This window comes from Acinetobacter sp. COS3, assembly GCF_000475335.1.
GTDB classification, from domain to species: Bacteria; Pseudomonadota; Gammaproteobacteria; order Pseudomonadales; family Moraxellaceae; genus Acinetobacter; species Acinetobacter venetianus.
The window spans coordinates 1-57,671 of the sequence record NZ_AXCD01000015.1 but is presented as its reverse complement, the minus strand read 5'-3'; the positions used below and the strand labels follow the sequence as shown (position 1 = coordinate 57,671).

General features: G+C 39.0%; 45 protein-coding genes and 2 pseudogenes (1 of these 47 running past the window's edge). 30 read left to right on the top strand and 17 right to left on the bottom strand.

Annotation, left to right across the window (positions count from 1 at the left end):
• From benA to IO68_RS25095, 4 genes are all read right to left on the bottom strand, one after another.
• Nucleotides 1-488 carry the start of a benzoate 1,2-dioxygenase large subunit gene (benA, locus tag IO68_RS25110; protein ID WP_023013321.1) on the bottom strand. It extends 889 nt beyond the left edge of the window, so 488 of the gene's 1,377 nt are visible here — the first part of the coding sequence; it begins with the start codon at nt 486-488; its stop codon lies off the left edge, out of view.
• A 79-nt stretch (nt 489-567) separates the two neighbouring features.
• Nucleotides 568-1,488, bottom strand: coding sequence for a catechol 1,2-dioxygenase (gene catA, locus IO68_RS25105; protein ID WP_023013320.1), 921 nt, complete (start codon nt 1,486-1,488; stop codon nt 568-570).
• A gap of 140 nt (nt 1,489-1,628) precedes the next feature.
• A complete protein-coding gene (gene catC / locus IO68_RS25100; protein WP_019384565.1) occupies nt 1,629-1,919 on the bottom strand; it encodes a muconolactone Delta-isomerase in 291 nt (96 codons plus the stop codon).
• A 10-nt stretch (nt 1,920-1,929) separates the two neighbouring features.
• A complete protein-coding gene (locus tag IO68_RS25095) occupies nt 1,930-3,045 on the bottom strand; it encodes a muconate/chloromuconate family cycloisomerase (protein WP_019384566.1) in 1,116 nt (371 codons plus the stop codon).
• A 111-nt stretch (nt 3,046-3,156) separates the two neighbouring features.
• Here IO68_RS25095 and IO68_RS25090 point away from each other — a divergent pair, with 111 nt between their 5' ends.
• The 8 genes from IO68_RS25090 (at nt 3,157) to IO68_RS25055 (ending at nt 13,629) form a co-directional block, all read left to right on the top strand.
• Complete coding sequence (locus IO68_RS25090) at nt 3,157-4,092, top strand: LysR family transcriptional regulator (RefSeq protein WP_007483160.1); 936 nt, start codon at nt 3,157-3,159, stop codon at nt 4,090-4,092.
• Nucleotides 4,093-4,300: 208 nt separating this feature from the next.
• Nucleotides 4,301-5,371 carry an amidohydrolase family protein gene (locus IO68_RS25085; protein WP_023013319.1) on the top strand — a complete coding sequence of 357 codons (1,071 nt, stop codon included), beginning with the start codon at nt 4,301-4,303 and terminating at the stop codon, nt 5,369-5,371.
• 577 nt (nt 5,372-5,948) lie between these two features.
• Entirely contained in the window at nt 5,949-7,010 is a 1,062-nt protein-coding gene (locus IO68_RS25080) for an HlyD family secretion protein (protein ID WP_004879642.1), read from the top strand.
• Nucleotides 7,011-7,035: 25 nt separating this feature from the next.
• Nucleotides 7,036-8,583, top strand: coding sequence for a DHA2 family efflux MFS transporter permease subunit (locus tag IO68_RS25075; RefSeq protein ID WP_023013318.1), 1,548 nt, complete (start codon nt 7,036-7,038; stop codon nt 8,581-8,583).
• Between the two features lie 150 nt (nt 8,584-8,733).
• The gene (locus IO68_RS25070) at nt 8,734-9,555 is read left to right on the top strand and encodes a hypothetical protein (RefSeq protein ID WP_007483169.1); all 822 of its coding nucleotides are present in this window, start codon (nt 8,734-8,736) and stop codon (nt 9,553-9,555) included.
• Nucleotides 9,552-11,138 carry a GH3 auxin-responsive promoter family protein gene (locus IO68_RS25065; protein ID WP_023013317.1) on the top strand — a complete coding sequence of 529 codons (1,587 nt, stop codon included), beginning with the start codon at nt 9,552-9,554 and terminating at the stop codon, nt 11,136-11,138. The genes IO68_RS25070 and IO68_RS25065 overlap by 4 nt, the downstream gene beginning before the upstream one ends.
• Nucleotides 11,135-12,460: a TolC family protein gene (locus tag IO68_RS25060; RefSeq protein ID WP_023013316.1), complete on the top strand. Its 1,326-nt coding sequence runs from the start codon at nt 11,135-11,137 to the stop codon at nt 12,458-12,460. Before IO68_RS25065 ends, IO68_RS25060 begins: the two co-directional genes overlap by 4 nt.
• Nucleotides 12,461-12,462: 2 nt before the next feature.
• On the top strand, nt 12,463-13,629 hold the full coding sequence (locus tag IO68_RS25055; protein ID WP_023013315.1) for a hypothetical protein: 1,167 nt from the start codon (nt 12,463-12,465) through the stop codon (nt 13,627-13,629).
• 82 nt (nt 13,630-13,711) lie between these two features.
• Here IO68_RS25055 and IO68_RS25050 read toward each other — a convergent pair whose 3' ends face one another.
• A complete protein-coding gene (locus IO68_RS25050; RefSeq protein ID WP_004879617.1) occupies nt 13,712-14,134 on the bottom strand; it encodes an Lrp/AsnC family transcriptional regulator in 423 nt (140 codons plus the stop codon).
• A gap of 221 nt (nt 14,135-14,355) precedes the next feature.
• Here IO68_RS25050 and IO68_RS25045 point away from each other — a divergent pair, with 221 nt between their 5' ends.
• From IO68_RS25045 to IO68_RS24995, 11 genes and pseudogenes are all read left to right on the top strand, one after another.
• Nucleotides 14,356-15,630 carry a Glu/Leu/Phe/Val family dehydrogenase gene (locus IO68_RS25045; RefSeq protein ID WP_026094104.1) on the top strand — a complete coding sequence of 425 codons (1,275 nt, stop codon included), beginning with the start codon at nt 14,356-14,358 and terminating at the stop codon, nt 15,628-15,630.
• 74 nt (nt 15,631-15,704) lie between these two features.
• Entirely contained in the window at nt 15,705-16,910 is a 1,206-nt protein-coding gene (locus IO68_RS25040) for an aspartate aminotransferase family protein (RefSeq protein WP_004879612.1), read from the top strand.
• Nucleotides 16,911-16,931: 21 nt separating this feature from the next.
• The gene (gene astA, locus IO68_RS25035) at nt 16,932-17,975 is read left to right on the top strand and encodes an arginine N-succinyltransferase (protein ID WP_023013314.1); all 1,044 of its coding nucleotides are present in this window, start codon (nt 16,932-16,934) and stop codon (nt 17,973-17,975) included.
• Nucleotides 17,975-19,444 carry a succinylglutamate-semialdehyde dehydrogenase gene (gene astD, locus IO68_RS25030; RefSeq protein WP_023013313.1) on the top strand — a complete coding sequence of 490 codons (1,470 nt, stop codon included), beginning with the start codon at nt 17,975-17,977 and terminating at the stop codon, nt 19,442-19,444. The genes astA and astD overlap by 1 nt, the downstream gene beginning before the upstream one ends.
• Before the next feature lie 18 nt (nt 19,445-19,462).
• Nucleotides 19,463-20,803: an N-succinylarginine dihydrolase gene (gene astB, locus IO68_RS25025; protein ID WP_023013312.1), complete on the top strand. Its 1,341-nt coding sequence runs from the start codon at nt 19,463-19,465 to the stop codon at nt 20,801-20,803.
• Between the two features lie 33 nt (nt 20,804-20,836).
• On the top strand, nt 20,837-21,811 hold the full coding sequence (astE, locus tag IO68_RS25020) for a succinylglutamate desuccinylase (protein ID WP_023013311.1): 975 nt from the start codon (nt 20,837-20,839) through the stop codon (nt 21,809-21,811).
• 171 nt (nt 21,812-21,982) lie between these two features.
• Nucleotides 21,983-23,464, top strand: coding sequence for an amino acid permease (locus IO68_RS25015; protein ID WP_023013310.1), 1,482 nt, complete (start codon nt 21,983-21,985; stop codon nt 23,462-23,464).
• Nucleotides 23,465-23,644: 180 nt separating this feature from the next.
• Nucleotides 23,645-24,202 (top strand): lipocalin family protein, encoded by a 558-nt coding sequence (locus tag IO68_RS25010; RefSeq protein ID WP_023013309.1) that lies wholly within the window; start codon nt 23,645-23,647, stop codon nt 24,200-24,202.
• A gap of 281 nt (nt 24,203-24,483) precedes the next feature.
• Nucleotides 24,484-26,685: an OsmC domain/YcaO domain-containing protein gene (locus IO68_RS25005; RefSeq protein ID WP_023013308.1), complete on the top strand. Its 2,202-nt coding sequence runs from the start codon at nt 24,484-24,486 to the stop codon at nt 26,683-26,685.
• A 229-nt stretch (nt 26,686-26,914) separates the two neighbouring features.
• Nucleotides 26,915-27,709: an SDR family NAD(P)-dependent oxidoreductase gene (locus IO68_RS25000; RefSeq protein ID WP_023013307.1), complete on the top strand. Its 795-nt coding sequence runs from the start codon at nt 26,915-26,917 to the stop codon at nt 27,707-27,709.
• A gap of 162 nt (nt 27,710-27,871) precedes the next feature.
• Nucleotides 27,872-28,063: pseudogene (locus tag IO68_RS24995) on the top strand (hypothetical protein); the annotation flags it as partial.
• A 332-nt stretch (nt 28,064-28,395) separates the two neighbouring features.
• Here the strand turns inward: IO68_RS24995 and IO68_RS24990 are convergent.
• A complete protein-coding gene (locus tag IO68_RS24990; RefSeq protein WP_023013305.1) occupies nt 28,396-31,866 on the bottom strand; it encodes an indolepyruvate ferredoxin oxidoreductase family protein in 3,471 nt (1,156 codons plus the stop codon).
• 202 nt (nt 31,867-32,068) lie between these two features.
• On the opposite strand from IO68_RS24990, the gene IO68_RS24985 reads away from it, so the two are divergent.
• Nucleotides 32,069-33,007: a LysR family transcriptional regulator gene (locus IO68_RS24985; protein ID WP_023013304.1), complete on the top strand. Its 939-nt coding sequence runs from the start codon at nt 32,069-32,071 to the stop codon at nt 33,005-33,007.
• Nucleotides 33,008-33,103: 96 nt separating this feature from the next.
• Here IO68_RS24985 and IO68_RS24980 read toward each other — a convergent pair whose 3' ends face one another.
• The 5 genes and pseudogenes from IO68_RS24980 to IO68_RS24960 all read right to left on the bottom strand — a co-directional run bounded on the left by IO68_RS24980 (nt 33,104) and on the right by IO68_RS24960 (nt 39,618).
• Nucleotides 33,104-34,006 carry a hydroxymethylglutaryl-CoA lyase gene (locus IO68_RS24980; protein WP_023013303.1) on the bottom strand — a complete coding sequence of 301 codons (903 nt, stop codon included), beginning with the start codon at nt 34,004-34,006 and terminating at the stop codon, nt 33,104-33,106.
• Nucleotides 34,003-35,994, bottom strand: a complete 1,992-nt coding sequence (locus tag IO68_RS24975) for an acetyl/propionyl/methylcrotonyl-CoA carboxylase subunit alpha (protein ID WP_023013302.1) — start codon at nt 35,992-35,994, stop codon at nt 34,003-34,005. Before IO68_RS24975 ends, IO68_RS24980 begins: the two co-directional genes overlap by 4 nt.
• An 11-nt stretch (nt 35,995-36,005) precedes the next feature.
• A pseudogene (locus tag IO68_RS24970) lies at nt 36,006-36,810 on the bottom strand (enoyl-CoA hydratase/isomerase family protein).
• Between the two features lie 9 nt (nt 36,811-36,819).
• The gene (locus IO68_RS24965; RefSeq protein WP_023013300.1) at nt 36,820-38,421 is read right to left on the bottom strand and encodes a carboxyl transferase domain-containing protein; all 1,602 of its coding nucleotides are present in this window, start codon (nt 38,419-38,421) and stop codon (nt 36,820-36,822) included.
• A gap of 24 nt (nt 38,422-38,445) precedes the next feature.
• Nucleotides 38,446-39,618, bottom strand: a complete 1,173-nt coding sequence (locus IO68_RS24960; protein ID WP_004879566.1) for an isovaleryl-CoA dehydrogenase — start codon at nt 39,616-39,618, stop codon at nt 38,446-38,448.
• Between the two features lie 145 nt (nt 39,619-39,763).
• Between IO68_RS24960 and IO68_RS24955 the strand changes: the two genes are divergently transcribed.
• The 5 genes from IO68_RS24955 to IO68_RS24935 all read left to right on the top strand — a co-directional run bounded on the left by IO68_RS24955 (nt 39,764) and on the right by IO68_RS24935 (nt 45,983).
• A complete protein-coding gene (locus IO68_RS24955; protein ID WP_023013299.1) occupies nt 39,764-40,387 on the top strand; it encodes a TetR/AcrR family transcriptional regulator in 624 nt (207 codons plus the stop codon).
• A 103-nt stretch (nt 40,388-40,490) separates the two neighbouring features.
• Nucleotides 40,491-42,185 carry an AMP-binding protein gene (locus tag IO68_RS24950; RefSeq protein ID WP_004879562.1) on the top strand — a complete coding sequence of 565 codons (1,695 nt, stop codon included), beginning with the start codon at nt 40,491-40,493 and terminating at the stop codon, nt 42,183-42,185.
• A gap of 59 nt (nt 42,186-42,244) precedes the next feature.
• Nucleotides 42,245-42,985 carry a class I SAM-dependent methyltransferase gene (locus IO68_RS24945; RefSeq protein WP_023013298.1) on the top strand — a complete coding sequence of 247 codons (741 nt, stop codon included), beginning with the start codon at nt 42,245-42,247 and terminating at the stop codon, nt 42,983-42,985.
• Nucleotides 42,986-43,236: 251 nt separating this feature from the next.
• Complete coding sequence (locus IO68_RS24940; RefSeq protein ID WP_019384594.1) at nt 43,237-44,526, top strand: DcaP family trimeric outer membrane transporter; 1,290 nt, start codon at nt 43,237-43,239, stop codon at nt 44,524-44,526.
• 95 nt (nt 44,527-44,621) lie between these two features.
• Nucleotides 44,622-45,983 carry an MFS transporter gene (locus tag IO68_RS24935; protein WP_023013297.1) on the top strand — a complete coding sequence of 454 codons (1,362 nt, stop codon included), beginning with the start codon at nt 44,622-44,624 and terminating at the stop codon, nt 45,981-45,983.
• A gap of 190 nt (nt 45,984-46,173) precedes the next feature.
• Here IO68_RS24935 and IO68_RS24930 read toward each other — a convergent pair whose 3' ends face one another.
• From IO68_RS24930 to IO68_RS24910, 5 genes are all read right to left on the bottom strand, one after another.
• The gene (locus IO68_RS24930; protein ID WP_023013296.1) at nt 46,174-47,346 is read right to left on the bottom strand and encodes a thiolase family protein; all 1,173 of its coding nucleotides are present in this window, start codon (nt 47,344-47,346) and stop codon (nt 46,174-46,176) included.
• A gap of 72 nt (nt 47,347-47,418) precedes the next feature.
• Entirely contained in the window at nt 47,419-48,066 is a 648-nt protein-coding gene (locus IO68_RS24925) for a 3-oxoacid CoA-transferase subunit B (protein ID WP_004879489.1), read from the bottom strand.
• Entirely contained in the window at nt 48,067-48,771 is a 705-nt protein-coding gene (locus tag IO68_RS24920; RefSeq protein ID WP_023013295.1) for a CoA transferase subunit A, read from the bottom strand.
• 218 nt (nt 48,772-48,989) lie between these two features.
• Entirely contained in the window at nt 48,990-49,871 is an 882-nt protein-coding gene (locus tag IO68_RS24915; protein ID WP_023013294.1) for a LysR family transcriptional regulator, read from the bottom strand.
• A 179-nt stretch (nt 49,872-50,050) separates the two neighbouring features.
• Entirely contained in the window at nt 50,051-50,482 is a 432-nt protein-coding gene (locus IO68_RS24910; protein WP_023013293.1) for an SRPBCC family protein, read from the bottom strand.
• A 386-nt stretch (nt 50,483-50,868) separates the two neighbouring features.
• Here IO68_RS24910 and IO68_RS24905 point away from each other — a divergent pair, with 386 nt between their 5' ends.
• The 5 genes from IO68_RS24905 (at nt 50,869) to IO68_RS24885 (ending at nt 56,707) form a co-directional block, all read left to right on the top strand.
• Entirely contained in the window at nt 50,869-53,046 is a 2,178-nt protein-coding gene (locus IO68_RS24905) for a TonB-dependent siderophore receptor (protein ID WP_023013292.1), read from the top strand.
• Between the two features lie 205 nt (nt 53,047-53,251).
• A complete protein-coding gene (locus IO68_RS24900) occupies nt 53,252-53,707 on the top strand; it encodes a hypothetical protein (RefSeq protein WP_004879483.1) in 456 nt (151 codons plus the stop codon).
• A gap of 299 nt (nt 53,708-54,006) precedes the next feature.
• Nucleotides 54,007-54,987 (top strand): DUF1852 domain-containing protein, encoded by a 981-nt coding sequence (locus tag IO68_RS24895; RefSeq protein ID WP_023013291.1) that lies wholly within the window; start codon nt 54,007-54,009, stop codon nt 54,985-54,987.
• Between the two features lie 24 nt (nt 54,988-55,011).
• Nucleotides 55,012-56,043 carry a methionine synthase gene (locus IO68_RS24890; RefSeq protein WP_004879480.1) on the top strand — a complete coding sequence of 344 codons (1,032 nt, stop codon included), beginning with the start codon at nt 55,012-55,014 and terminating at the stop codon, nt 56,041-56,043.
• A gap of 172 nt (nt 56,044-56,215) precedes the next feature.
• Nucleotides 56,216-56,707 (top strand): flavin reductase, encoded by a 492-nt coding sequence (locus IO68_RS24885; RefSeq protein WP_004879477.1) that lies wholly within the window; start codon nt 56,216-56,218, stop codon nt 56,705-56,707.
• Between the two features lie 67 nt (nt 56,708-56,774).
• Here the strand turns inward: IO68_RS24885 and IO68_RS24880 are convergent, their stop codons facing one another.
• Nucleotides 56,775-57,473, bottom strand: coding sequence for a hypothetical protein (locus tag IO68_RS24880; protein WP_023013290.1), 699 nt, complete (start codon nt 57,471-57,473; stop codon nt 56,775-56,777).
• Nucleotides 57,474-57,671 lie beyond the last annotated feature (198 nt).

The window sequence follows — 57,671 nt, the reverse complement described above, 5'->3', positions numbered from 1 at the left end:
AAACCTTTATAGTTTTCAAACTTTGCAACTTTCTTTAAATCATGTGAACCATCTTGGTTAAAACAATCTGAGTATCCAGCATCACTTGGATCTTTTACTTTAAGTAACTTACCTGAATTGTTAAATGTCCAACCATGGAAAGGGCATGTGTACGTTGCTTTATTACCGCGTTTATGACGGCAAAGTTGCGCTCCACGATGTGAACATGCATTAATCATGGCATTTAATTCACCATTACGGTTCCGCGCAATAATGATTGGTTGGCGACCAATATAAGTCGTATAAAAATCATTATTTTTAGGGATTTGGCTTTCATGTGCCAAATAGACCCAGTTACCTTCAAAGATGTATTTCATCTCTAAATCAAACAATGCTTGATCCGTAAATACAGAGCGATGAAGTTTGTATTCACCTGTTTCTTCATTGTCGACCAACAACTCATCGATACGATCAAGATGGCTAGTATTAATTACAGGAATTCGTGGCATGTCCGTTCTCCGACTTTCCAAGGGTGGAAGTCCTGAGCTAACACTTTTCAGGCGCTAACTCAGTTCCAAATAGGCTGAGTTATGCGCTAGCGCGACGACGATCTACTTCAGTAGAAGGTGCTGCATCAATATCTTTCACAAGTTCAATATTGAAAGTGATGTGTTTGAATGGCTTATCCAAACCATGACGTTGCATTTCAGCTTGATCAGACACATCCACAGCAGTTGCAACTAAACCATCGCGTGTAGCGAACGCGAAGTCATCCCATAAATATTGATCACCTTCGATGTTGAATTGTGTAGTCAATTTACGGAAGCCGGGTGCAGAAACGAAATAATGAACATGAGAAGGGCGATTGCCATGACGACCTAATTTATTAAGTACAAATTGGGTCGTACCCTCTGATGGACAGCCATAACCAACAGGCATGGTTGTCAGTGCAACATATTGACCTGCTGCATCAGCTAAAATGGTACGGCGTAAGTTGAAATCAGATTGAGATTTATCAAAGAAAGAGTAGTTACCTAAACTATTTGCATGCCACACTTCAACTTTTGCGCCTTCAATGATATTGCCATCAGTATCAGTGACTTTACCTTCAATAATTAAAGTATCAATTTTGTCTGATTCAGAGCCATCATCCATACGTGCAAAACCTACTGATTCAGGTGCACCAGCAACATAGAGTGGGCCTTCAATTGTACGAGGTGTGCCACCCGTAATACCTGCTTTAGCATCGGCTTCATCAGCACGTAAATCTAAATAATGTTCTAAACCTAAACCTGCTGCGAGTAAGCCTAATTCATTGGCTTGACCAGCATCAGTAAAATATTCAAGACCTTTCCATACTTCTGAGGGTTGGATATCCAAGTCTTCAATCGCTTGGAACAAATCACCTAATAAACGAACAACAATACTTTGAACACGTTGATCAACTTCACCAGTCGCAGTATCAACATTCATTTGTTTAACTAGCGCATCGATTTCTTGACGATTCATACTATTTCTCCTTAAGTATGCTTATAGCGTTTGTGGCGGGTAAACCAGCTCTTGGTTGCTTTATTGCCTTGCCACATTCCTTGTTTCAGCTAAATTCTGAGAACATTTCACTATGTTTCAGAGTGATTAAATTCATTTGCTCAACTGTCATCTTCACGAATAGATGAGGGATGACGATTCATCGCCATTACTTCGATATTCATGTACGGATACAGTGGTAAACCTTGCAAAATGTTGTGCAGTTCTTCGTTACTTTCGACATCAAAAATACTGATATTTGAATACTGACCCGTGATACGCCAAATATGACGCCACTTGCCTTGACGCTGTAAATCTTGTGAATACGCCTTTTCTATAGCTTTAATTTCATTAACTTGTTCAACTGGCATATCGAGTGGAATATGCACATCCATGCGAACCTGAAATAACATGTTTTTCTCCTTATGCTTTGCGTCGCAATTGCTCAATTTTGTCTTCATCAATCTCAATACCTAAGCCTGCTGCTTGAGGTACGACCAATTCAAAATTTTCATATTGCAAAGGTGTTTTTAAGATTTCTTCAGTGAGCAGTAATGGGCCAAACAACTCTGTTCCAAACGCAAGGCTTTCAAAAGTGCTAAAAGCATGGGCAGATGCGATCGTTCCGATAGGCCCTTCAAGCATCGTGCCGCCATAGAGGTCAATCCCTGCAAGTTTGGCAATTTTTGCGACTTCACACGCCTCAATCAGACCACCTGATTGTTCAACTTTTACTGCAAAAACATCAGCTGCATGTTGATGTGCTAGACGATATGCACTATCAGGACCTGTTAATGCTTCATCAGCCATAATTGCAACATCAAAACGTTGTGTTAAACGCGTCAAAACTTCGGTTTGTTCAATCGCACAAGGTTGCTCAATGAGATCAATCCCACCATCTTGCAGTTGTTGAATACCACTAATGCATTCAAGCTCAGACCACGCACGATTTACATCGACACGAATACTAATGTCCGCACCCAATGCTTTTTTAATCGCAATGACGTGATCAACATCATGTTGAAGCGGATTTGAACCGATTTTTAACTTGAAAATATTGTGGCGTTTTAGCTCAATCATTTTCTTAGCTTCAGCAATATCTTTATCTGTATCGCCAGAAGCCAAGGTCCAAAGCACGGGTAAACGATCACGTAAACGACCACCTAAAACTTCACTTAAAGGAAGATTTAATAGCTTTGCTTGAATATCCAAGAGCGCGGTTTGAATGGCACATTTTGCAAATCGGTTACCATTGATACTTTTACGGATCAACTTAAAAGTTTGAGCAAAATTCAACGGTTGTTTGATTGAAAGTAATAATGGAGCGAAATAGGTCTCTATATTCGCCTTAACACTTTCAGGGCTTTCTTCACCATAGTTCAACCCACCAATTGTGGTGGCTTCACCCCAACCCACCACGCCATTTTCAGTAGTAACTTTGACCAAAACTAATGTTTGAGTTTGCATTGTTGTTACTGAAAGCTTGTGTGGACGAATCGTTGGAATATCAACTAATATGGTTTCGACAGATTTATACATTTCACACCATCACTGGTTCTTTATGTCCTTCCTATACCTTAAAAGAATGATTAAACTGTGTCTAAGACTGAATATGTATTTTGTTATACCTATTAGGTATGGAGATAAAGAATGGAACTCAGATATCTACGTTATTTTGTCGCAGTGGTGGAAGAACAAAGCTTTACCAAAGCGGCTGAAAGGCTGTTCATTGCTCAGCCACCATTGAGTAGACAAATTCAAAACCTTGAAAATGAACTCGGTGTGCAACTTTTCGAAAGAGGGAGTCGGCCACTACAAACTACGACAGCAGGGCAGTTTCTCTATCAACATGCCCTCAAACTTTTGTCTAATGCGGAAGAAGTCAAAAGTATGACCAAGCGGATTGGTCTCATTGAACGAACCTTGACGATTGGATTTGTCGGATCATTATTGTTTGGTTTATTGCCTCGGATTATTTATTTATATAGACAGCAAAACCCAAATTTAAATATTCAACTCATTGAGTTGAGTACAACCGAGCAAATCCAAGCTTTAAAAGAAGGGCGGATTGATGTTGGTTTTGGTCGACTCAGAATCAGTGATCCTGCCGTAAAGCGTGTCTTATTACGAAAGGAAAGATTAGTTGTTGCTGCGCATTCTAGTCATCCAATTGCCCAACGTGTTGAAGGTGTTCATTTAGCTGATCTGGTAGATGAAAAATTATTTGTTTATCCGAATACACCTAAACCAAATTTTTCGAGTCAACTTTTAAATATCTTTGCTGAACATAGTCTATCTCCACAAAATATTCGTGAGCTTAGAGAAATACAGCTTGCTTTAGGTTTAGTTGCAGCAGGTGAAGGGCTTTGCGTGATTCCTGCAAGCGCAGATACAATTCGTTTTCCGCATTTAGTCTATATTCCTATCTTAGATAGTGGCGCTGTTAGTCCCATATTCATCACAGCTAGAGCAATGGATAATAGTGAGGATGTACAGGCAATATACGATGCTGTTTTCCAAGTTTATGATTTGGAAGGTATTGAATATAAAAAAGCACCTTTTCAATGGGGGCAAGCAGAAGACTAAAGCTTGAGCATCTAAACATCTATCGCCAAACAATTGATTACTTTTGATTTGTTTGGCGATATAGCTTTCACGCATGAATAAACTTCATAGCCAACAATTACTATAAATCATTTTATAAATATGAAGCACTTCAGTAAGCTTTTTCAAACAATCAAATTTGCAAGATATAAAATTTGAAAAAATGGATTTTTAAATTAAGAGAATAACGATGCAAAAACTCAATTTTCCAATCATTGATCCACATATTCATCAATGGGATCCTTACCACACGCCACATTCTGCTGCTTTATTAGTAAAAGCTTTTGGTCATTCTCCGTACTTTATGGATAAGATCGTTAGGATTGTTAAACCTAAAGATTTAATAGATACATTAGGTATCACAAAGTATGCCTTAGCACCTTACTTACCCCATGATTTTAAAGCAGATAATGATATTTACAAGGTTGAACGTGTCGTTCATATCGAAGCGAGTTGGCATCATCAAAAAGGTTTTGGCGTTGTAGAGGAAACCAATTGGATCAATCAACTACCTTTTGAAGAACAAGATATAAAATTAGGCGCAATCATCGGCACTGCTGATCCAAGACACAAAAAATTTAAAGACATATTGAAAGCCCATGTCGATGCTAGTCCAGTATTTCGGGGAATACGAAAAATGGCAGCGTGGCATTCTGATTCAGGTGTACATCGTTGGACTGATAAAGCAGAGCTTTATCGCTCAAAAAAATTTTTAAAGGGTTTCGAAAGTTTAGCCTCGATGAACTTATCTTTTGATGCTTGGGTTTATTCACATCAAATTAAAGATGTCACGCATTTAGCGAAACAATTTCCTGATACCCCGATTATGCTTGATCACTTAGCAACACCAGTTGGCATGTTTGGAAAAGTAGGGAAACGCACTGGGCGAACTGAAGTAGAAAGAAGTAAGATTTTTGAGCAATGGAAATCAGATATTTCTGAATTAGCGCAACAGAAAAATGTGCATACAAAAATTTCAGGTCTTATGATGCCTGTATTAGGGCACTGCTTTTATCAGGCAAATAGAACAGCTTCTGTGAATGAATTAGTGCATTTATTGTCACCGCTCATTCATCATGCCTTAGATTGTTTTGGAACAAATAGAATTTTATATGCTTCAAATTTTCCAATGGATAAGCCAAATGCAAAACTAGGCGATCTAATCAGCGCATATGCTCAAATGCTTGAGCCTTATGGCATACAGGCACTGCAAGAAATTTTTAGAGACAATGCAAAAATCTTCTATCGTATCGATATATAACTCATCACTTCGACAAAATATAGATTATGAATAAATAATATTAGTCTATTTACAGAACTGTATTTTGTCGGAATTCTCAATAAACCTTATTATAAGATGAGCAGCTTTCATTAAATAGGTGAATATATTTCATCTGAAAAAACTAATTATATGCATATTAAAAAGTTGATTTAAAACCTATTTAAATAGTATTATTCATTACAAATATTTTACAAAATAAAAACATATATGTAATAAAGTATGCAAAGATTTTCTAATAAAAATGTATGCATTGTTCAGAAAAGTTTAACTTTAATAAGTATTTATGTTTTCCACACATTATCTAGCAATGATAAGTTTATAAAAAAGCACGCGTTATATAATTATTTTTATGATTGAAATTTAATTGACACAAAATAAAGCTAAGTTAAAAAAATGGTCAATGACAACTTATTTCAACTGGAATGATAATCCACGCCAATTATTACTTTGTAACTTTTTATTCATATAAAACAAGATGAAAAGTTATGTGAAATAAAAGCCTAAATCTCATTAGGTCAAAACAAAAAACTGTGCATTACAATTAAGCGGAAAAAATATGGATAACGTGGCTCAGCTTGAAACTGATACTGATTTCCAAGGTCGAAAGAAAATAACGTGGGCTGTGTTTGCTGCACTGTTATTATTTCTCTTGATTGGTATTTTGTATTATTTCTTCGTATACAGATTTTACCAATCTACTGATAATGCTTATGTTCAGGCTGATGTCACTTGGGTGATGCCTAAGATCTCAGGTGAAGTTGTTGATTTAATCATTCAAGACAACCAAGTGGTAAAAAAAGGTGAAGCCTTAGCGATACTTGACCATCGTGATTATCAAGCTCGTTATGATCAAGCACAATCTGTTGTGACCTTAAAAAAAGCAGCGCTTGATGTTCAACAACAAAATGAAAGGTCTGCTAAATCAACAATTAGCGAAGCGAATAGTGGTGTTATTGCTGCACAAGCAGACTTATCTCGCTTAAAGAAAGATTATGCTCGTTACCAAGATTTACTTAAAGATGGTGTGATTACACGACAGAATTTTGACAATATTCAGTCTCAATACTTATCAGCTCAAGCACAACTAACCAAAGCTCAAGCAACTGTAAATTCTGCTGAAGCTCAGTTAGGAAGTTTGCAGGCGGGTAGAGCACAGTTATTAGCAGATATTCAAAGCGCAAATGCCACATTAGATCTTTATCGTATCGATTTAGATTCCTCTAAAGTAATCAGTCCTGTATCTGGAAAAGTAGGCAGCCTTGCAATTCAGAAAGGATCACGAGTTTCACCTCAAACACGTCTAATGGCAATCATTCCTGAGGGGAGTTTGTATGTAGAAGCGAACTTCAAAGAAACTCAGATTGAAAAAATGCATATTGGTCAGAAAGTTAAATTAAAGATTGATGCATATCCAAGCCTCACATACACAGGCAAAATTGAGAGTTTCTCACCAGCTTCAGGCGCAACGTTTTCAATGATGCCACCTGATAATGCAACTGGAAATTTCAATAAAGTTGTCCAGCGAATCCCTGTCCGAATTGCCATAGATTCAAGTCCACATATAGATCTTATAAAACCTGGAATGTCGGTTAATGCAACCGTCGATTTAAAAACCTAATAATAAAAATTCTAGGTAGAAAATAATGGATAAGCATTTTGACGGTGAGTGGAAGTTTGCACCAAAAACAGCTTGGGTCATCTTCATCGCAATGATCTTTGGCAACTTCATGGCGATTTTAGATATCCAAATTGTTGCCAGTTCTTTGAATGAAGTTCAAGCAGGAATGAGTGCAAGTCGCTATGAAGTGACATGGGTACAAACGGTCTATTTGGTCGCTGAAATTATTGCAATTCCAATGTCTAGCATTGTATGTCGCGTCCTATCTACACGGGTTTATTACACCTTATGTGCGATCGGATTTACCATCAGCTCATTACTTTGTGCGTTGGCATGGAATTTAGAAAGCTTATTGGTCTTTCGTGCCATTCAAGGTTTTATGGGCGGCGGTATGATTCCAACGTCGATGACCGCGCTTTATATTTTATTTCCTGAAGCTAAACGCTCTTTGCCTTTGGTGTTATTTGGGATGATCAGTACTCTTGGACCTGCGATTGGCCCGACGATTGGTGGATGGCTTACCAATAACTTTTCATGGCACTGGATGTTTTTGATCAACATCGTGCCAGGAATCATCATTGCAACCATCATATATTCAGGGCCAAGTATTGATCGTGCGAATTACTCACTGATTAGAACAATGGACTGGCTGAGCTTAATTGGCATGGCGATGTTCTTAGGCGGTTTAGAGTATTTCCTTGATGAAGGTGCGCGACATGATTGGTTTGCTGATTCAGGCGTACGAAATGCGTTCATCATCTGCGTTGTTGGTGGTTTGATCTTCTTTTCTCGAAGTTTTACGCAACCCAAGCCATTACTCGATTTAAGTGTATTTAAAAACAAAAACTTTACCTTGAGTTCTATCACCACCTTTGTGATCGGCATGGCACTGTACGGATTGGGTTATATGATCCCTGTTTTCCTTGGGCAAGTCCGTGAAATGAATAGTAGTCAGATCGGTCACATTATGATGGTGACTGGCGTTGTAATGTTTTGCTTTGCGCCATTTTTGGCGTGGCTTATTCCAAATTTTGATACCCGAAAAACAGTTTTTGTCGGCATGATTCTAGCGGGATTTGGCGTTTGGCTGAACTCACACCTAAGTATTCATAGCGATTATGACTTTATGTTTTGGCCACAAATTTATCGTGGTATTGGACTCATGATCTGTTTGATCGTTGTTTCCCATCTTGCAATGAGCACCTTACCACTGAGTAAAGTAGCGGATGCCAGCGGTATTTATAACCTCATGCGAAATATCGGCGGTGCAGTGGGATTAGCTCTGATTAATTCATCACTTGACTGGTTAACCGCTTTGCATGTGACTCAATTAAATCAGTACATGACGCCACAGAATTGGCTTTTCATTGAACGTTTAGATCAACTCACAGCGCAGTATCAAGAAATCGGGGCCAATGCTCAACAGATCGCGCTCAGCATTATTTATCGAGATATTCATTATCAAGCATTAACGTCCAGTTTTAATGATTTATTGCGCATGCTCTCAATCATTATGTTCGTTACTGCATTCTTAACATTCTTTATGGATAGGGGGAAAAAGATGGATATGTAGCGTTTAGTTAGAGGGTAATTTTCAAAAAATGAAAAATCAAAAAGGCGTAATTATACAAATACTGCCTTTATAAAAATAACGGTTATATGAGTTTTAAATATTTCATATGAGATAGAGGCTAACTCATGTCTAAAATTAGAGGTTAGAGTCATGATTAATACAACGTACAAGCTAATTTCAATATTCAATAGTAAGGAAACAACTTATGGTCAGTATATTGAAAAGGAGCAAATCGATATTGATCGATTGAAAGCAATGTATTCTATTTATGAGCAATATTATGAGAATACAAAGTTTTCAATTTTTGCGGATGATTTTAAAAAGAAAAGCGGAGCAATTTTAATTTTCAACTCAGAAACAGATGAAATCGTTGGTTTTTCTACTGTTGCTGTACAACATTTTTATTTAAATGGAAAAGACTATACCGTCTTATTTAGTGGTGACACGGTCATTCTAAAAGCATATTGGGGAACGCGTACACTACAAAGTTCAATGCTAAAACTGATGATTAAGCTTCGAGTGAAATATCCATTTAATGAGTTGTATTGGTTACTTATTTCTAAGGGCTATAAAACCTATTTGTTATTGGCAAATAACTACTACGTTTATTACCCAAATATCAAAGATGAAAACCAGCATTTATCTACCGTGATCGAACATTACTGTGAGAACTTCTTTGGAGAATATTACGACAAAGAAATTGGCTTATTGAACTTTGGTGATGACTACCAGCCATTGAAAGGAGAGGTTGCTCCGATCACTGAAGAAATGCGCGTCAAAAATCCTAATATTCATTTCTTTGAACAAAAGAATCCAACATGGGTAACAGGAACAGAACTCCCTTGTATCGGACGATTAGGCTGGAAAGATCTCGCTCGTTTTCCTGTAAAGCTGATGAGAAAACCAGTGAGTAAAGGTAAGTACGAAGCGATTGTTAATCAACAAGCACATCGCCAAGGAGTCTTACAATGAAATATGTCGACTGGCTAACATCTGGATCACATATTATTTTGAAGCAATGGTGTGATAGTTCTGATCGAAAATTCAAAAAGCGTTTTTCTGCTTTGGAAGCAACTCAAAGAGAAATTCTAGGTGCAATTTTAGCAACATCAAGCTTAGCAAACAGTAAAGGTGTTCAAGACTACGAGCAATTTGTACAAGCCTTTCCATCAACGCGATATGCGGCTTGGAGAGAAGAAATCAATTTGTATCGTGATCAAAAACTAGCACTTTCCAGTAGCAAACTTGTACGCTTTCAGCCAACCAGCGGCTCAAGCGAGCAAATCAAATTTATTCCATACACCAAGCAGTTTTTAGATGAACTTGATCATGCCATCGCACCTTGGCTAGCAAGTCTGTATCGCAAATGTCCTGAGCTACAGTCTGGAACGCATTATTGGTCAGTCTCATGGTTACCTGAGAGTCAAAGGGAAGTACTGAAAGATAAAAATCTGAATGATGATAGTGCGTTATTGGGCATAGGCAAACGTGTTTTATCTAAATTTACACAAGCCGTTCCTAGCAATATCGCCTTTGCAGCAAACGCAGATGATGCGCTATTTGCAACTATTTGTTATTTAGTTGCCAACCGAAATCTAGCCATGATTTCGGTTTGGAGTCCAACCTTTGCTTTGCAATTACTAGACCGTTTAGAAGCGATGCAACAGGAAGTTGCCGAAGTATTACAACGAGGAACATGGGGAATAAGACAGCTTTCTCTTAAGCAAGTCGATGCGCCACATTGCCCAAAAAGTGCAGATTGTCTCATCAACAGTTCAAATGGACATGAGATTGATTTCAAAAAGCTTTGGCCAAAATTAAGCTTGGTTTCTAGCTGGGATACGGCTGGATCAAAAGCATGGGCCAATAAATTGCAACAACGTTTGCCGCATGTTCAGTTTGAAGGTAAGGGCTTATGGGCAACTGAAGGTGTGGTAACAATTCCTTATAATCAACACTATCCACTTGCATATCAAAGTCATTTCTATGAGTTTGAATATCTCGAAGGTGAAAAACAGGGGCAAATTATTCCTTCATGGACGCTGAAAAAAGGAGATGTTGTTAGTCCTATCATTACCTCAGGCAATGGTTTACTTCGTTACTGCTTAGATGATTGTCTACGTGTAACAGATTTCTTAGAGCAAATTCCGTGTTTTGAGTTCCAAGGCCGTCGTTTTGGCGTAGACCTCGTTGGTGAAAAATTAGCGCCTGAAACTGCGCAACAGCTGTTATCTCAACTTAACCAGACAGAATCTAAAGCAATTTCTTTACTGGCAATTGATACAGAACAACGAGTTAAACCTTTTTATTGTGTGCTATTTGAGGGAGACATTCACCACTCAATTGATGGTTCATATATCGATGAGTTGTTACGGGAAAACTTTCATTATGAACTTGCGCGTAACCTTGGACAGCTTGATCAGCCTCAGATTAGACAAGCAAATAACGGTTGGAATGCTTATAAAAAACTAGTCATGTTTGATGGCATTATTGAAGGGAACATAAAGCCAGAGCCTTTAAAGAAAGTCAGTTTGAATAGTTTGGAACAGCTATGAAAAAAGGGATCAATGTGTTCAGAAAGCTTGTTTTAAAATATCGGTCTTTTCTATGCTTAGGTGCTTTCAGTATTTGCTTTCCCATTCATGCGATGACGCTAGATGATGCTTTATCTGCGAGTTTAAGGCATGAAAGTCAGTTGGAGTTAAGTCGCTTAAATGTTGGTCAGTCTGCTGCAACACTTGAGCAAGCGAAACAACGTGATGGTCTGAAAGTAAATTTAGTGGGGCAACTAGATTACGAAAAGATAGAGACGCCTTCCGATGTGTTCTTTCCAACAGAGGGTAATCGAAAAGGGAGAAGTCTACAGTTGCAATTAGACTATCCTGTTTATACTTCTGGTCGACATCGTTTAGGAATCGATGTTGCAAAAAACCAGCTTTCTGCACGTTCCCAAGGTCTATCCGATCAGCGATCAGAAACCATTTTAAATACTGTGATGGTATATACCGACGTTCTAAAGAAAAAAGCAATTTTAGAGCTTAGAAAGAAAACCATGTCTAACTTACAGCGTTCGTTGTACGAGTCACAACGACGTTTTGACGTAGGCATGATTACACGTGCAGATTTGGCGCAAGTTTTGGCTCAAGTTGCACAAGGGCAGGCTGATGTCACTCAAGCTCAGTCAAATTTGACCATTAGCGAAGCACAATTTTATCAAGTCACAGGACTTAGTGCTGAGCAATTAGTACCTATCTCACATTTACCTCAAATTTCGAATAATTTAGATGAAATCTTGTCGCAAACAAAAACTCATCCCGCGTTAATGCAAGCAAAATATGAAAAACAGGCAGCTGAAAAACAATTTGCCTTAACAAAGCGAGAGTTGTGGCCAACGGTGATGCTTACCAGTCGTGCAGGTACACAACATGAAGCAAGTTATATCGGTTCAGAAAGTAATAACTATATGGTTGGCGTACAACTGAATATTCCGCTATATGATGATGGTCTGAATCGGGCAAACATCAAAAAAGCGCGAGCAGATATAGACCTTGCCGAGCAAAAAATTAAAACCCTCGAATTGGATTTAAATCAACGTACACGTACAACTTTCGCTCAACTACAAACAATCCGTCAAAATAAAGACGCACTTCAAAATGCAATTGATGCGGCTTCGATTGCATTTGTATATACCCGCAAAGAATTCGATTTAGGTACAAAAACTACTTTTGATCTATTGAACACGGAACAAAAGCTACTCGATGTTCAAACACAAAAAACAGTCAATGAACAAGATGAAATTGTGTTTGTTTATCAGCTATTAGATCAAATGGGACGATTGAATGATCTCGTACCAAGTGCAAACCAACAGGTAAATTAAAAATGAACAATAATAATTCAGTGGAAAAGATTGAGAGTAACCTTGTTACTAGAGAAGCCACACATGCTGATGATGCAGCATTGCGTGCATTAATCGCAGTTCCAATGGCCACCAAAGGCGTGCAAATTAGTTTCCAGCGTGAACCCAGTTACTTTAAAGCATCTGACATTTTGTACCGCAATAAATTGCATGTTGTAATTGAAGATACCACCACATCGGAAAAAGTGGCTTGTTATAGCAATGGTTATCGCCCTTGTTTTGTAAATCAAAAAATAAGTAACCTTCGTTATGCCAGTGATTTACGTGTTGATCCTAACTATCGTGGCAAATCACTCGTAAAAAATTTAGGGGCGCACGTTAGACAAACAATGCTTGAACCTAATTACAGCCAAATGATTATTTTCGATGATAATCATGCAGCACGCGCTGCCATGCAAACCTCAAAAACAGGTATGCCAGATTATTATGATGAAGGATTAATTGAAACGCTGACATTGACGGATTTAGGTAACACAAAAAATGTCACTTCATTTATAAATAAGAACAACCGAGAACAAGCTTCAAATCAACTTCACTCATGCACTGCGCAAGTCGAACATATTCAGCAAATGAATAACTTCATTGCAGAAATGTCAGCTTACTTTAACTTTATTCCAGCATACGATTTCAATGAGTTAACAGAAGATCATACCTATTTTTCAGGAATCAAATTGTCAGATTTTCAACTCTATTTTCAAAATGATAAATTAGTTGGAATGTTTGGTTTATGGGATCAACACTCAGTCAAACAGACCAAGATTTTGCACTACAGTTCTCTGATCGGTTTTTTTAGACCGATTTATAACTTGTCTACGCGAATGACCAAGATGATGCCATTACCAAAACTAGGAGATTCTCTGAAATATCATGTTTTACATACTTTGCTATGTAACCCCAACAAACTTCATTTACATCATCAAATGCTGAAAGATGCACATCAAAAATCTAAGGCTTTAGGTGTAGGAGTAATTAGCTTCACGTTATCGTATAAAGATCCACGTCATCAACTGAACCAATTTTATAAAGGTGAACGTTTAACAGGAATGCACGGATTTATTAGTTTTGAAGGAGATCCTCGCCCTAATTTTGATCAAAATTTAATTCCATACTTTGAAGTTGGGCGAATTTAGTTTGAACGTTAAATAAAATTCCTCAAAGCAAACTCAAAAACTCTGAGGAATTTAATCATAACAATTAAATCACATGAATTTTTTAAGTTTTATACGTCGAAAGTAAAATGCTGGTTTCACTATTATAAATCCCTGAAATATTGCGGATGCGTTCAAGAGCCTTGTCGAAATTTTCTAAACTATCAGACTGTAACTCGACCAAAATATCCCACTTACCATTCGTTGTATGAAGTCGCTCAACCGCTGTTTCAAGACGGAGCTGGCGGATTACGGCCTGAGCTTTTGTGCCTTCAACCATGATATTCATCCATGCGCGGATAATATTTTTCTCAGCGTTTGGACGAAAACGAACCGTGTAGCCCGTGATAGTCCCTGTAGATTCCATGTACTCAATTCGCTTTTGGACAGTCGCTCGAGATACTTTAGCTTTTGCTGCCAAGTCTGTTATTGACATCCGTGCATTGTCTTTGAGTAATCCTAATATTATATGATCAACATTGTTCATTTTGATACCTACTATTAGCAAATTGATAAAAATTAATTCATTTTAATCATAATAAAGAATTTTGTGAATCATTTTGATTCTTAATAATAGTGTCCATACAAAGCCCCAAACATTTTAACTCAAGTAAATGATGCGAAATGTACCTATGGATGGCGGGGTAGATAGCAGCCCTGAAAAGGGAATCTATAAGAAACAGGGACAATTGATTAATTAAGGAATAGATGATGTCTTTATCATATGCGGCTCAAAATAATGGTGCTTGGCAAACATATCTCACTCAAATTGATCGAGTGACACCATATTTAGATGCTGATCTAGGCAATTTTGTTAATACTTTAAAAAGTCCAAAGCGTACATTGATCGTCGATGTACCAATTGTTATGGACGACGGAACAATTCGCCACTTTGAAGGATACCGTGTTCAACACAACCTATCACGTGGTCCAGGTAAAGGCGGTATTCGCTATCACCAAGATGTTGAACTCAACGAAGTGATGGCTTTGTCAGCTTGGATGACGATTAAAACTGCAGTTTTGAATCTACCTTTTGGCGGTGCTAAAGGCGGTATTCGCGTAAATCCTAAAGAACTTTCGCCACGTGAATTAGAACGTTTGACACGTCGTTTCACCAGTGAAATCAGTTCAATCATCGGTCCACAAATTGATATTCCTGCACCTGATGTTGGTACAAATCCAAACATCATGGGCTGGATGATGGACACTTATTCAAGCATCAAAGGCCATACCGTAACTGGTGTTGTAACTGGTAAACCTGTTCATCTCGGTGGTTCACTTGGTCGTGTTCGTGCGACGGGTCGCGGTGTATTTGTGACAGGTATGCAAGTTGCAGAGCGTATCAAATTACCTGTTGAAGGCAGTAAAGTTGCTGTTCAAGGTTTCGGTAACGTTGGTAATGAAGCTGCATACCTATTTAACCATGCTGGCGCAAAGATCGTAGCTGTGCAAGACCATACGGGTACAATCTTTAATGCTGAAGGTCTTAACGTTAAAGCATTACAAAAATATGTTGCTGAACACGGTGGTGTAATGGGCTTTGAAGATGCAACGGTTATTTCAGACGAAGAGTTCTGGACGATCGACATGGATATCCTCATCCCAGCAGCATTGGAAGGTCAGATTACAGTTGAGCGTGCGAAAAACCTAAAAGCGAAAATCGTACTTGAAGGTGCAAATGGTCCAACTTATCCAGAAGCTGATGATGTTTTCGTAAGCCGTGACATTACGGTTGTACCTGACGTGATCTGTAACGCTGGTGGTGTAACCGTAAGTTATTTTGAATGGGTTCAAGATATGGCTAGCTACTTCTGGAGCGAAGACGAAATCAACGAACGTCTCGATAAGTTGATGATCCAAGCCATTGCGGATGTTTGGAATACCGCAGCACAGAAAGAATGCAGCTTGCGTACAGCAGCTTACATCTTGGCTTGTGAGCGTATTTTAAAAGCACGTAAAGAACGCGGTATTTTCCCAGGTTAATTTTCAAATTCCAAAATATGGCTTGTTGAACATTCAGCAAGCCTGAATATCAAAACAGGAAGTGAGTAAATAAAATGAGTGATGTAGCAATTACACGTAGCAACTTTAATGATTGGATGGTTCCAGTTTTTGCTCCAGCAAATTTCATTTTAGTTCGTGGCGAAGGTTCTCGTATTTGGGATCAAGACGATAAAGAATATATCGATTTTGCAGGTGGAATTGCAGTTAACGCTTTAGGTCATGCACATCCTGTTGCAGTAAATGCATTAACAGAACAAGCGCAAAAACTTTGGCATATTGGTAATGGTTATACCAATGAACCAGTGTTACGCCTTGCAAAACAATTAGTTGAAAACACGTTCGCGGATAAAGTCTTTTTCTGTAACTCAGGTGCAGAAGCAAACGAAGCAGCATTAAAACTTGCGCGTAAAGTTGGCTTACTCAGCGGCAATCCTCACAAGAATCATATTGTTGCATTTAAAAATGCATTCCACGGTCGTACCTTATTTACAGTAACTGCTGGCGGACAACCTAAATATTCACAAGATTTTGCACCATTACCAGGTGGCATTGAGCATACAGCATTCAATGATTTAGAAGCTGCAAAAGCTGTCATTACAGATGAAACTTGCGCGGTTATCGTAGAGCCAATCCAAGGTGAAGGCGGTGTTCTACCTGCTGATATCGAATTCTTAAAAGGTCTACGTGCGCTGTGTGATGAAAAAGGTGCTGTACTGATTTTTGATGAAGTACAAACGGGTGTTGGTCGTACAGGCTCACTTTATGCCTACATGAATACAGGTGTAACCCCTGATATTTTAACCACAGCAAAAGCACTAGGTGGTGGTTTTCCTATCGGTGCAATGATTACTACTGATAAATACGCAAACATGTATGTTGTTGGTGATCATGGCACGACCTATGGTGGTAATCCATTGGCTTGTGCAGTCGCGGGTGCGGTATTTGAATTTATTAATACTCCTGAAGTTTTGGATGGCGTCAAGCAGCGTCACCAATATTTCGTTGATGCATTAAATAAATTGAATGCTGAATACGGTTTATTTAAAGAAATCCGTGGGCAAGGTTTATTGATTGGTTGCGTACTAAAAGATGAACATGCAGGCAAAGCAAAAAATATCGTGACATTAGCAGGTGAGGAAGGGCTATTAGCACTTGTCGCTGGTGGTGATGTTGTTCGTTTTACGCCTTCACTTATCATTCCACAAAAGGATATTGATGAAGGTTTAACGCGTTTTGCTCGTGCATTAGCACGTTTCTAAATCTGTTGTGAGCATCTAACCATGATGATTGTTAGACATGCCGCGCATCGGGACTTAGATGATATTTATCGTTTAGCGCAAAGAGCAGGAGAGTCAGGCATCGGCTTGACCTCTCTTCCACAAAACAAAGAAATTTTAGCTGAACGTATTACACGTACAACCAATACATTGGCTGGGCTAGCTGAGAAAGAAGATGCAAGTTATTTATTTGTACTTGAAGATACCACAGCTCAAAAAATTGTTGGAGTCAGTGCAATCGAAGTTGCAGTTGGTTTAAGAGAGCCTTTCTATAACTTCCGAATTGCAAAACAAGTACATGCGTCAAAAGCATTGGACGTATATAAAACTTTAGACACGTTATATCTGAGTAATGATCATACGGGTTGTAGCGAACTATGTACCTTGTTCCTCGATCCTGAATATCGTGTGAATCAAAACGGAAAATTTCTGTCTAAAGTACGTTTCTTATTTATCGCCGCTTTTCGTCGATATTTTGAAGAAAGACTAATCGCAGAAATGCGTGGATTCTCAGACGCAAATGGCTTTTCGCCATTCTGGGATGCGCTAGGCAATCATTTTTTTAATATGGATTTTGCTGCTGCGGATTACTTGAGTGGCGTAGGGCAAAAAGCATTTATTGCTGAATTAATGCCGAGATTTCCATTGTACGTCGATTTGCTACCCAACGAAGCAAGGGCCGTGATTGCAGAGGTTCATCCTCAGACAAAACCTGCGGCGAAAGTGCTGATGTCAGAAGGTCTGAAGTATCAAGGCTATGTCGATATTTTTGATGCAGGTCCAACCTTAGAAGCGAACACAGCCGATCTTCGTGCAGTGAAAGAAAGTCGACTGTTGAAAGTCAACATTGCAGAACAGATTGAACGCGCAGAAGTTCAATACTTAGTTGCAAATGATGAATACCAAGATTATTGCGTCCTGCTCATCAATAACAAGTTGCAAGATAACGATAATTTGTTGATGACAGCAGAACAAGCTCAAGCACTCAAAGTTGCTGAGGGCGATGAAGTTCGAGTTTTAGCATTAGAAAAAATGGAGAATCACTAATGTCACAAGGTGCATTATTAATCAATGGTGCGTGGGTACAAGGACAAGGTACTGCGTTTACCAAAACAAATCCTGTGACCAACCAAACGATTTGGTCAGGTCATGAAGCGAGCAAAACTGATGTAGATCATGCTTGCTTAGTTGCACGCCAAGCATTTCCAGCATGGGCACGTTTAGACTTAGAAGATCGTATCGCTATTATTGAGCATTTTGCGGCATTACTTGAGCAAAATAAAAGTCAATTAGCAGAAGTCATTAGCCAAGAAACCTCAAAGCCGTTCTGGGAAACTTTAACGGAAGTTCAAGCGATGATTGGCAAAATCGCAATTTCAATTCGAGCTTATCATCAGCGGACGGGCTTCAGTAAAACAGAAATGCCTGATGGAGTTGCTTCTTTACGTCATCGTCCTCATGGTGTGCTTGCTGTATTTGGCCCTTATAATTTTCCAGGTCATCTACCCAATGGTCATATCGTACCCGCACTAATTGCTGGTAATACCATTGTATTCAAACCAAGTGAATTAACGCCTTGGACTGCAGAAGAAACGGCAAAATTATGGCAACAAGCAGGCCTGCCAAATGGCGTACTCAAAATCGTTCAAGGTGGCCGTAGCACTGGAGAAGCACTGGCAACAGCAGAGCAAATTGATGGTTTACTTTTCACAGGCAGTGCTAATACGGGTTATCACTTACATAAGCAAATGGCAGGTGCACCAGAGAAGATTCTTGCTTTAGAAATGGGTGGAAATAACGCACTCATTATCGATGAAGCAACTGATATTGATGCAGTGGTAAATATTGCAATCCAATCTGCATTTGTCTCAGCAGGACAGCGTTGTACCTGTGCACGCCGCATTATCGTAAAACATGGTGCCAATGGTGATGCCTTCATTCAACGTTTTGTAGTGGTTGCTAAAAACCTTGTGATTGGTAAATGGAATGCAGATCCGCAACCATTTATGGGGGGGGTGATTTCATCTCATGCAGCAGAACAAATGCTAATTGCTCAACGCAAATTGATTGAATTAGGCGCGAAACCTTTACTCGAAATGACACGTCCTCAAGCGGAGAGTTCTTTGCTGACCGCAGGGATTTTAGAAGTCAGCCAAATGACGGATATTCCTGACGAAGAATATTTTGGACCTTTAACCACAATTTATCGTTACCACGATTTTGATGAGGCACTCAACATTGCCAATAACACACGTTTTGGTTTAGCAGTTGGTTTAGTTTCACCTGATCGAGATCTGTTTGATCGTGTCCTGATTGAAGCTCGTGCAGGCATTGTGAACTGGAATAAGCCCCTCACGGGTGCATCAAGTGCAGCACCATTTGGTGGTGTTGGTGCGTCAGGTAATCATCGTGCCAGTGCATTTTATGCCGCTGATTATAGTGCGTGGCCAATGGCTTCACTTGAAAGTGATAGCGTGAGCTTACCTGCAAAACTATCACCAGGCATCGTGCTGTAAATCGGTTGGAGAGAAAAAATGTCAGGTTATGAAATTAATTTTGATGGTTTAGTTGGCCCTACGCATCATTATGCAGGCTTATCTTTTGGTAATGTTGCTTCAACGAAAAACCGTAATAACACGTCGAATCCACGATTAGCAGCAAAACAAGGCCTCATGAAAATGAAAGCACTTGCTGATCTTGGACTCAAACAAGGGGTATTTGCTCCGCAAGAACGACCACATGTACCAACATTACGTCGTTTAGGTTTTACAGGCAGTGATATTGATGTGATCGCTCAAGCAATGCGTACTGCTCCAGCATTGTTGTCATCGCTCAGTTCTGCGTCATCTATGTGGACAGCAAACTCATGTACGGTTTCGCCATCAGCTGATAGTGCGGATGGACGTGTACATTTTACCGCCGCAAACTTAAATAATAAGTTCCATCGATCAATTGAGCATCATACGACAACCCGTATCCTTCAAGCGATGTTCAATAATGATGTATATTTCGCGCATCATGAAGCATTGCCTGAAGCAGCACTGTTTGGTGATGAAGGTGCAGCAAACCATAACCGTTTAGGTGGTGCATACGATCAAGCAGGTGTACAAGTTTTTGTTTACGGTCAACAACAGCTTGGCGGCAAGGTTGCGCCACAGAAATTCCCTGCACGTCAAACACGTGAAGCGAGTGAAGCTGTTGCACGTTTACATCGTTTAGATGCAAAGCGCACAGCATTTATTCAGCAAAATCCTGATGTGATTGATAAGGGCGTTTTTCATAACGATGTGATTGCAGTCAGCAATCAACAAGTTTTATTTCATCATCAGCAAGCTTTCTTAAATCAAGCTGATGCATTGAGTGAAATTCGTCAAAAAATGGCTGGCATTGAGCAAGAATTTATTTCAATCGAAGTGCCAGAAAACAGAGTAAGTGTTGAAGATGCTGTCTCAACATACTTATTCAATAGCCAAATTTTGACGCGTACTGATGGTGGTATGAGCATCATTGTTCCAGAAGAATCTCGTCAAAACCAAGCTGTGTGGAGCTATTTGAATGACATGATTCAAATGGGGACACCAATTGATGACATCAAGGTTTTTGATCTACGTGAAAGTATGCGAAATGGTGGTGGGCCTGCTTGTTTACGCTTACGGGTTGCAGTGAATGACGCTGAACTTGCTGCGGTCAATCCAAACTTATTTATGAATGATGATTTATTCAAAACCTTAAATCAGTGGGTGGATCAACATTATCGTGATGAGCTTTCTCAAGATGATTTAGCTGATCCAAACTTACTCATTGAGAGCCGTACCGCACTTGATGAACTCACCAAAATCTTAGCTTTAGGTTCGGTTTATCACTTCCAAAGATAAGTACCAAACAACTGCTTTTAAGGATGAAAGTACATGGTTGATCTATTAACGTTGACGTTAGAACAACAAGCGCCTAAGCATAATCATGGTGAAATGGCTGGCTTTACATGGCAATGGCTAGGTGAAGGGCTATTGCAATGTACGCCAAAAGCACATTATAGAAAAACCATCGTACTTTCTGCGGGTATTCATGGCAATGAAACTGCCCCGATTGAATTACTCGCAAATATTATTAAAGATCTCTTTGCAGAACGCTTAGTTTTATCTACACGTATCCTTTTTGTCTTAGGCAATCCTCAAGCCATTCGACAAGGTATTCGTTATCTTGAAAATGATATGAATCGTATGTTCTGCGGAGCGTATAAAACTTTAGTACAAGATCAAGAAACGCAACGTGCAGCACAATTAGAACAAATCACAGCGCAGTTTTTTGAGCAAAGTGATAAAGACGCACAACGTTATCACTATGATTTACATACCGCGATTCGAGCCTCTTTATTACCCGTATTTGCATTATTTCCTTACCAAACTCGCGCTTATGATGACTTCTTAATTGAAAGTCTGAAAGCTGCAAATTTAGATGCATTGGTGTATCACAATGCAGTAGGGAAAACATTTACCCATTTTAGCAGTGAAATGTTGCACGCTGAGAGCAGTACCTTGGAATTGGGCAAAGCAAAAGCTTTTGGTCAAAATGATCTCTCAGAATTTGCAGATATTGATCAAGTTTTACGTGCTGTCATTTCTGAGCAAGCTTTGCCTCAACGCAAAAAACCAAAAATTCGTCAATTTAAGGTTGCAGATTCAATCTTAAAACAAAGTGAAGATTTTCAACTCAAATTAAGCGCAGATGCACCTAACTTTTCAACTTTTGAGAAAGGTGAGGTGATTGCTACACAATCAATAGGTGATTATACGGCTCAAGATACGCAGGTTTGGATTTTGTTTCCAAACCCAAAGGTCAAAATCGGGTTAAGAGCTGGATTAGTTTTAAAAGAAATTGAATAAGAGCGCAACCAAAACGATCGGTTGAATCTTTCAAGGATAGATGGAGTTTGAATATGGATATTCAGTAAAAAATAAAATGCAGAAAAAATATCTACGTATAGATATTAATTTTTTATGAAAGTGAAACAGCAAGGACAGGTTGTCATAAAAATATCGTTGGAGTGATCGTGAATGAGCAACAATAATGACAAGACATTTCTCTCAGGTGAATGCTTGAGTGAGCAATATGTATCCCAAGGTAGCTCAAATACTATTTCTACCTCAGAAATAGAAGTTGGTAAGCCATTGAAACGTGCCATGACGAAACGTCATTTGGTTATGATTTCACTTGGTGGCGCGATCGGAACAGGTTTATTTCTCGGTTCAGGAGATGTTATTTCTCAAGCTGGCCCTGTAGGTGCAATTTTATCGTATCTACTTGGTGGTGTAATTGCCTACATGGTGATGTTGTGCTTGGGGGAGTTGGCAGTACAGATGCCAGTTTCGGGTTCTTTTGGTGAATATGCGCGTACTTATATTGGCCCAGGAACTGGCTATATGATTACATGGCTATATTGGCTAACTTGGACGGCGACTCTTGGTACGGAATTTACTGCTGCTGCTCTATTGATGCAGGAATGGTTTCCTTCAATTTCCATGTGGACATGGACATTAGTATTTGCCGGTTTGGTTTTTACACTTAATGTCAGTTCAACACGGTTCTTTGCGGAGTCTGAGTTTTGGCTTTCTTTGGTTAAAGTACTGACCATTATTTGCTTTATTGCACTTGGTTTAGCTGCAATTTTTGGCTTTATCCCATATCACGGACATGAATCTGCACCTTTATTCAGTAAATTGACTGAACATGGTTGGTTCCCAAATGGCATCTTCCCAATTTTCGCAACGATGTTAATTGTAAACTTTGCATTTTCAGGTACAGAGTTAATTGGTGTTGCAGCTGGTGAAGCAGAGAATCCAGCGAAGACTGTTCCTAAAGCAATCAACGCAGCGATTTGGCGTTTGTTGATTTTCTTCGTGGGTACAATTGTGGTGATTTGTGCATTACTACCGTATGAAATGGCAGGCTTAAATGCAAACTCAGTAAGTAACAGTCCATTCGTAACCGTATTTAACTATATCGGTATTCCTTATGCCGAAGACATTATTCGTTTTGTTATCATCACGGCGTTATTGTCAGCAGCAAACTCAGGTTTATTTGCAGCATCACGTATGATGTGGTCTTTGTCTGCAAAAAAACAATTACCAAAAGTATTCTCAAAACTGACTCGTTCAGGCACACCTATTGTTGCAATTATTGTCACAATGTTCGGTGCGATTCCAGGTTTACTGTCTGAACATTTTGCACCAGAAACAATTTTCAAAAACTTGTTAGGTGTTGCTGCATTCACGATGGTTGTTGTTTGGATTTCGATCTGCGTATCTCAGTTTAACTTCCGCAGACAGTGGATTAAATCAGGTAAAACAGTCAAAGATCTTAAATTTGCTGCACCATTATTCCCACTAACACCCATCTTGGGTGGCGTGTTCTGTGTGATCACCTGTATTAGTATGGTGACTGATCCTTCGATGCAAGTTGGTTTTGTCTGCTGTATCTTATTTATGATCGCATGTTATGTAAGTTACGCTATTTTTTACAAAAACAAAGAAGTTTAAAGTTTAAACTGACACGAAAAGTTGAAGTTAATCTTCAACTTTTTTTGTTTTTAATTCTTTTAATATTATCTCTATAAGTAAAAAATATGCTTTAAAACGTATACATTTACATTCTCACATTTTATTCACGTTAGACTTTTTATAGTTGAAAAGTATTGTATTAATAAGATTGAGGATTAAATGAACATTAAAGTGTTATGCAGTAGCGCAGTATTATCAATTTCTCTCACGGCATTGAGTGTGCCAGCTTTGGCTGATGTAGGGAGACCTACCGCTGTCGATAAAATTGATATTAAACAATATGCAGGGAAATGGTATGAAATTGCACATTTACCTATGTATTTTCAGCGTCAATGCGTGAGTGATACCACTGCAAAATATTCATTGAATGCGAATAATACAATCCAAGTTATCAATAGCTGTCGTAATAAATCAGATCAAATGGATCAATCCGTTGGAATCGCTTATCCAGACAATGCAGGCATGAGTAAATTAAAAGTAAGTTTTATGCCAAAAGCACTACGCTGGATTCCTTTTACTAAAGGGGACTATTGGGTACTCAGAGTTGATCCAGACTATAAAGTTGCGTTGGTTGGTGGGCCATCAAATAAATATTTGTGGTTACTTTCAAGAACGCCGACAATTGATGAAGCAACCTATCAATCCTATCTCGAAACTGCAAAACAACAAGGCTATGACTTATCTGAATTGATTAAAACACCACATACGAGCCAATAATAATTATTGTCAGATACGAAAATTTGCATCTGACATTTTTAATGCTAATCATTTTTATATTATGAATTGTTCATAAATAAGCTGGAAGAACAGACAAAAGTTATCAATTCAACAAAATCACACTATAATACCGTCATCCATTCGAGTTTCAGTTGTACAGTGAGTTCATTGCACGACCAACATCGTTCATTTAAGTCAATTCTACATCCATAATTCGACTTTTTATCAATATTTTTCAATCTCTTGTGTAATCTTCACATCAGACCCATTTAGGTGCAAGCATGGAAATCAAGGTTAATTACCTCGACAACCTTCGACAAGAAGCCAAATTCGACGATTTTACAGTGATCGCCGATCAACCTATTCGCTATAAAGGGGATGGCTCAGCACCCGGTCCATTTGATTATTTCTTGGCTTCATCAGCCCTCTGTGCTGCTTACTTTGTCAAAGTCTATTGTGCCGCGCGTGATATTCCAACGGATAATATTCGCTTATCTCAAAACAATATTGTTGATCCTGAAAATCGCTATAAGCAAATTTTTAAAATTCAGGTTGAACTTCCAGCTGATATTTCTGAAAAAGATCGTCAAGGGATTTTACGTTCGATTGATCGCTGTACTGTAAAGAAAGTGATTCAAACTGGCCCTGAATTTGTTATTGAAGAAGTAGAAAGTATTGATGCTGATGCTCAGGCATTATTAATGCCAAGCCTGACATCTGAAAATAGTACCTTTATTCAAGGTAAAGATCTGCCACTTGAAGAAACGATTGCCAATATGTCAGGTATTTTGGCTGGCTTAGGCATGAAAATTGAAATCGCATCATGGCGCAATATCGTACCTAACGTATGGTCGCTGCATATTCGTGACGCTCAATCACCTATGTGTTTTACCAATGGTAAAGGCTCAACCAAAGAAAGCGCACTCGCATCAGCGCTCGGTGAATTTATTGAGCGCTTGAACTGTAATTTCTTTTACAACGATCAATTTTGGGGTGAGGACATTGCAAATGCTGAATTTGTGCATTACCCAGATGAAAAATGGTTTAAGCCGGGTCCAAATGGTGAATTACCGAAAGAAATTTTGGATGAATATTGCTTAGAGATTTATGATCCTGAAGATGAATTACTAGGTACACATCTCTACGACACGAACTCAGGCAATACCGAGCGCGGTATTTGTTCACTACCTTTTGTTCGTCAATCAGATCAAGAAGTTGTTTATTTTCCATCAAATTTGATCGAAAACTTATATCTCAGTAATGGGATGAGTGCAGGTAATACTTTGGCTGAAGCTCAAGTGCAATGTTTATCTGAAATTTTTGAGCGTGCTGTTAAGCGTGAAATTATTGAAGGTGAGATTGCATTACCTGATGTACCTGAAGATGTTTTAGCAAAATACCCAAGTATTGTGGCAGGCATCAAAGGTTTAGAGGAACAAGGTTTTCCAGTTCTCGTGAAAGATGCATCTTTAGGTGGTCAATTCCCAGTGATGTGTGTGACCTTAATGAACCCACGTACTGGCGGGGTATTTGCCTCATTTGGTGCGCATCCAAGTTTTGAAGTTGCTTTAGAGCGTAGTCTGACAGAGTTATTACAAGGTCGTAGTTTTGAAGGTCTCAATGACTTACCACAGCCAACCTTCCAAAGTGAAGCAGTGACTGAACCAAATAATTTTGTGGAACACTTTATCGATTCGAGCGGCTTGGTGTCTTGGCGTTTCTTCAGTGCAAAATCTGACTATGATTTTGTCGAGTGGGATTTCACCAATGAGGGTGAAAACTCAAATGCAGATGAAGCTGCTGAACTATTTGGCATTTTAGCAGAAATGGGCAAAGAAGTTTATATGGCAGTCTATGAGCATTTAGGTGCAACAGCTTGCCGTATTTTGGTACCCGATTATTCTGAAATTTATTTGGTTGAAGATTTAATCTGGGATAATACCAACAAAGCCTTGGCTTTCCGCGAAGATATTCTTAATATTCACCGACTAGACAACTCTCAATTAGAAGCACTTGTTGAACGCTTAGAAGAATGTGAACTAGACGACTATACGGAAATCACCACGCTGATTGGAATCGAGTTTGATGACAATACCGTGTGGGGACAGCTTACTCTCCTAGAACTTAAACTTCTCATTTATCTAGCTTTGCAACAATTTGAAGAAGCAAAAGACCTTGTTGAGCAATTCTTACAGTACAACACTAACACTGTAGAACGTGGTTTGTTCTATCAATGCATGAATGTGGTGCTTGAAGTTGTCTTAGATGATGAAATGGAACTGGAAGACTACGATCTGAATTTCCGTCGTATGTTCGGTCAAGAACGTATGGATGCGGCTGTGGGTTCAGTTGAAGGTAATGTTAGATTCTATGGTTTAACACCTACAAGTATGAAACTTGAAGGGCTAGATCGCCAGTTACGCTTAATCGAAAGCTATAAGAAACTACATGCTGCAAGAGCTAAAGCAGTTGCTGTAGCTTAATAAATAATTTTATAAAAAAGTGCATGTCTATCGTGCACTTTTTTTATGCCTCAAAGAAAATGAATACTTTTTAAAATTTTAACAGCACAGCTTATATACATTTATTTGATCTAAGCGGCGATAAAATGCATGCTATTGGGTCAAAATCAAACAAAAATACATCTATAAAATAAAGCATTTGATGCTAAACATCATAGATCAATATTTCTACTGATCATAGGAAGGTGATATGAGCTTAAATGGAAAAACAATCATACTGACAGGGGGATCGAGTGGAATAGGAGAACAAGCAGCTATTCAGTTTGCATCCTTAGGCGCTAAAGTTTGCATCGTTGCGCGTCGTAGTGATGAGTTAGAGCGTGTACAAAACATTATTCAGCAACAGGGTGGTCAAGCTTGGATTTATCCTGTTGATATTACTAAAGATGATGATGCTCAACAGTGTATAGAAAAAATCCTGAGTGAACATAAAACCGTTGATGTTCTAATTAATAATGCAGCTCGGTCAATTCGCCGACCGATCATGGAAGCATTAGACAGACTGCATGATTATGAACGCACCATGCAAATAAATTATTTTGCAGCAGTACGTTTGACCTTAGCACTCTTGCCACATTTTTTAGCCAATGGTCATGGGCATGTCGTCAATGTATCAACTATGTCTACACAAGTCCCAATTCCATTATTTTCGGCATACTTAGCCAGTAAATCTGCACTTGAATCATTTTCGCGATCATTAAAAATGGAACTAGGAGATCAAGGGATTAATGTGAGTATCGTGTATTTTCCGATGGTGAGAACCCCAATGTCTTCTAAGACTAAGATTTATAAACATATGCGTATGTTGGATACAGAGACAGCGGCTGGTTGGTTAGTCAAAGCTGTACAAGAAAAACACTATCGAGTGACCAGTACAAGCGGGGCAATTGCCAATGCCTTATTAAACGCCGCACCCAATACCGTCATGAATCTAACTCGTCCTTTATTTAAGTTAATGGATCGGCGTTTAGAGAAGAAGCTATAACATACAAAGTGTCTTCCATATTTTAAAAAAGGATTCCTAAGTCTAAAGTAGAAATCCTTTTCTATTTTATTTTTTCACAATCAGAACCAACTTGCCGACATGTTCACCGTGAGTCAGAAATTCATGTGCTAGATGTGCGTCCTCAAGGTCAAATGATTTAAATTGGCGGGTGTAGCAAAGAAAGTGCCTTACAATGCTGAGCAAATATCAAAAGAGCGCGGTGCACATTATGAGAAAAAATTAATTCCATTTGCACCAAATGTTGTTCGAGACGGTAATTTGATTACGGGACAAAATCCATTTTCGGCACGCATCACTGCTGAAGCCGTTATCGAAGCATTGAATATTAAATAATCGGCATATCTAGTCAGATCACGAATAGATAAATATAAAGTAGCTGAACTTGATCAACGCAAACTGAGTTTGATCCTGTATTAGCTACTTCTTTACTTTAATTACGCTAACCACAATTTCATCAAAAATAATTCAATAAAAATCATATATAAATTTAATATATTTAAAAACTCCTCCTAACCTCCCTTTACAAAGGGAGGAACATCACAAATTCAATGACACTTAAAATTTTAGGATGAATCCCCCTTTATCAAAGAGGGATTTAGGAGGAGATTCTGTAGTTTTAAACCCATTCAAAGTTGAGATTAGCGTTTCAATTGCCTTTATTAATGCTATTTACGAAGACTCAATGAAAGTTCATCCCAACGTTGTATTGCGGTTTCCATCGATTGCATTTTGACATGACCAAATCCACGGACATCGGCAGGTAATTTAGCAATTTGTGCAGCTACAGATAAATCATAGCGGTCAGGGGCTGAACTAATCGCTTTTACAAATGCGATATAACGATCACGCCAAGCATGTTCCCTTTGACGTTCTAGCTGTAAAGCAAATGGATCAAGGAAAGTTTCTCTGAGCCATTGTAGACGAGCAAGAATCATCATTGGAATACGCATCCAGTATCCAAAAGCGCGTTTTCGTACCTTATCATGTGCACCCAAAGCAGGTGGTGCAAGGTGATAAGTCAAACGTAAACCTTTACCAAACTGCGACTCAATTGATTGTTTAAAACTTTTTCCTGTAAGTAAACGCGCTACCTCGTATTCATCTTTATAAGCCATCACTCTATAGAGTTGCGTCGCAATTATTCCTGTTAATTCTTCTGGCAATACTTTGGCTGCATGTTCCACAAGTGTTCGATACTGCGTTGCATAATCTTGATTCCAATATTCAACCAAGCGTGTAGAACGATCTTCAATCAGTTCGGCTAAAGTCGTTGGTTTAGCAGTTGCAGGAATCGTTGCAATAATGCGTTTTGCCAAATCAGGTTCACTAATCAGGTGGCAACCGATACGGAACGCTTCAAGATTTTTCTCAGCGGCTGTACCATTTAAATGAATTGCTTTTTCAATACTTTCACGTTTCAAAGGAATTTGACCTGATTGCCAAGCCATGCCAAGTAGAATTTGATTGGCAAAAATCGCATCGCCTAATACTTGTGTAGCAATACTTGTTGCATGTAAAGAGATCAGTTTTCCTTGTGTAGTTCGGCCACGTAGTCGGTTAATCAAATCAGAAATTGGTGCATACCAATCACGAGACTCTAGAAAATCCGAAGTAGGGGAACCATCTTCATTGACGATGACCATAGCATCCGATTTTAAACGAGACAGTGCTGCATTACTTCCTGCTACAATTGCATCTGCACCGATTAAAACATCACATTGACCAGCAGGAATTTTAGTTGCCGAGATTTGATCATCGTCTGTAGCGAGTTGTACATATGAATAGACCGTACCACCTTTCTGAGCAAGTCCTGCCATATCCATAATACGCGCAGCTTTACCTTCCAAGTGAGCTGCCATACCAAGCAGAGCACCTGCGGTTACGACACCTGTACCACCAACACCACCGACCATAATCCGAATAGGTTGTTGATCAAGTTTAGGAATGATTGGCTTTTCTGGCCAGCCAGCTTCAATTCCTTGAAATATTTCTGGTCGTTTCATGTGACGAGTATGCACAGTCACGAAACTTGGACAGAAACCCTCCACACAAGAAAAGTCTTTGTTACAACTACTTTGATTAATTTGCCGTTTAGTACCTAATGCTGTTTCAACAGGTTCAATCGATAAACAGTTCGATTGTTTAGAACAGTCACCACAACCTTCACAAATCTCACTATTGATAAAGACACGCTCTGCTACATCAGGATAAGCATTGCGTTTACGACGACGGCGCTTTTCACTTGCACAGGTTTGAACATAAATTAAAGCCGTCACACCTGAAATGTCGCGTAATTTGCGTTGTACATCATCCAGTTCATTTCTGTGGTAAATCTCTACGTGAGGGGCGATACCTTCTTCTGCATGAATCAACTCAGGTTCATCGGTGACAATGACTTGTTTTTTAATGCCTTCAGCATCAAGTTGTCGAGTTAACTGTGCCACGCTGAGATGGCCATCAACATGTTGACCACCCGTCATTGTAACGGCATCATTATAAAGAATTTTGTAGGTAATATTGAGTTTTGCAGCGATCGCTTGGCGTATTGCAAGATAGCCTGAATGAAAATAAGTTCCATCGCCTAGATTGGCAAAAATATGCTTTTCGTTGGTGAAATGAGAAGCACCAGCCCAACTCACACCTTCACCACCCATTTGTGAGAAAGTTTCAGTACCGCGATCAAGTGACACAGCAATAAAATGACAACCAATCCCCCCTAATGCACGGCTTCCTTCGGGTAATGCCGTTGATGAATTGTGCGGACAGCCACTACAAAAGAAAGGTTTGCGCTCTGCAATATCAAGCACACGTTGTGACTCTTGCTCGGCTTTTTGTAGTAGCTCAACTCTATTTTGAATTTGCGTTTTTAAAGCTTCTGGAATGTCTAATTTTAAGAAGCGAGCCGCCAGCATTTTTGCAATAGGTTCAGGTTGGAATTCATAGTGACCAATTAAAGGGGCTTCATCAATAGAAGTACTCCATTCACCTTTACCATCGCATGCTTTACCAATGACGCGAGGGCGCTTGTCATCTGGAAGTGCGTAGAGTTCATCTTTAATTTGTGATTCAAGAATCGGGCGTTTTTCTTCTACAACAATTAATTCTTCTAAACCTTCGGCAAATTCGCGCAGACCGTGAGGCTCTAAAGGCCAAATTAAAGCAACTTGATAGACTCGCAGTCCAAGCTGCTGAGCCGTTTCACCTTCGATACCTAAAATACGTAATGCTTCAATGGTATCCAAATAACCTTTACCACTTGCGGCAATGCCAATATGCGCATTAGGACAATGCCATGTTACCTGATTCAGTTCATTTTCACGGGCATAGGCCAATACAGCGGGTAAGCGATATTTATATAGACGCTCTTCTTGTTGAATGCCGTGATCAGGCCATCGAATATTGACACCATCTTCAGGCATTTGAACATTTTTAGGCAAAGCAGGTGTGACGCGATCTAAATCAACATGCACAGAAGCAGAGGTTTCAACAATTTCACTGACCAACTTCATTGAAGTCCATACACCAGCAAAACGTGACATTGCGACTGCGTGAGCACCTAAATCAAGAATTTGTTGAATTGAGGTTGGGTAAAAAATTGGAATACCGCAACCCATCATCACATGTTCTGACTGGTGGGGAATACTCGAAGATTTACAAGAATGATCATCACCAAAAAACGCGACTACACCACCACGTTCAGCCGTGCCTGCAAGATTGGCATGACGTAGAACATCTCCAGAACGATCTACACCAGGGCCTTTGCCATACCACCAAGAGGTCACACCATCATATTTACCTTGACCTGCGAGATTGGCTTGTTGGGTACCCCAAATTGCAGTAGCAGCTAGATCTTCATTTACGCCTGGTTGAAAAACAACATGGTGGTCTTTGAGTATGCCTTCAACTTGCCAGAGAAAATTATCATAATTTCCAACAGGAGAACCACGATAACCAGAAATAAAACCAGCAGTATGATAACCGTTTAAAGTATCCCGACGTGTTTGCGCAAGTGGTAAACGCACCAATGCCTGAATACCTGTCATGTAAGCAGTACCGTCATCACTTAGATATTTATCTTCAAGTGATACATCCTTTGTTGGAATCTTATTTGGAGTAAATTTTGTAGCTATATTCATTTATGTCTCCTTAGAATTTTGTAGTTCGAGCTACTTTCTTTTTTCAACTTCCAGTTGAATATTTGGAGTAAATGACATACTTAGAAAAAGATTGATCAGTTCTTTTAAAACCGTAGAACTGTTCAATGTATGTACATTAATGTCATTGTGATTGATCCAGACTGGTGCAACAATGCGTAATTAAACAAAAGATATTTACGTTATGCGCAAAAATCTTGATGGTGGATTACTTCATGCAATGCATGCTTTTCTGAAAGTCATTGATAGTGGAAGCTTTACAGCCGCTGCCGAGCAGATGGAACTAACAACAGCGCAAGTATCTCGACTGATTAGCGAGTTAGAAGGGCGTTTAGGAACAAAACTACTACAACGAACAACGAGACAACACGCATTGACCGATATTGGTGCAACTTATGCAGAGCAATGTCGTCAAGTGCTTGCAATGGTCGACGAAGCTGAAACTCAAGCCATGGGTAGGGCAACTAAACCTCAAGGAAAGTTACGTGTTTTGAGTATGGCGAGTTTTGGCCATCACTATGTGTCACCAATGATGGCAGAGTTTTGTCAAACCTATCCCGAACTCACGGTTGAATATCGTACTTCACAGAATGTCCCAGACCTTTTAGGTAAAGGCATTGACGTCAGTTTATATCTTGCGGAATCGTTGGCTGATTCCAGATTTGTTGCTCGCCAAATTGGTACGATCTTTTCAGTACTTTGCGCATCCCCCGCATATTTAGAAAAATATGGTGAACCGAAATCATTGGATGATCTACAAGAACATGCGTGTCTCAGACTAGTGAATCCGTCAATTACACCGCAATGGCATCTGGTCAGTGAAAAAAGTTGCTCTTATCAAATTGATATTACAGGGCCATTGATTGCAGATTCACCTGAGCTTTTACTCGACATGGTGCAGCAAGACATGGGCATTGCATTACTGCCAACCTTTGCAGTCATAGAGGCTGTTCGTACTGGGCGATTGCACCGTATATTATCTGACTGGAGATCACCAAATATTGGTGTTTATACCTTATTACCATCCCGACATTTTATTGATGCCAAAACACGGGCATGGTTAACGTGGGTAGAGCAGCATATCTCTCCAAAAATTCAGAGTGATACAGAGTATTTTTTATAATCAAAACTTGATCTCAATACTTTAAGGAAAAAATAAAAAGGGAATACATCTGGTAAGTCGATAATCAACCAGATGTATCAAGTCATATTCGCTTTATTAAGCGCAACGTGACTGTAGATAAGAATTTGTATAATTAGATAGACTTTTTCGACCCAATATCTGACTGATATTTTGACTCGCTGTCATCAATTTATCTAAATCAATTCCTGTTTCAAAACCCATATGCGAAAGCAAATAAAAGAGATCTTCTGTCGCGATATTGCCAGAAGCACCTTTTGCGTAAGGACAGCCGCCAAGACCTGCTAATGATGAATCAAAAACACGAATACCTTGTTGTAAAGACTGATAAATATTGGCAATTGCCATGCCATAAGTATTATGAAAATGCCCAGCCAAAACTTTGCTATCAAGTTCAGCTAAACATGCTTGCCACACCTTTTGAACTCGATCTGGCGTCGCTGTCCCAATGGTTTCACCCAACGAGATTTCGTAGCATCCCATCTCATAAAGCTGCTTAACCACTTTTACGACTTGCTGTGGCTCAATTGCGCCTTCATAGGGGCAATCAACGATACAAGAGACATAGCCTCTTACTCGGATATTGTGCTGTTTGGCTGCTTGCATGATTTCGGAAAACTTTTCTAAGCTTTCATCAATAGAGCAATTAATATTTTTACGAACAAAGCTTTCAGAAGCAGCCGTAAATACAGCAACTTCTTTGCAGCCAACAGCAAGTGCTGTTTCAAAACCTTTAATATTTGGTGTGAGCAAACTCAAATTAAGATCATCTCGATGTGGCAATTGTTTAAATAATTCATCACTTTTAGCCATTTGAGGAACCCATTTGGCTGAAACGCATGAACCAACCTCGATCGACTTTAAGCCAGCATCTATTAAGTCAGTAATGAAATTTAAACGCTGCTCTAATGTGAGCGTCTGTTTCTCATTTTGAAGCCCATCACGAGGGCCAACCTCAACAATTTTGACAAACTCACTCATGCAACTTCCTCCTGATCAGGTTGAAATTCTACGAGTTCGTCTCCCGCTTTCACTTGATCACCGACCTGAAAATAAGCATCTAAAATAATGCCATCCTTCGGTGCTCGAATGGTGTATTCCATTTTCATCGCTTCAAGTGTCAACAGCACATCATCTTTTTTCACCGTATGGTTCGCACCGACTAGTAGTTGAGTCACGACACCCGGCATCGGAGCTTTAAGATGCCCTTGCTCATTTTGTCCTTCAGTCTGATTAAAATTTTGGCGGATATAATCAAATTTATAACTCTGGCCAGAGTGGAATAGAGTGATGCCTTGCTGACTTTGATTAAAAGCTAATTTATGTTGATTACCGTTAATCAGAATTTTGGCTATATTCGCATCAAGCAACTCACCTATGATCTGATAATGCTGACCATTAAATTCTGCGTTAAATCCTTGCTCAGCAGCTGAAAATTTAATCTGAATGCTGTTATCTAAATAATTTAATTTGATGCTGTGCTGGTAAGCGACATTACTCCGCCATAATGGCTGTGCCAACCAAAGCTGTTTTTGAGCTGATTTGTTATTTTGCATTTGGTTTAAAAACTCAATAAATGCAGTCGCAACAATAAACTCAGGTTTTATATTCGCAGGGCTAAACAAAAATCGTTCTTCACGCTGAATCAAATTTGTATCTAATTTGGCTTGTTTAAAAGAGTCACAACGAACAATCTTTTCAAGGAACGCGATATTGTTGCCTAAGCCATCCACATGAAATTGGCTAAGCGCATGTTGCATTTGAATTAAAGCAGCTTCACGGTTTTTGCCCCATACAATCAATTTTGCAATCATTGGATCGTAGAATGTAGTGATTTCATCGCCCTCAACAATTCCACTATCTACGCGGACGTATTGGTTTTGAGGTGGGTAGCGCAGATAATCAATTTTGCCAATTGCAGGCAAAAAGCCTTTTTCTGGTTGTTCTGCATAAATTCGTGCTTCTAAGGCATGTCCATGTATCTGCAATTCATCCTGCAACTTTGGCAACGGTTCACCATAAGCAACACGCAACTGCCATTCCACCAAGTCTTCACCTGTAATCATTTCGGTCACAGGATGTTCGACTTGTAGACGCGTATTCATTTCCATGAAATAAGCAGTACCGTCTTGTTCAACGATAAACTCAACTGTTCCCGCACCCACATAATCTACGGCACGAGCGGCATCGATTGCAGCCTGTCGCATAGCATCCAGTTTTTCACTTGGCATTTGTGGTGCTGGTGCTTCTTCTAGCACTTTTTGATGGCGACGTTGTACCGAACAATCACGCTCAAATAAATGAACATAATTCCCATGTGTATCACCAAATACTTGTACTTCAATATGACGTGGTTGAATCACATAACGTTCAATCAAAACATCATCATTGCCAAAGCTCGATTTCGCTTCGCGTTTACACGAAGCAAGAGAATGTAGAAAATCTTCGCTACGTTCAACGAGACTCATACCTTTACCACCACCACCAGCACTCGCTTTAATTAACACGGGATAACCAATTCGATCTGCTTGCTGTTTTAAAAATTCAGCATCTTGATTAGTTCCGTGGTAACCCGGTGTTAACGGCACACCAGCTTTTTCCATCAATGCTTTGGAGGTCGCTTTCAAACCCATGGCTAAGATCGCATCTACAGGTGGGCCAATGAAGCAAATATTGTGTTGCTGACAAGCGAGCGCAAACAGGTCATTCTCAGAAAGAAAACCATAACCCGGATGGATTGCCTGACTTCCAGTATCTACTGCCGCCTGAATAATACGATCAACCTGAAGATAGCTCTGAGTTGCAGGAGACTGTCCAATATAAATTGCCTCATCGGCGAGTTTTACGTGCTGTGCATTTGCATCTGCATCTGAATAAACAGCAACCGTCGCAATACCTAATTTTTTCGCTGTGCGAATTACGCGGCAAGCAATTTCGCCACGGTTCGCAATCAAAATTTTCTCAAACATGTCGATTGTCCTTAATTGTTGTTATTTAGAATTAGAAACCCATGCAGACTGCTGCTTATTTAAAAAGGCATTTAAACCTTCTTTCGCTTCAGCACCCTGACGGACTTGTGCAATATGATGTGCAGTTTGTTGTAGCAATACATCACTCATCGGTTGCTTACTCACCATATGAATCAACTGTTTAGATGCTGTTTGGGCATGTGGGCCACCGAGCAATAACGCATCAATCACATCTTGAACTTTCTGGTCTAAATGTTCAGCACCCGTTACTTCATGTGCTAAGCCAATTTGTTTGGCTTCGATTGCAGAAATACGCTCAGCAGTTAGAAAATAGCGTGAAGCTTGTCGCTCTCCAATTGCACGAATCACGTAAGGACTAATAGTCGATGGAGCTAAACCCAGTCGAACTTCAGACGTTGCAAATTTTGCTTCATGACTCGCGATACAAATATCACATGCCGATGCCAAACCCATTCCACCGCCAAAGGCAACACCATGTACACGAGCGATTGTGGGCTGCTTTAAAGTGGCCAATGCATGAAGCATCTCTGCCAATTTCAATGCATCAGCTTCATTTTCTGCTGAAGAAGCTTGACCCGCTTGCTTCATCCAATTCAAGTCAGCGCCTGCGGAAAAACTTTTACCACGGCCAGCTAAAACCACGACGCGAATATCATTACGGTTATTTAATGTGTTAAAGCAAGCATGAAGCTCCTCTATCACAACTGTATTAAAAGCATTGTGTAGTTCTGGTCGATTAAGCCAGATATAGGCAACCTGATCCTGTTGTTCGAGTTGTAAAAATTGATAGCTCATACAGACCTCTTACATACGGAACACGCCGAATTTTGTTGGTTGAATAGGTGCATTCAATGCAGCTGCAAGACTTAAACCCAAAACATGACGAGTTTGAGCAGGATCGATTACACCATCATCCCATAAACGCGCAGAAGCATAATAAGGATGACCTTGTTGTTCGTACTGATCACGGATTGGCTGTTTGAACTGATCTTCTTCCTGTGCAGACCATTCTGCACCTTTTTGTTCGATCTGATCACGTTTCAAAGTTGAAAGTACGCTGGCTGCTTGCTCGCCACCCATCACTGAAATACGAGAGTTTGGCCAAGTCCATAAAAAGCGTGGTGAATAAGCACGTCCACACATTCCATAGTTACCTGCACCAAAAGAACCACCAATAATCAGCGTTAATTTTGGAACATTAGCTGTTGCAACAGCCATCACTAACTTCGCGCCATGTTTGGCAATGCCTTCATTTTCATACTGACGACCCACCATAAAACCCGTGATATTTTGGATAAATAGCAAAGGAATATTGCGCTGAGTACAAAGTTCAATAAAGTGAGCACCTTTCTGCGCGGATTCAGAAAATAGAATGCCATTATTGGCAATAATTCCAACAGGCATACCATACAGGGATGCAAAACCCGTGACCAACGTTGACCCAAAACGCGCCTTAAATTCATCAAAACGAGAACCATCAACGATACGAGCAATCACTTCACGAACATCAAAAGGTTTTCGTGCATCACTTGGAACAACGCCATATAACTCTTTGGCATCGAATAATGGCTCATCAATTTGTTTACTTAGATCATTCGGCTTTTTATTTAGATTCGCAACGATGTTACGAGCAATTGCAATTGCATGTTCATCATTTTCAGCAAGATGATCAGCGACCCCTGAAAGGCGAGTATGAACATCACCACCACCTAAATCCTCACTGCTCACGACTTCCCCCGTCGCAGCTTTAACGAGAGGAGGACCACCTAAGAAAATCGTACCTTGGTTTCGAACAATAATGGTTTCATCTGACATCGCAGGCACATAAGCACCACCAGCAGTACAACTTCCCATGACCACTGCAATTTGTGCAATCCCTTGACTCGACATACGGGCTTGGTTGTAAAAAATACGCCCGAAATGATCACGATCAGGGAAAACTTGATCTTGCATAGGTAAATATGCGCCACCAGAATCCACCAGATAAATACAAGGTAAGTGGTTTTGTTCCGCAATCTCTTGGGCACGTAAATGCTTTTTAACTGTCAGTGGATAATAGGTTCCACCTTTGACCGTTGCATCATTGGCAACGATCATGCAAGTTACTCCATTGACTTGACCAATCCCTGCGACAACACCCGCAGCAGGAATATCATCTTCATAAACCTTATACGCCGCTAACTGACCAATTTCTAAAAAGGCAGTACCTACATCTATAAGTTGGTCAATACGATCACGAGGTAACAGTTTGCCACGCGCCAAATGTTTCTGACGCGCATTTTCACCACCACCAAGGGAAATGGATTGTGCAACCTGTTTTAAATCTGAAACCAAGGCGTTCATGGTTTGTTGATTTACTTTGAAGTCTTCGCTTCTTACATTAATTTTGCTTTGTAATTGGTTCATCAGATGCATCCTTATTTGTCGTTATTATTTGGTTTCATTAAACAGTTCACGACCGATTAACATACGGCGAATTTCAGATGTTCCCGCACCAATTTCATAAAGTTTTGCATCACGCCATAAACGACCTGTAGGGAATTCATTGATATAACCATTTCCACCTAAGGTCTGAATTGCTTCACCTGCCATCCATGTTGCTTTCTCAGCAGCGTATAAAATGGCACTTGCAGCATCTTTACGCAGACTCCGATCATGATCGGCCTTATCACAGGCTGCACCAACAGCATATACAAGTGCTTTACAAGCCAACCAAGTGGAGTACATATCTGCAAGCTTTCCTTGCATCAACTGGAACTCACCTAAAGCCTGACCAAATTGTTCACGTTGATGAATGTAGGGGATAACAACATCTAAACAGGCATCCATAATGCCTAAAGGGCCAGCACTTAATACGGCACGCTCATAATCCAACCCACTCATTAAAACTTTTGCACCGTTGCCTACTCCACCGAGTACATTCTCAATTGGTACTTCAACATTATCGAAAAATAGAGGGAAGGTATTTGAACCGCGCATACCGAGCTTGTCTAAATGCTTACCATGACTAAAACCTTTCATATCTTTTTCAATTAAGAAAGCCGTCATACCTTTAGCGCCAGCATGAGGGTCAGTTTTGGCATACACCACCAAAACATCTGCATCACCGCCGTTGGTAATCCACATCTTTGAACCATTAAGAACAAAATGATCACCTTTTTGTTCAGCGCGTAATTTCATACTCACCACATCTGAACCCGCATTTGGTTCAGACATAGCCAACGCGCCGACAAAATCACCTGAAACTAACTTAGGTAAATATTTTTGTTTTTGTTGTTCACTACCATTACGGTTAATTTGGTTGATACATAAGTTTGAATGTGCACCGTAGGACAGACCGATTGCTGCTGAAGCGCGAGAGATTTCTTGCAAAACAATAATATGCGCAAGATAACCTAAATTTGTACCACCATATTCTTCAGAAACTGTTAGGCCCAATAAGCCCATATCTCCAAACTTTTTCCACAGATGTGCAGGAAAGTGATTATCTTGATCAACTTGTTGAGCAATCGGTGCAATTTCTTTTGCACAAAATGCCGCAACTGAATCTTGAAGGGCAATTAGTGTTTCATCCAGACCAAAATTCAAGCTACGTAGGTTCATTGTGTTCATCCCATTGGTTATATTTGTTGTTCCATAAGCATTCTTGTGTGTGCTTATGAAGTACCATACAATGAATTTTTAAAAAAGTGAATAGAGATTCATAAATTGATTTACAATTCACTTTATTTGTTAGAGAATAAATTTCATGAGCTATAAACGATCATCTTTAATGCAAGAAAGAATGGAACAGAATCGTAAGGCGATTTTAAGTTCTGCTCGAAATCTAATTTCAGAAGGAGGGTTTAAAGACGCACAAATTCAAACGATTGCTGAGCAAGCAGGCGTTTCGAGTGGGTTGGTTTATCGCTACTTTGACAATAAAAGTCAGGTGCTGATCGAAGTTCTATCCGAAGCCATCAATACCGAACTACTGGTAATTGATGCGATTACGGAAAGTGATCTGACAGCCGAACAGAAATTGCATAAAGCGGTAGCAACTTTTGTAAAACGGGCACTGAATAGTCCCCAGCTTGCATATTCACTGATGTTTGAACCCGTTGATTCAACGGTCGAGCATGAGCGTTTTCGTGTTAAGCAGTTGATTAAACAGAGTGTTATTAAAATACTTGCTGATGGAAATGCGAGTGGTGAGTTTGTTTTAGAGGATTTGAACACTACAGCGCTATGTGTAGTTGGTGCCATGACTTTCGTTGTGGTTGAACCTTTAGACCCAGCTCAAAACACAAAGTTTGATCAGCAACATAAAGACTATTTTTCAAAACAGATTGCTGATTTTTGTGTAGATGCCGTAAGGAGAAAGCAGGCATAAGCAACAATTAAAACCACAGAATAGGCAGTTTGAAGAGTAGTTGCAGTTACAACAATTAGATGATGTAAGAACAGAATTAAAAAGAATCAAGGAGAATGATTCAATGCAACACGTACGGTTAAGCTATGCCTCTGGAACAAGTTCGCAGCCCTTATTAGGGATGACGATTGGAGAAAAATTTGATCAGGCTTGTCAGCAATATGCTGATCAAGAAGCGATTGTAAGTTCACATCAGAACAGACGGTTAACATATAGAGAATTACAGCAGGAAGTTGAGGCATTTGCCTGTAGTCTGCTGAAACTCGGCCTCAAAAAGGGTGATCGGCTGGCAATTTGGTCACCAAACTGTGTGGAATGGACTGTCACCCAATTTGCGGCATTTAAAGCAGGGATTGTTTTAGTTAATCTCAATCCAGCCTATAAAAGCCATGAACTTGAATATGTGCTCAATAAAGTCTCTTGTAAGGGCTTAATTATCGCATCTCAATTCAAAACAACAAATTATCAGGAACTTCTCACTAGAATTGCGCCAGAAATTAGCTTTTGTACGGATAAGATCATTCATGCTGAGCGTCTGCCATTCTTAAAATTTGTTATCAAAATTGATGAACAGCAACATACAGGGATTCATCGTTTTAGTGATCTGGTCACACCACCAACTGCCGATCAACTTGATCAACTCGATCTTGCAAGCCAACAACTACAATTCGATGAAACCATTAATATCCAATTCACTTCTGGTACAACAGGCAATCCGAAAGGAACCATGTTGACGCATCATAATATTCTAAATAATGGATATTTTGTCGGTGAGGGCATTCGCCTAACGTCTAAAGATAAAGTCTGTATTTCTGTGCCATTATTTCATTGCTTTGGCATGGTAATGGGGAATCTAGCATGTATTACACATGGCGCGACAATGGTATATCCATCAGCCGTGTTTAATCCATTAGATACATTAAAAACCATTCACGAAGAACGTTGTACAGCTGCTTACGGCGTACCGACGATGTTTATCGCAACATTAGAACATGAACAATTCAGTGAATTTGATTTATCAAGTTTACGTACAGGCATTATGGCAGGTAGTCCTTGTCCACGTGAAATCATGCAACGTGTGATCGAGCGTATGCATATGTCTGAAATTACAATTTGTTATGGAATGACAGAAACTTCGCCTGTTAGTGCTCAAAGTTCTGTCAACGATACCATTGATAAGCGTGTAAGTACTGTAGGTCGTGTACACCCACATGTTGAAGTCAAAATTGTTGACCTTGAAGGGCAAATTGTCCCGACAGGTACTTTAGGCGAATTATGTGTGCGTGGTTATTCAGTTATGGCTGGCTATTGGGGTGAAGAAGAAAAGACTCGTGAAGTGATAGACGCAGCAGGTTGGATGCACACGGGTGATATTGCAGAAATGGATGCTGAAGGCTTCGTTAAAATCAAAGGACGAATCAAAGATGTCGTGATTCGTGGTGGTGAAAATCTCTTTCCGAAGGAAATCGAGGATTTCTTATATACCCATCCCGATATTAGCGATGTCCAAGTGATCGGACTACCTGATCTTCGTTATGGTGAAGAATTATGTGCTTGCATCATTTTACATGAGCATCATCAGAGCGATGAAGAGAGTATTCGTAGCTTCTGTAAAGACCACATTTCACATAATAAAGTGCCACGTTACGTTAAATTTTTTAGCGAGTTTCCAATGACTGCGTCCGGCAAAGCACAAAAGTTTAAGTTACAGGAAATCATGCGTGCTGAATTGAACTTAACGGCGACCGTGTTTGACTAGGAAAACAAATAAACTATTGAAAGAATGTATTGAAATAGCTTGAACACAGGTAGATAAAAATGGCAAAAGATTTTAATAGCTCGAAAGTAGTCGATGAATATGATCAGCATATCCGTAAATTAATCCCGGGTTATGAAATGCTCCATCAACAAGTGGATGCTATTTTACAGTCAGTTTTACCCCCAAAAGCACATATCTTGATTGTGGGTTGTGGTACAGGTTACGAACTGGAATATCTACTTAAGAAACACCCTGATTGGATGTTCACTGCGGTCGATCCATCAGCAACCATGCTACAAAAAGCGCAAAAACTTGTTTCAGACATAGGAAAATCTGATCAAGTCTCATTTGTACATGGTGAAACCTCAGCTTTAGCCGATCAAGCTTGTTTTGATGCAGCACTTTCAATTCTTGTCGCACATTTTATTGCTGATGACTCAAAAAAGGCTTTCTTTCAAGAGATTTATAATCGTCTGAAAGACAGCGGACTTTTAATGAGCTATGACTTGATGACTTGTACCGATTCGCAACAATTTCAGGCGCTACAACATTTGTGTCAGCACAATGGACTGACATCAACCCAGTGCCAGAAAATGATTGAGCGTCTACATCAAGATTTTTCAACCGTTCGTTTTGATGAATATCAGCAATTATTACTCAAAACAGGCTTTGAGCATGTGTATTCCTATAGTCAGATTTTGATGTATCAAGGATTCATCGCACACAAAAAGCAATCGAATGCTTTAGTGATGCAAGATTCTAAAAATGTGGCTTTAACCCATCATGGAATAAAACATTAATACTAAAATTTAACTTGTAACTTTTTACCAAGCGTTTGATTGACAGTGGCTCATATTTGCCACTGCGAACTTCTTCTGCCTGCGAAAAGTGAAAATTCAAATTAAATAGGAGGTGAATCACAGATAAATCAATGTGTTGAGATTAAAAACAAGAAATGCAATGCGGTTAGGTATGACTGCAAAGGATACAAAGCAAACAAATAACGATCTTAAAAGAACTTAATGATCAGGAAAGAAGGAAGTTTATTTAAATGAAAAATTTCATTTTAACGGTACAGAAAAGTGTTTTGGCTCTATCCGTAGTGACTGTCATGTCACCTACATATGCAGCTTCTGAAAGTGCTGAAATAGAACAGCTACGCCAAGAGGTGAAAGAGCTAAGAGCGATGTTGCAACAGTATGTACAACAATCTACGCCTGTACAGACAGCGGCAGCACCCTCAACACCAAGTACGACTATGCCACAAACGGTTCAACCATTTACGCCTAAACTCAGTACAAAATCAGGTGCTGAAGTCAATTTGTATGGTTACATTCGTGCCGATGCCTCATATCAAGCTCAAGGTGCATCGAGTATGTATAACAATATCAGTGGTGTTCCACTAGAGGGTACACCTGAAGAGTCTCAACAAAAAGACCGCTTGCACACTACAGTGAGTGTGACACGTTTTGGTTTGAATTTTAAAACGCCATCTGCTCTAGGGGACGTAGGTGGAAAATTAGAAATGGATTTCTTCGGTGGGTCATCCCGTGATCAATTTCGTATTCGCCATGCATATTTGACCTTAGATAAATGGTTAATTGGTCAAACATGGTCAACGTTTATTGCACCTGAATATTATCCTGAAACCATTGATGCAGCGACTTATGTGGGTGGTGCTTTACAACGTTCTCCATTGGTTCGTTATAGCGATAAACTCTCAGAAAATACCAGTTTTGCACTAGCGGTTGAAGATCCAAAATATACAGCAACATCTGACCCCGACAATGAAATGCGCTTACCCGCATTTGTTGGACGTGTGAATCACAAATTTGACAATGGCTCGATGCTATCGGGACGTAGTTTTGTTGCTGAGAAAAAAACCAGTAATGACAATGAATGGGCATGGGGTGTAGGTTTAGGAGGTAAATATCAGCTCAATCCAAACACATTCTTAAAAGCAGACTACTACCACGTCAAAGGTGATGGACGTTTCCTGATGTGGACCAATAGTGGCTATGCAATTGATGACAAAAATAATATTCAAACCAATGAGTTTGACTCAATTTCAACGGGTATTACACATCAATTTAACTCTCAGCTTCGCTCAACATTGGGCTACGGCTATATGAAAGCTAAAGACAATAACGACTTTGCTCGTATCCAAAAAGATAATCCAAACCAAAACAAAGAGCTTTGGCAAGGTTGGATTAATGCCATGTACAACCCGTATAAGCCAATTACGCTGGGTATGGAATATGTCTACGGCGAACGTGAAACATTTGATGGCCGCTCAGGGACAGATAACCGCATCAATATGATGGCGAGCTATGATTTTTAATATAAGTAAGACCTTGAATAATATGTTTTTTCTTTAAGGTGCATTATGTCGTTTTAAATAATGATTAGGAAATTATCTCATTGAGGAGATGAAGAATGACAACAGTTAATGTAAATGCAGTAATTGATCAAGCAAAATTTACCCCATTTCACTGGACGATTTTACTCTGGTGCTTATTAATTATTATTTTTGATGGTTATGATCTCGTCATTTACGGTGTGGTATTACCGTTATTGATGCAAGAGTGGTCATTAAGCTCGGTTCAAGCGGGAATGTTGGCCAGTACCGCACTCTGTGGCATGATGTTCGGTGCCATGCTATTTGGCGCATTGGCAGATAAAATCGGCCGAAAAAATGTCATATTAATTTGCGTGACATTCTTTAGCGGTTTTACATTTTTAGGTGCATTTGCATCAAGTCCTTTCGAGTTTGGTATTTTACGGTTTTTAGCAGGTTTAGGTATTGGGGGAGTGATGCCAAACCTTGTTGCGCTAACTTCTGAATACGCACCCAAACGCATACGCAGTACTTTAGTCGGCACAATGTTTAGTGGCTATGCAATTGGTGGAATTCTTTCTGCACTTATCGGTAGTTATCTAGTCGAAAGTCAAGGATGGCAAATCATGTTTTTGATTGCAGGTATTCCTTTACTTTTATTACCAGTGATTTGGAAATTTCTTCCTGAATCTTTGACCTTCTTGGTTAAAACAGGAAAGACTGAACAAGCACATCGTATTATTCAAAAAATTTCACCAGAACAAACTATTACCAGCAGCACTCGCTTAACTTTAAATGATGATAACGTCCCAACAGGCAGCTCTGTCAAAGGTCTGTTCCAGCAAGGACGTGCATTCAATACACTGATGTTCTGGGTATTGTTCTTTATGTGCTTATTGATGGTTTATGCATTAAGTAGTTGGTTGCCAAAACTGATGCTTGCGGCAGGCTATTCACTTGGCAAGAGTATTTTGTTCTTACTTGCTCTCAATGTCGGAGCAATGATCGGTTCAATTGGTGGTGGTATTCTTTCTGATAAATTCCATTTAAAACCCGTCATTATGGGAATGCTAATGGCAGGCGTTGTGGCGCTCGTTGGCTTAGGATTTAACTCACCAGCTTATGTTTTATATGGTTTAGTTACTGTGGCTGGTGCTGCAACTATCGGTACTTCAATTCTACTTTATAGTTATGTTGCTCAGTTTTATCCACTTAGCGTCCGCTCAACAGGCATTGGTTGTGCTTCAGGTGTTGGACGGATCGGTGCAATTGTCGGGCCAATTTTAACAGGCATGTTACTGACCTTAAACCTTCCACATACAATGAATTTTGTGATGATTGCTATTCCAGCCATGATTGCAATCTTTGCGATTTTAAGCTTAAAGCGTCATAAGTTTGATGAACCAGAACATCAAGTGGAACAAATAAAAGTAAGCCTAAGTGAGTCGAGTAATGCTTAATCTAATTAGCAAAATTTAGTTCTTTAAAAGAAGAATAAAAAGCCCATTAAATATTTGATGGGCTTTTTAGCTATATAAGCAATAATACAATATAGATATGATTTTATTATTCAATTTTAAATTCCAACTCAGCAAAACAAAAAAAAGCATTCATAAATGAATGCTTTTTCTAATTTCAGATTTTAAATATTTAAATTTCAATCGCAACAGCCGTTGCTTCACCGCCGCCGATACACAACGCAGCAACACCTTTCTTCTTGCCTAAACGTTTTAATGCATAGATCAATGAAAGAATAATTCGGGAGCCTGTCGCACCGATTGGATGACCTAAAGCACATGCACCACCATGAATATTCACTTTCGCTTCATCAATTCCTAGTTCATAAATAGGCGCCATTGCAACCATCGCAAAGGCTTCATTAATTTCCCAAAGATCAACCTCATCCACAGACCAACCAGCACGATCAAGTACTTTTTGAATCGCGCCAATAGGGGCAACAGTGAACTCACTTGGATGTTGTGAATGACTTGATGTTGCTACGATTTTTGCAAGAACACCCAAATTCTTTGCTTGAGCATAATCTTCTGTCGTAAGCACTAAAGCTGCTGCACCATCCGAAATCGAACTCGAATTGGCTGCTGTAATCGTACCATCTTTGCTAAAAGCAGGTCGTAAGGTTGGTATCTTGTCGAGATTCGCTTTTAATGGCTGCTCATCTTGATCAATAACTTCTGTACCTTTACGTGTTTTAATTTCGACTGGAACGATTTCGCTTTTAAAATATCCTTCCGTAATTGCTGTCTGAGCCTTCTTGAGCGAAGAAATTGCAAAATTATCCATTTGTTCACGGGTGAAACCTTTGGTATTTGCCATATCCTGTGCAAAAGAACCCATTAGACGGCCTGTTTCAGCATCCTCAAGACCATCTAAAAACATATGATCTTTGATCTCACCATGCCCCATACGATAACCGCCGCGCGCTTTGGGTAAGATATACGGCGCATTGGTCATAGATTCCATACCACCCGCAATCACAATATTTGCGCTGCCAGCTTTTAATGTATCAGATGCCATCAATACCGCTTTCATTGCAGAACCACAAAGTTTATTGATCGTTACAGCACCAACATGATCTGGCAATCCAGCTTTACGCATTGCTTGACGAGCAGGGCCTTGTCCAATCCCTGCACTCAATACACAACCCAAAATCACTTCATTCACTTGATCAGGTGCAATACCTGCTCTCTGAACAGATTCTCGAATCACAGCTGCACCTAACTCAGGCGCAGTTAAAGATGACAAGCTACCTTGAAAACCGCCCATTGCAGTACGGCTACCAGATACAATCACAATTGAACTCATGTTTATATTCTCTTTAAATAACTTATAGACTTAAAAAAGCTCTAGAAAAACTAGAGCAATGTCATAACAAAATTAAGCAACTAATGATTTATTAAAAATTAATGGCACACCTGTAGCGGCTTTTATTTGCTCTAAGCTGACATCTTTGGCAAGTTCAATCAGTTCAACACCTTGTGCCGTAATATCCATCACGCCTAAATCACTAATAATTCGATGGACTACTGCTTGCCCAGTAAGCGGTAAACTGCAATTTTTCACAATTTTAGCTGTTCCATCCTTAGCGCAGTGTTCCATCAACACCACAACTTTTTGCACGCCAACGACTAAATCCATTGCGCCGCCCATACCTTTTACTTTTTTGCCTGGAATCATCCAATTGGCCAAATCGCCTTGTTCAGAGACTTCCATTGCACCCAAAATTGCAATATTCACATGACCACCACGAATCATGGCAAAAGATTCTGAGCTAGAGAAAAATGCAGCACCTGCACGCGCAGTAATCGTCTGTTTTCCAGCATTGATGAGATCTGCATCTAATGTTGCTTCAGTTGGAAACTCTCCAATACCAAGTAAACCATTTTCTGATTGAAGCCAAACATTCATATCTTTTGGAATATAGTTAGCAACAAGGGTAGGTAAGCCAATTCCAAGGTTGACATAAAAACCATCTTCGAGTTCTTGTGCGGCACGTTGTGCCATTTCATTACGAGACCAAGCCATTTATACCGCCTCCATGCTTAATGTTTTTTGTTCAATACGCTTTTCTGGGGTTGCATTCAAAATAATGCGATTGACATAAATTCCTGGCAAATGAATTTCATCTGGATCTAGCTCACCGATTTCAACAATTTGTTCAACTTCTGCGATGGTGATCTTGCCAGCCATAGCACATTCAGGATTGAAGTTTTTGGCCGTTTTTCGGAAAATCAAATTACCTGCTTTATCTGCTTTGTAAGCTTTAACCAATGCCACATCAGCTGTGAGTGATTCTTCTAAAATATAATTTTTGCCATGAAAAGATCGCTGTTCTTTGCCTTCAGCAATCAAGGTACCAACACCTGTTTGAGTATAAAAAGCAGGAATACCCGCACCGCCAGCGCGTAGCTTTTCAGCCAAAGTTCCTTGTGGAGTAAGTTCAACTTCTAGCTCACCATTGAGATACTGGCGTTCAAACTCTTTGTTTTCACCAACATAAGAGGAGATCATTTTTTTGATCTGTCTAGTTTGTAGTAAAATACCTAAACCGAAATCATCAACGCCAGCATTGTTAGAAATACATGTAAGTCCTTTGACACCACTTTGCTTTACTGCGGTTATCAGTTTTTCTGGTATTCCACACAATCCAAAACCGCCAACAGCAAGTGTCTGATGATCGAAAACAATCCCTTTGAGGGCATCCTCTGCATTGCTATAAACTTTATTCATTCTGTTGTTTTCCTTTTATCCCTTAGCATTTTTATTATTAGCACTTCGCTTTTTGATGTAGAAGTTGATTTTTTTAAAGGATTAATGAGGAAAATTAATAAATGATAGTTTTAAATGAAATACCATGTAGAAAACAATTAAATAAAAATTTGATTTATATAGATAAAAATTAAATTAAACTGGGTACCCTAAAAATCATCGGAAAAATAATTTAATTTTTAAAATTTATGCTGTAGTAAGGCATCTATGAATTGCTCTGAAATATTCGACATCTCAAAATTCTTTTTATAAACAATACCCACTGTTTTATGGATCGTTTCTGATTCAAGCTCAAGCAAAACATTCTGCTGTTGATCGATGTGTTTGGCAAAATGTCGAGGGATCGCACTTACCCCGATACCATGTGCCACAAAACTCGATAAAGAAGAGATTTGATGACATTCTACTTTCAGATCAAATTTCATCTCATTTCTCAGGCAGTTCTGCTCGATTAAATAACGAACAATCGAAGGCTTTTGTAAGGTAACTAATGGATTAGAAAAAAGCTGTTGCCAAGTAATAGCGCTCGAACTAGCGAGAGGATGCGACTTCGGTAGCAACGCTAAGAAGTCTTCTTCAAATAGCGCTTTAAACTCTAAACCCTCACTCAAATCAGGCTCAAAACAAATACCTATTTCAAAAATACCATCCTGAACTTTTTCAATGATTGTTTCATTTGGAATGTCATGGATGGAGAAATTAAGATTGGGATGTTGTATCAAAAAAGCATGGATAACTTCTGGTAAAATCGCATGGGTTACAAAAGGCATGGATGCGATACTCAGCGTTCCACGATTCAGTTTAAACCGTTGTTTAACGTCATTTTCCATTTCATCCCAATTTGCCAACAGCTTTTTAGCATAAGGAATGAGTGATTTTCCTTCTTGTGTGAGTTCTACACGGCGTGTATTACGATTAAAGAGCTTTCCGCCCAATTCATCTTCTAGACTTTTTATACTTAAGCTCAAAGCGGACTGACTCAAGTGCAGTTCAAGCGAAGCATTGGCATAATTTAAAGTACGTGCGAGTGCTAAAAATGCCTTTAGCTGCTTAAGAGTCATCGCTTTTCCTAATTAAATTATTGAATATGTCTAATTTATCGTAAAATTGAACTGAATGTTATTTTAGAAATTAATTTTCAAAGAAAAGTTGATCTATACAGCAAATAAAAACTCCCACAATCAGTAATTATGGGAGTTGGTTTAAAAGATTAGAGAAATTTATCTTTCTTTAGAAAAACTTACACTTTTAGTTTTTTTAGTCCACGGCTCACACCATTTTGTAATGCCAATTTGATAATTGGACCAATAAATGGCACACGACCTTTAAAGCTAATCGTATAGTCCAAACGACTACGATTATTTCCAAGATCACTAAATTTCATTATACCGCGATGTGCTTTGATTGGTGAAATACCACTCGTAATAGCATATTCGATCAGTTCATTTTCTATATAAACCAAATTGGTTTCGACAAATGAAGGCGCTAGTGGAATAGAAAGCTTGCGAGCAGAGCCAACGCCGTTTCGAGCATCTTTGCCATCACTCAAACGCGTTACTTTTGCTGGAGCGAAAAGCTTATTTAAATTTTCATGTTCGCTCAGAACAGCAAAAACTTTTTCTACAGGTGCATTAAATTCTTGGATGATTTTAATCTGTTGCATTTTTAGCATAACCAATTCCTTTTATTTTTTGACATGATGAATTGTCAATTTAAAAAATATTAGCATGCTTTGTAATTGTCAGACTATTGCTTTATCGGAAAAATATTAATCACAGCTGAGGTACTTGTATATCGTTTTAACTGTGAAATAGGCATTAGCGAGATTATAAAATGACAGGAAACCTATGAAAAATCAGCTACATACAAAACAAAAATATAGAATCCTTCATTGATTAAGCAAAAAATCTTCAATATATAGCTAAATCATGGCGAGATTGAAGATCTACATCGCTGAAATATGTCATAGAAGATGCTTGTTCAAATAACAAAAATTGTGAATACTCATGCCCGAAAAATTCAAGCTATATGATTTTCTTTTGGGGTTAGGCGACTACTGTGAATATATATCCATTTTCATTTTCTCATTTACAAAAAGCACTGTTGGCTGTTGGTTCATTTTCTTGCTTGGGACTTAGCTCAATTGCGGCACATGCTGAAGCTGAAAATGATATTCAACAGCTCGAAACCATCAAACTCACTGCTCAAGCCTCACAATCCGCTTATTATGCACCCACAGTGAATTTATCAGGATTTACTCAACAAAATCTTGCTGAAATTCCAGCATCAATCAACACGATTACAGCAACACAAATTGCTGATCAACATGCCAAAACATTAACTGACATCGTGAAAAATGATGCAGCAGTAGGTGATGGCTATGCACCGATTGGCTACTATTCAAATTTCATGATGCGTGGTTTTGCCTTAAATGCTGGTTCAAGCTATTTATTGAATGGGAACTTAATTCGTGGTGAACAAAACGTCGCCCTTGAAAATAAAGAACAAGTTGAAATTTTAAAAGGGATTAGTGCGATTCAGAGCGGTATGTCTACACCAGCTGGTGTTGTAAACTATGTTACTAAACGTCCTAAAGAGATTCGTGCTCTCACTTTAGAAACAGATAGTCAGGGTGGTTATCGTGTTGCAACAGATCTAGGTGGCTTCTTCGGACAAAATCAACAGTTTGGTTATCGTGTAAATATCGCGAAAGAAGAAATTCATCCATATGTAGAACATGCAAATGGGCAACGTTTATTCGGTTCGATTGCTTTTGATTGGAATCTTTCTGATCGCTCTAAATTAGAGTTTGATATTGAGTCACAACGCCAACGTCAGCGCTCAGTTCCGGGTTATCAACTACTTGATGGAAAAACTGTTCCTACTGGTGTCGAATGGGATCGCTTACTTGGTCATCAAAGTTGGAGTAAACCAGTTACCAATGAAAGTTTAAATGCTAACCTCAAATATCTTTATAAAATCAATGATAGCTGGATAGCAAACTTATCTGCTTCGCAAAGCCGTGTGGTCGTTGATGACTATTCAGCATTCCCGTGGGGTTGTTATAGTGAGATTTGTGAATTTACAGGTTTAGGCAATACCTTTGATCAAAAGGGTAACTACGATATTTATGATTTCCGTAGCCCAGATGATAGCTATCTCACTAATCAGTTCAAGGCGGGTTTAAACGGTAAATTTAATACTGGCACTGTGCAGCATACACTTAGTCTCGATTTAACGAATAGTTATAAGCGCCATGCACAACATGATCCGATCAATGAACTGGTTGGCACAGGAAATATTTATACCAATACGGTGAATTACAGTCCTACAGATGTTGCTTTAGGTAATCGCTATAAATCATTAGATAGTCAACAAACTGCTTTGAACCTACTTGATCAAATCGACTTTAATCGCGAATGGTCTATGCTAGTAGGTGGAAAACTGTTGCATTTAAATGAAAAAGCATTTGATGCGGAGGGTAGTACTATTCGAGACACGGATTTAAATCGCTTCTTACCACAGTTCGCCATGATGTATCAGCCTTGGGAACACACTCATCTATATGCTTCCTACGCCAAAGGTTTAAGTGATGGCGCCCAAGCGCCATGGTTTGCAAATAATGCATACGCAACCTTAGCACCACTCCGTTCTAAACAATTTGAATTAGGCGTAAAACAAGAATGGCAGTCTTTGCTCTTCACTGCGGCATTATTTGACCTAAGACAAGATCATCAATATACCAATACGATGGGTGATTTTGTCTCAGAAGGGAAGCAAAATAATCTTGGTTTAGAATTAGGTCTACAAGGGCGTGTAGGTCAAAACTTAGATATTAGCTCGACGCTGGCATTGACACGTTCGCGTTTGAAAGACTTAGACGTAATAAACTATCAAGGTCATCAAACACAAAATGTACCTAAAGTACGCTTTGCCACGCATCTTTCTTATCAAGTTCCGCAGTTTGAAGGCTTACGTCTATTAGCGGGGATGCGATACAGTAGTAGTAAATATGCCAATAAGACAGGAACAGTAAAAGTTTCTGGTTATAGTGTCTTTGATGCTGGTGCAGCTTACAACTTCAATGCTTATGGCTATGAAAACACGTTAAGACTCAATGTAGATAATCTTTTTAATAAAAAATACTGGCGTGATGCTGGTAGCTTCTTTGGCGATGATTATTTATTCCTCGGCGCACCGAGAACAGCTCAACTATCTTGGACTGTTAACTTCTAAAAAACTCAACTTTAATCTGTTTAAAACTGTCTGAGTGTTTCGCTCAGACAGTTTTTTTGTATCCATAAGAAACTTAAAAAAACCCTTAAAGTAAGATATTCATTATTTATGAGTGAAGGGATGTTAAAATCAAATCGCGCAAAGCAAATAACATAATCAATTTAAAAAGATCACATCACAAATAACTCTAAAAGGTATCTATACAATGAAGAAAATTATCTTAACAACGTCTATCGGTTTAACTACGTTATGCATGATAAATCCAGCCTATGCAATTGATGCGAAATACAGAGCTAAACTTGAGCGCTCTGGATGTACACAAGTTTCTGAGATGCAGGGTTGTGACATCAATAAATCTAAAGCAGAAAATGCAAAAGCTGGATTTTTAAATAATACAGTAATAAATACAAACTCTTATACTGGAATTTGGACTGCAAAAAATTCAAATACAGGCCAAACAGTAGCAAAAATTCACGTTGATCATAATCAAAAGGTTTGGGTCAACGGGCAGGAGGTAAAAGCCAAAACGAGTGATGGTGGATTAATATTTAAACAAGGCTTTATTACTTTCAAGCTAGAAGGAGATCCTAAACACCAAAATGAAAGTGTTTGGCATGATTCCGATGCACAGACATCTGGACCAATTCTAAAGACCAACTAAACTAGAAAATTAAGCCGTTAAAATAAAATGAGTTTTAATGGCTTTAAAAACTATCTCATTCACAATAAAAAATTCTAGTTATAAATCGTCGTAGAAAATAATCATTCTTTGCTCATAACTTATCTTCCATAAATCAATTAAAAAAATACTCTACTTTTCACGTTCTATTAATAAATTTCACATCATGAATTTCATTCATCTTTGACTGAGACAATATCATTTTTATTCATGTATTGATTCGGGTATAAATTACAACAAGAAATTTAAGTTATCTCTCAAACATTAGGTAGTAGATCAAAATGAGTAAAGAATTTGCATTTACGATAAAAAGCATTTGTTTCGATGAAAACTATCATCCGTCAAACAATACGCGTATCACAACAAACTTCGCTAATTTAGCGAGAGGGGCAAGTCGTCAAGAAAACTTGCGCAATACACTACAAATGATTAATAACCGTTTCAATTCGTTAGCACATTGGGACAACCCAAATGCTGATCGTTATGCACTTGAGCTTGAAATTATTTCAGTAGATATAGATGTAGAAGGCAAGGGTGAGACATTCCCGACAATCGAAATATTAAAAACAAATATTCTTGATCGAAAAACCAATAAACGCATCGATGGTATCGTTGGCAATAATTTTTCATCTTATGTTCGTGATTATGATTTTAGCGTATTACTGCTAGAGCATAACAAAGATCAAGCGACATTTAGCACGCCTGAAAATTATGGCGAGCTACACGGTAAGATTTTCCAATCATTTGTAAACTCAGAAACTTATAGCAACAACTTTAATAAAGCACCTGTTATTTGTCTCAGCGTTTCAACAACGAAGACTTATCATCGAACTGCAAACCAACACCCGATACTCGGTGTCGAATATGAGCAAGATGCATATTCATTAACAGATGAGTATTTTGCAAAAATGGGCTTAGAAGTGCGCTATTTCATGCCTGCAAATAGTGTTGCACCTTTAGCATTTTATTTCCGTGGTGATTTGCTCAATGATTATACCGATCTTGAATTGATCAGCACCATTAGCACAATGGAAAGCTTCCAGAAGATTTACCGTCCAGAGATCTACAATGCAAATTCTCCAGCAGGTAAATGTTATCAACCAAGCTTGAAACATCAAGATTACTCATTAACACGAATTGTTTACGACCGTGAAGAGCGTAGCCAATTGGCTGTTAAGCAAGGCAAATTTACAGAAGAGCAGTTCATCAAACGGTATCAAAATATCCTTGATCAATGGGCTGCAAATTACGCTGTTGTATAACTTAGTATAGACAAGATTTTTATTATGAAACGATTATTACCGACTTCAACTGCTGGCAGCTTACCAAAACCATCTTGGTTAGCTGAACCTGAAAAACTTTGGTCTCCTTGGAAATTAGAAGGAGAGCAGTTGATTGAAGGCAAACAAGATGCACTACGTTTGTCATTACAAGAGCAATTACATGCTGGTATTGATATTGTTAGCGATGGTGAGCAAACCCGTCAGCATTTTGTTACGACCTTTATTGAACATCTCAATGGTGTAGACTTTGAAAAGCGCGAAACTGTAAGAATCCGTAATCGTTATGATGCTAGCGTTCCATCAGTTGTAGGTGATGTATCTCGCCAAAAGCCTGTTTTTGTTGAAGATGCTAAGTTTTTACGTCAACAAACCAATCAACCGATTAAATGGGCGCTTCCTGGGCCTATGACTATGATTGACACGCTGTATGATGGTCACTATAAGAGTCGTGAAAAACTAGCTTGGGAATTTGCGAAGATCCTGAATCAGGAGGCTCGTGAATTAGAAGCTGCTGGTGTTGATATTATCCAGTTTGATGAGCCAGCATTTAACGTGTTCTTTGATGAAGTGAACGATTGGGGAATCGCAACTTTAGAAAGAGCGATTGAAGGCCTAAAGTGTGAAACTGCGGTTCATATTTGCTATGGTTATGGTATCAAAGCTAATACAGATTGGAAGAAAACTCTTGGTTCTGAATGGCGTCAATATGAAGAAGCTTTTCCGAAGCTACAACAATCTAATATCGACCTGATCTCGTTAGAATGTCACAATTCACGCGTACCAATCGATCTACTTGAACTCATCCGAGGTAAAAAGGTGATGGTTGGGGCGATTGATGTAGCAACCAATACTATTGAAACACCAGAAGAAGTTGCAAATACTTTGAGAAAAGCACTTCAATTTGTAGATGCGGATAAGCTTTATCCTTGTACAAACTGTGGCATGGCGCCGTTGTCTCGTGACGTTGCGAGAGGTAAATTAAATGCCTTGAGTGCTGGTGCAGAGATTGTCCGTAAAGAGCTATTGGGCAATTAACTTAACCTCTAAGTGCGTAAATAGTTAAGTATTTGATACATATAATCAAATGCTTAACTCTATGCATAACTTAGACAAAATAAGCTTTAATAGCGCTTATTTAAATGATGTAACATGAAGTAATCGTATCGCTAAATTTGAAAAAGATACGATTCAATTTAGGAACAATGTGATGATTGAAGCAACTGACTTTAGAAATGCAATGTCTTTGTTAACAAGTGCAGTAAGTGTTGTGACTACTGCAGGCATGTCTGGTCGTTACGGTTTCACTGCATCCGCTGTGTGCAGCGTGACAGATACACCTCCAACATTATTGGTGTGTATGAATCTTGCTTCTAGCTCACATGTTCACTTTGTCGATAATAAAATACTCACCGTTAATGTGTTAGCCGCTCACCATGAACATATGTCTAAAGTATTTTCTTCAAGATTAAGCCCAGAAGAACGATTTAAACATGGTATTTGGACTGAATTAGAAACTGGTGCGCCAGTTTTAGATGATGCTTTAGTAAGTTTTGATTGTGAAATTGATCAAATTCAAGAAATTGGAACACATAGTATTTTTATGTGTCGGATTGTAGCGATAAAACAGAGTCTTCATGATCAAAGCCTAGTTTACTTTAATCGTGCTTATCATCAAGTTGGACAGACAGAAGTTGTTTAAACAATTGTTTATATTGTTAAAATATTATTTGTAATCAAGCAAACAATCTCTGAGTTACCTCTAATCTCTAACAAATCAACAGCAGCCTATATTCACCCTCATTTTCTACGGGCGCTCTATGAACACAAGGTAATACGTGTTGAGTAGGATGATCAACAGCCAACCGCCAAAGATTTCCTAGACCTAAATTTATCGGTTTTGCATCTGGTTTAGGCTGATAATGCAAATCAAAAAAATTTTCCTCTAGAAAGTTTTCAAATTCAGTTTCAGGACCATCATATAATGCCTTAAGTTTATTTCTAATCTCAGGTATACAAACTTTTTGTTGAACCTGACTATTAGGAATAATATCGCTTGCAGCACCGTAATAAGTGCATAAAAAAGTGTCTGTTTCTATTGGTGATCGATCAATATGGTATGAATATACATCAGTAGAAATGAAATCTAACTCGTTATCACGTTCGTAACATTTGAGTAAATTTAAAGAAGGAGAGGCTCCAAAATCAGTAAGATAATGTATATCTTTTAAAATAATTTCTCTCGCTAAATTACCATCTTCTGAAAGCTGTAATTCTAAAAGATCTTCCTCAGAAACTTCAGTAATATCTTCTTTTAAATCAAGTTTATTAACAATTTCTTGAAAATCACCAACCAAGTATCTTGACCAGCAAATAGCATTCATATCTCCATGAAAACTTGTTTCTATAAGCTCGGAAAAAGAAGATACTGTGCCAACTTGAGTATTCCCAGACAGCGGATTTGACATACTTGAGTGAATTAAATGATAGATCTTGTCTCATAATACACTGAAACTGATACAAATCCTGCATATGTGAAGGTTTCTAAAAACTAGAAACTTTATTTTTCTAAATACTCGGCTGATAAAGGAATGAAGTACGTAGTTGTAGATGTGAAGCTACAAATGCCAGTTGAGTTACATTATTTCGTATAATGTAGCCGAAGA

What these genes read in the sequence shown, in the direction of transcription:
- catA (WP_023013320.1), bottom strand. Translation starts at nt 1,488, where the DNA reads ATGAATCGTCAAGAAATCGATGCGCTAGTTAAACAAATGAATGTTGAT.
- catC (WP_019384565.1), bottom strand. Translation starts at nt 1,919, where the DNA reads ATGTTATTTCAGGTTCGCATGGATGTGCATATTCCACTCGATATGCCA.
- IO68_RS25095 (WP_019384566.1), bottom strand. Translation starts at nt 3,045, where the DNA reads ATGTATAAATCTGTCGAAACCATATTAGTTGATATTCCAACGATTCGT.
- IO68_RS25090 (WP_007483160.1), top strand. Translation starts at nt 3,157, where the DNA reads ATGGAACTCAGATATCTACGTTATTTTGTCGCAGTGGTGGAAGAACAA.
- IO68_RS25085 (WP_023013319.1), top strand. Translation starts at nt 4,301, where the DNA reads ATGCAAAAACTCAATTTTCCAATCATTGATCCACATATTCATCAATGG.
- IO68_RS25080 (WP_004879642.1), top strand. Translation starts at nt 5,949, where the DNA reads ATGGATAACGTGGCTCAGCTTGAAACTGATACTGATTTCCAAGGTCGA.
- IO68_RS25075 (WP_023013318.1), top strand. Translation starts at nt 7,036, where the DNA reads ATGGATAAGCATTTTGACGGTGAGTGGAAGTTTGCACCAAAAACAGCT.
- IO68_RS25070 (WP_007483169.1), top strand. Translation starts at nt 8,734, where the DNA reads ATGATTAATACAACGTACAAGCTAATTTCAATATTCAATAGTAAGGAA.
- IO68_RS25065 (WP_023013317.1), top strand. Translation starts at nt 9,552, where the DNA reads ATGAAATATGTCGACTGGCTAACATCTGGATCACATATTATTTTGAAG.
- IO68_RS25060 (WP_023013316.1), top strand. Translation starts at nt 11,135, where the DNA reads ATGAAAAAAGGGATCAATGTGTTCAGAAAGCTTGTTTTAAAATATCGG.
- IO68_RS25055 (WP_023013315.1), top strand. Translation starts at nt 12,463, where the DNA reads ATGAACAATAATAATTCAGTGGAAAAGATTGAGAGTAACCTTGTTACT.
- IO68_RS25050 (WP_004879617.1), bottom strand. Translation starts at nt 14,134, where the DNA reads ATGAACAATGTTGATCATATAATATTAGGATTACTCAAAGACAATGCA.
- IO68_RS25045 (WP_026094104.1), top strand. Translation starts at nt 14,356, where the DNA reads ATGATGTCTTTATCATATGCGGCTCAAAATAATGGTGCTTGGCAAACA.
- IO68_RS25040 (WP_004879612.1), top strand. Translation starts at nt 15,705, where the DNA reads ATGAGTGATGTAGCAATTACACGTAGCAACTTTAATGATTGGATGGTT.
- astA (WP_023013314.1), top strand. Translation starts at nt 16,932, where the DNA reads ATGATGATTGTTAGACATGCCGCGCATCGGGACTTAGATGATATTTAT.
- astD (WP_023013313.1), top strand. Translation starts at nt 17,975, where the DNA reads ATGTCACAAGGTGCATTATTAATCAATGGTGCGTGGGTACAAGGACAA.
- astB (WP_023013312.1), top strand. Translation starts at nt 19,463, where the DNA reads ATGTCAGGTTATGAAATTAATTTTGATGGTTTAGTTGGCCCTACGCAT.
- astE (WP_023013311.1), top strand. Translation starts at nt 20,837, where the DNA reads ATGGTTGATCTATTAACGTTGACGTTAGAACAACAAGCGCCTAAGCAT.
- IO68_RS25015 (WP_023013310.1), top strand. Translation starts at nt 21,983, where the DNA reads ATGAGCAACAATAATGACAAGACATTTCTCTCAGGTGAATGCTTGAGT.
- IO68_RS25010 (WP_023013309.1), top strand. Translation starts at nt 23,645, where the DNA reads ATGAACATTAAAGTGTTATGCAGTAGCGCAGTATTATCAATTTCTCTC.
- IO68_RS25005 (WP_023013308.1), top strand. Translation starts at nt 24,484, where the DNA reads ATGGAAATCAAGGTTAATTACCTCGACAACCTTCGACAAGAAGCCAAA.
- IO68_RS25000 (WP_023013307.1), top strand. Translation starts at nt 26,915, where the DNA reads ATGAGCTTAAATGGAAAAACAATCATACTGACAGGGGGATCGAGTGGA.
- IO68_RS24990 (WP_023013305.1), bottom strand. Translation starts at nt 31,866, where the DNA reads ATGAATATAGCTACAAAATTTACTCCAAATAAGATTCCAACAAAGGAT.
- IO68_RS24985 (WP_023013304.1), top strand. Translation starts at nt 32,069, where the DNA reads ATGCGCAAAAATCTTGATGGTGGATTACTTCATGCAATGCATGCTTTT.
- IO68_RS24980 (WP_023013303.1), bottom strand. Translation starts at nt 34,006, where the DNA reads ATGAGTGAGTTTGTCAAAATTGTTGAGGTTGGCCCTCGTGATGGGCTT.
- IO68_RS24975 (WP_023013302.1), bottom strand. Translation starts at nt 35,994, where the DNA reads ATGTTTGAGAAAATTTTGATTGCGAACCGTGGCGAAATTGCTTGCCGC.
- IO68_RS24965 (WP_023013300.1), bottom strand. Translation starts at nt 38,421, where the DNA reads ATGAACCAATTACAAAGCAAAATTAATGTAAGAAGCGAAGACTTCAAA.
- IO68_RS24960 (WP_004879566.1), bottom strand. Translation starts at nt 39,618, where the DNA reads ATGAACCTACGTAGCTTGAATTTTGGTCTGGATGAAACACTAATTGCC.
- IO68_RS24955 (WP_023013299.1), top strand. Translation starts at nt 39,764, where the DNA reads ATGAGCTATAAACGATCATCTTTAATGCAAGAAAGAATGGAACAGAAT.
- IO68_RS24950 (WP_004879562.1), top strand. Translation starts at nt 40,491, where the DNA reads ATGCAACACGTACGGTTAAGCTATGCCTCTGGAACAAGTTCGCAGCCC.
- IO68_RS24945 (WP_023013298.1), top strand. Translation starts at nt 42,245, where the DNA reads ATGGCAAAAGATTTTAATAGCTCGAAAGTAGTCGATGAATATGATCAG.
- IO68_RS24940 (WP_019384594.1), top strand. Translation starts at nt 43,237, where the DNA reads ATGAAAAATTTCATTTTAACGGTACAGAAAAGTGTTTTGGCTCTATCC.
- IO68_RS24935 (WP_023013297.1), top strand. Translation starts at nt 44,622, where the DNA reads ATGACAACAGTTAATGTAAATGCAGTAATTGATCAAGCAAAATTTACC.
- IO68_RS24930 (WP_023013296.1), bottom strand. Translation starts at nt 47,346, where the DNA reads ATGAGTTCAATTGTGATTGTATCTGGTAGCCGTACTGCAATGGGCGGT.
- IO68_RS24925 (WP_004879489.1), bottom strand. Translation starts at nt 48,066, where the DNA reads ATGGCTTGGTCTCGTAATGAAATGGCACAACGTGCCGCACAAGAACTC.
- IO68_RS24920 (WP_023013295.1), bottom strand. Translation starts at nt 48,771, where the DNA reads ATGAATAAAGTTTATAGCAATGCAGAGGATGCCCTCAAAGGGATTGTT.
- IO68_RS24915 (WP_023013294.1), bottom strand. Translation starts at nt 49,871, where the DNA reads ATGACTCTTAAGCAGCTAAAGGCATTTTTAGCACTCGCACGTACTTTA.
- IO68_RS24910 (WP_023013293.1), bottom strand. Translation starts at nt 50,482, where the DNA reads ATGCTAAAAATGCAACAGATTAAAATCATCCAAGAATTTAATGCACCT.
- IO68_RS24900 (WP_004879483.1), top strand. Translation starts at nt 53,252, where the DNA reads ATGAAGAAAATTATCTTAACAACGTCTATCGGTTTAACTACGTTATGC.
- IO68_RS24895 (WP_023013291.1), top strand. Translation starts at nt 54,007, where the DNA reads ATGAGTAAAGAATTTGCATTTACGATAAAAAGCATTTGTTTCGATGAA.
- IO68_RS24890 (WP_004879480.1), top strand. Translation starts at nt 55,012, where the DNA reads ATGAAACGATTATTACCGACTTCAACTGCTGGCAGCTTACCAAAACCA.
- IO68_RS24885 (WP_004879477.1), top strand. Translation starts at nt 56,216, where the DNA reads ATGATTGAAGCAACTGACTTTAGAAATGCAATGTCTTTGTTAACAAGT.
- IO68_RS24880 (WP_023013290.1), bottom strand. Translation starts at nt 57,473, where the DNA reads ATGTCAAATCCGCTGTCTGGGAATACTCAAGTTGGCACAGTATCTTCT.